A 43,188-nucleotide genomic window follows, 5' to 3' on the forward strand; every position below is an offset into this window, starting at 1 on the left:
ATGGCCCTGCAAATCTTGGAACTTTAGTTCCACTTATTGGTTGTACTGGATTTTTGTTTCTTTCTTTTTTCATTTATAAATAAAATGTACCACATTCTTTAAGAATGGAATATCTTCTATCTTTAAAATTATGAACTTAATAAGAGCTATTTTACTATTAATTTTTTTAAGTACACCCCTAAAAGCAAATACTATTTATAATTTAATTAAGATACCTAACTTAGAGATTTATGAAATAAATACCAAAAATAAACTTAGATATTTTTATGCAGCAAGACCCTTCCAACTAGGCACTCAAAAAAACATTGTTTGTTCAAATCCTAATAAGAAAGATTTAGAATTAAAATATAAGATTATTCATAAAAATCTTAATAGATACTCTTATGACTATCTAAAAAAAATTAATCTCAAATATATTGTAATGTGTGAAAATTTATCTATCTCAGAACTATATACAGCTGGTATTCCAGATAATATAATGAAAACATTAATACTAGATATCAAATTTAATGAGAAATATTTTGAAAGAGTAATTCATCATGAAGTTTTTCATGTAATGCATCTTCAGCACAAAAATATTTTTAATGAAGAAGAATGGGCTAAATTTAATAATTTTGAATTTAAATACGCTGAATGCTCTACATGCACAAAGAATATATCTTTAGAAAAATATCAAGAGACTGATGGGTTTTTTACAGAATACTCTAAATCAACAGCTTCAGAAGATATGGCAGAAGTTTATTCGCATATGATCTTCTTAGAGAAAAAAGAAATTAATCAAATTCGTAAATTAGATCCTATTTTAAATAATAAAATTTCATATATTGAAAATAAAATAAAAGAAATAGATAATTCTTTTACTTACTAATGATAAAAAAAATTAAAGCTTCTAAATCAGAAAAACTTATTTTTATTTTTTTAATCCTATTAGCTATCACAACTTTCTGCACATATTTTATAGTTAAGAATAAATGTTTATTTGTCAAAAATATTGATCCAAAGAATATTACTTTTAAAAATCCAAATAATATCGCAGTTTTAAATGCACCTTGTGGAAATGTAATTATAGAACTTTACCCTAATATTTCACCTAATGCTGTTCAAAGATTTGTAACTTTAATTAGATCTAACGCTTATGAGAATATTGCTTTTCATAGAGTAATTGAAAATAAACTTATCCAGGCTGGTGACCTAGAGTTTGGAAAAAAAGGAAATTTAGATTATGGAAAAATTGGAACTGGAAAATCAGGTTTAGGTACAATTAAATCAGAAATTGATAATGATTTTAATTATACCAAAGGTAGTGTCGGATTAGCTCGAACATTTAAGAATGATACTGAAGACAGTCAATTCTTTATAATCCTACAGGATGAACCATTATTTGAAGGCGAATATACACCCGTTGGAAAAGTTCTTTATGGTTTAGAAGTATTGAAAAAGATAAAATCTGATAAACGCTCAGAGTATATATTAAGACCAGATTTTATTAATTCCTTTAAAATGCTTAATTAACAATGAATAAAATTTCAAGTTGAACCCATTTTAGTCACTCTATAACTATTATTATTAATTGAAAATTGATGAGATACGTTTGTGAGAAATGTCCTAAAAAATACAATTAGGAAAAAAATTAATTTAAGTAAAAAAAAATTAATTGAACAACCCTTAAAAATTTTAAAAAAGATTAATATAGAAAAATTAACAAAATTCACATCATTTTCTCTAATAGAAAAATACAATAATTTCAAAGAAAGAGCCAAACAAAAAGAACTGCATAGAATTAAATTAATAAAAGAAGAAAGAATTAAAGAATTAAAAAAAGAAAAGTTAGAACAAGAAAAACAAAAAAATGAAGAAATAAGGTTAATTAAACAAAATGAATTAAATCTAATAAAGGAAGAAAAACAAAGAATAGCTAATGAAGAAAAACTGAAAGAAAAAATTATAAAACAACAGCAACAGATTGAAAGAAAAAAAATTAAACTTGAATCTCAAAGAATTAAAGCTGAAGAGCAAAAACTAAAAGATGAAGAAGAGGAAAAAGTAAGACAAGATGATTTAAAAATAAAAGAAGAAAAACTAAAATTAGAATTTTTTGAAAAGCAAAGAATAAGACAAGAGCAACAAAAAGCTAAAATTGAAAATGATAAATTAATGGCTCTTGAGAAACAAAAAGCCCGTGAAGCTAAACAGAAAATAAAAGATGAAGAAGAAAGATTAAAAAATATTGAGATTGATAAACAAAAAAAAAATATGCAAAAGTTAATTGAAGAAGAACATAAATTAAATTATCAAAAACAAAAACTTGAAGAAATTGAACAAAGTATCAAAAAAATTGAAATTGAAAGAATAAGAGAAAAAGAAATAAAAATATTAAAAGAAGCTGATGAGTTAAGAGAAAAAGAAAAACAACTTAGACTAAAAGAACAATTAGAAATAGAGGAGCTTAACGAATTAAGATTAAATGAACTCAATCAAAGAAAAATCCAGGAAGAATTACAACTAAAAGAAGAAAAAATAAGATTAGAAAATTTAAGAGAACAAAAAATAATTCAAGCTAGAATTCTTGAAGAAAAAAGAATTAAAGATGAAGAAGAGAGAATAAAAGAGTGGGAAAGGAAATTTGATGAGGAGCAAATAGCAAAAGAAGAAGAATTGATTAAGAAGTTTAATGACCAATTAATTAAAGAAAAAGAACAAAGTGAAAAGATAATAGAATTTAAAAAAGAAGAAGTAATAGAAGAAAAAAAAGAAGAAATATTAGAAAACGAGGTAAAGAAAGAAGAAGATGATAGATATTAGTTAATTAAAGGCTTTCCTGTTGCTAGTGTGTGTTTAATACGGTCTTGAGTTTCTTTTGTCTCTATTAATCTCATGAAAGCATCCAATTCTAATTTAAATAAATCATCTTCTGATAAAGTTTTATCTATAGTTGTATCTCCTCCACTCAAAACATGAGCGAGTTCTTTTGCAACAGTAACACCGTGATCACGAATTATTTTTTCATTATAAAGGTTTTCTATAATTTTATTCATTTCTATTAAAATTTCTTTTCCTGGTAGTTTAAATTCAGTCTCTGATGGAGTTTTAAATTCTTTATTGTCGTCTAAGATCTTTTTTGAAACTTCTAGTAAACTATTTCTATTCATTATTTTTTTATCTTCTGGTCTTAAATATTTTAATGGTTCTGCCTCAATTGGTGAAGTTGCTGTTTTTCCATAACCAATAATATCAAATACTTTAAGTGGTGCATAATGAGGATCTTTTTTAGCCTCGTCTGTATCAAGCCATCTTGCCAACATTTCCTTACATCCACCTCCAGCTGGTATCAGTCCAACTATTGTTTCCACTAATCCAACTACAATATTTGTATGTGAAGCAACAAAATTACTTTGGACCATTACTTCAAATCCACCTCCAAGAGTTAAACCTGATGGTGCAGATATCACCGGGTGATTAGAATACTTAAGATGCTTGCAGGTTTCTTGAAAATATCTAATAAATTTTTCTATGGATTTAAAATCATTTTTGTTCGCAAAATCCATTGTATAACTCAAGTTTACTCCAGCAGAAAACTGCATGCTTTCATTTATTATAATCAAAGGTTTGTCTGTAGCTTTTTTTAAAGCATCCATTGAATCATAATCTAGAGCATTTGCTTTAGTGGTAAACTCAACAATATTATAATCATTAAATCTATATATCTGTGCTGAACTGTTTCCATCTACACTTAATGCTTTCTTTTTAGCTTTTCCAAACGTTTCAATGTCAGTGTATTTTTGTCTAGATCCATAAAAATCTTGATTTCTATTTTTAGATAAATTTTCTAAAAAAGCATTTCCCTTAAAGTCGTCTATTTTACCAAAAAAAGTTTCAACTCCGATTTCTTCTAACATTTCAAATGGACCTTTAGTCCAATTAAAACCTAATCTCATTGCTTCATCAATATCATTGAAATCTTTTGTAATTGATGGAACTAAAGAAGAAGCATATTTGATAATCTTAGAAATAACAGACCAAGCATACTCACCATACTTATCCTCTCTAGAAATTAATTCTTTAAGGTCTATTTTGTCTGATTTAATATTAATTTTTTTACTTGCAGAGTATTTTCCAGTTTCAAGATTAATTGCTTCCATAACCTTAACTTCACCAGTTTTATTAACTCTATAAAATCCGCCCTTGCCTTTTCGACCGGTATATCCTGTTTCAATTAATTTTTTTACTAAAGGAATTTCTTTTGCAACTACTTGAAAAGGGTCATTTTCTGATAATTCTTTAATAAAACTTTTTAAAACATCGGCCATTAAATCAATACCAATTAAGTCATAAAGACCAAACACACCTGTTTTTGGTATACCCATTGGTCTTCCAAAAATTGCATCAGCTTCTTCTATGCTAAGTTTCATTTTAAAAGCTTCATTCATTGCAACTTGCATTGCAAAAACACCTATTCTATTTCCTAAAAAGCCTGGCGTGTCATTACAAATAATTGCACCTTTTCCAAGTTCTGTTTCACAAAAAGCTTTTAGAGAGTTTATTTTATCTAAATCATTATTTTCATTTTTAACTATCTCTAATAATCCCATGTATCTGACTGGATTAAAAAAGTGAGTAATGCAAAAATCTTTTTTTTCTTCCTCTGATAAGTGTTGAGATAATATTTTGATAGGAATGGATGAAGTGTTTGAAGATACTATCGCACCTTTTTTTCTTTCTTTGAAAATTTTTTTATAGATATCATGTTTAATATCTATTCTTTCAACAACAGCTTCTACTACCCAGTCAGCTTCTTTTACTTCATCAAAATTATCTAAAATGTTTCCTACTTTAATATTTTTTATTTTGGACTTATCTAACAAAAGTGGCGGTCTCGATTTGTAAATTTTATCTCGTGCTTGCTCACTTATTTCAGTTTTTAAATCTAGTAAAGTTACTGGAATATTTGCATTACACAAATGCGCTGCAATTCCACTACCCATAGTTCCTGAACCTATAACTACTACTTTTTTAATTTCCATAAGATTTAAAAATTGAAGAATTGTTTATAATAAAAAAAATGATCTTAGTAAATCAATTACCTATTAATTCCTCTTAGTCTTTCAGACCTTCTTCTTAAAAGTTCTGCACTAACAAGAATTAATGTGGACATTATAATTAAACAAGTTGCCACTGCCATTATTGTTGGGCTTAGCTGTTCCCTTAGACCAACCCACATTTGAATTGGAATAGTAGTGTTTTCAAGTCCTGCTAAGAATAACACAACAACAACTTCATCAAATGAAGTTACAAAGGCAAATAATGCACCAGAAATAACACCAGGTAAAATTAATGGTAATGTTATTTTCATAAAAGTATTAACTGGATTACTCCCCAAACTTGATGCAGCACGTGTTACACTATGATCAAAACCTGTTAAAGTTGCTGTAACTGTAATAACTACAAACGGTGTACCCAAAATAATATGAGATAAAATTATTCCTGTATGTGTTGCAGCTAAACCTACTTTTGCCATAAAGAAGAATATTGCTGTTCCTGAGATAATTAATGGCACAATCATTGGAGATATTAATAAAGCCATGAACGCTGCTTTATATGGCATATGCCTACTACTTAACCCTAGAGCAGCTACCGTTCCAAGTACTGTAGATCCAATTGTAGCAAAGAAAGCTATTATTAAACTGTTTTTTGTCGCAAGTCCCCAAGGATTTTTAGTCCCATAGATCATGTCTTCGTACCATCTTAATGAAAATGCGTCTGGGTCAAGGGCTATCATTCCCTTGGAAAAGTGAATGTATTGTTCTGCATTAAATGAAAGTGGTAAAATTACAAATAGCGGTGCTATTAAAAAGAAAAATACCAACCCACAAATTGTTAAATAAGTATAATGCCAAATTCTATAATTCCAGGATGTGTAAGTTGGTAATGCCATAATTTATCCTAGTTTAATATTATCAATTCCCACTAATTTATTATAGATCCAGTAGATTGTTAACACTCCAACTAACAGCATAGAACCTAATGCTGCAGCAAACGACCAATCTAAAGAACTCTTCATATGATACGCAATCGTATTACTAATCAATGATCCACTCGCTCCACCAACTAATGCTGGAGTGATATAGTAACCTATAGCTAAAATAAAAACTAATAAACAGCCTGCACCAATTCCTGGAATTGTTAATGGAAAATAAATTTGTCTAAATGCAGTAAATGGAGTTCCACCTAATGATTTTCCAGCTCTCATTAAACTTGGAGATATTGTTTTCATCACACTGTAAAGTGGCAAAACCATAAAAGGTAATAAAATTTGTGTCATTGCAACAAAAGTGCCAACAACATTATACATTAACTCAGGTCTATTATCATCAGCAGCCCAACCTAGCCAAACAATTAGATCGTTTATAGGGCCCTGTTGTTGAAGTAAAACCATCCAGCTAGAAGTTCTAACTAATAATGATGTCCAAAAGGGCAACAACACACATATCATCAATAAATTACTATATTTCATTGGTAGTGTGGCCAATAAATGTGAAATTGGGTAAGCAAGCAAAAAGCAGAATACAGTTACCCAAAATGCAACTTTTATAGTTCTTAACCAGAGGATTTTATGAATTCTCCTGTCTTCATCTTGTTGAATAATATTTCTGTCTTGATCAAATTTTAAATCAAGACCTTTTAGATATTTTGCATAAGACCAATTTGGAGCAGTATTCTTTAAAGCAATCCAATAATCCACGTTTCTCCATATTTTATGGGTTGCCATAAATTGTTCTTTATAATTAGCTTTTTCAAATTTTTTAATTTTTCTATTTGTTTTTTTTAATCCACTACTAAAACCAGATTTTTCATAGTTTAATCTCTGATATAATTTTCCAGCTTCCTTGTTTATAGCCAATGGATAGAAATCTTTATAAAACGCCTCATAAGTTGCTTCATCAGGCAATTCTTTTCCATCCCATTTTTCTAAAGCAGCAAATGTGTTAGGTAATTTTTGTGTGATCATACGATCATCTACACTTCTAAATAGCATGTCTCCTATTGGAAATATGTATGTAATTATAAGGAATAAAAATAACGGACCTACAAGCATTAAAGCCTTTAGCTTATTTTTTCTCTCAGCTTTTTTTAGGCTTATCTCTAGAGGTATCCCGTCTGATGATAATATTTTTTCTGTACTCATATTTAAAATTTTTTAAAAAAAAAGGGCGGTTATTTTATAACCGCCCTAATATTTTATAACAAAAACTTAATCTATAAAACTAAATTATAGACCAGCTTTCATTGCTTCCCATTTTTCACCGATTTCATCTTGGTTATCTGCCCAGAAATCAGGGTTCATAAGAATGTATCTTTTTGTGTTAGCAGGTGCTGTTGGCATATGTGGTACCATACTTGTTTTACCATCTTTAAACCAAGGCTCTCCAGCTTCCATAACAGCAATTGAAGATTTTCTCCAAGGTGCGTATGCAATATACTTAGCACTTCCAGCTAAACCTTCTGAGCTAGTCATTTCTCTAAGTACTTTCATAGCGCTACCGTCAGCATAACCTGGACCATCTTTAACTAATGCAAAATATTCATAGTCAAGAATTTGTCCATCCCATACTTGTACAAGTGGAGTTCCTTCCATTTGCGCATTAAAGAATCTACCGTTCCAACCAGTTGCCATTACTACTTCACCATTAGCTAGTAGTTCTGGTGGTTGAGCTCCAGCATTCCAGAATACACATCCACCATTTGGATCTGTACAAAGTGCTTTAAGCTTGTTCATAGCTCTATCAATACCGCCGTCAGCATCAAGTTTTCTGTAAGTTAAGTCAGAACCTTTACCAGGGTTTACACCGTCTGCAGTGATAGCAATCTCTAAGTTAGACATTGCACCTTTGTAAATTGCTCTTTTACCAGGGAAGTTTTTAGTATCAAAAAAGTCTTTCAATGAGTTAGGCTTTTTAGCACCGATTGTTGCATCGTTATAAGCATAGTTCCAAGAGTACAGAATGTTTCCAACTGCACATTTTGAAGGCATGCTTGTAAAGAAGTCCTGACTTGCAGGTGTTCCATCTGGAGCAGGTGCAAAGTCTTTATCAAAATCGAATTCATGGAAAATTCCTTCGTCACATCCAACGATAGTGTCTTTTGCGTAAACATCGATGATGTCCCAAGTGATTTTTCCAGCTTCTTTTTGAGCTTTAATTTCTGATAATCCACCAGTGTAGTCTACCCAGTTTACAGGTATACCTAATTTAGCAGCAGTAGGATCACCATACCCTAATTTTTGACTTTCAGTATAAGCACCACCCCAAGACACTACAGTAACTGCAAATGCTGAAGTCGTGATAGAAAGTACAAAAGATAGAGCAAGTAATAATTTACTTAATTTTTTCATTTTCTCTCCTATTTAACGTTAACGTTTGTTATTTTATAAAGTGAAAGTAAAACAATATAGGATACTTTAGTCAACAGGCAATTATGGCTAATTTGCCTTTATTTTATTTATATTTTATTAGGATAGTTTTTAAATTATTTTGGATCTAAGGCTCTACAGTCAATACTATTCCAGCCTATATCTAGTACATTACCCTTTTTAAGGTCTAATCTTGCAGTACTATTTGGTACTTTAAGGATAAAATCTTTATTACCTAGTAAGTCAACTCTAAGTCTTGTGTGATCGCCGTGATAAATTATTTCTTCTATTTTTCCTTTATGATTATTATCCATCTTATCTGAAGGATCTATAATTGCTCTTTCGGGTCTTAGTGAAACTTTAGTCTTATCCCCTTTTGCTTTAACAGCAACTGGATTTGCTAAAATTTCTGTGCCATTTTCTAATTTAACTTTACATTTATCTCCTGAAATATCTAAAACTTGACCTGAAAATTTATTATTTTCTCCAATGAACTCAGCAACAAACGAATTAACTGGTTTTTCATACAATTCATCAGGACTTGATAGTTGCTGAACTTTACCATCATTGAAAACTGCAATACGGTTTGACATTGTTAATGCTTCCGTTTGATCGTGTGTAACATACACAACTGTTACACCAATACTTTCGTGAATATGTTTAATTTCATATTGCATGCTTTCTCTTAAATTTTTATCTAATGCTCCAAGTGGTTCATCCATTAATACCACTTGTGGATCAAAAACTAATGATCTTGCAACAGCAACACGCTGTTGTTGTCCACCTGATAATTGCATCGGCATTCTTGCTTCAAAACCATGAAGTGAAACCATGGATAAAGCTTTATCTATTTTTTTATCAGCTTCATCTTTTGGAATTTTTCTAACTCTTAATGGAAAAGCTAAATTTTCATAAACAGTCATGTGTGGAAATAAAGCATAGTTCTGGAATACCATTCCTATTCCTCTTTTGTGAGGTGGAATATTTGAAATAACCTTACCATCTAAATAAATTTCTCCATGAGTTGGTGTTTCAAAACCAGCCAGCATCATAAGACAAGTTGTTTTACCAGAACCAGAGGGTCCTAGCATAGTTACAAATTCACCTTCTTCAATGTCTAGATTTAATCCTTTAACGACCAATACTTTGCCATCATAGCTCTTGTCTACATTGTCAAATTTTACAAATTCTTTGTTTTTAGTCATATTTTCTAAATGGATTTAAAACATTTGTGAGCTTATTTATCAAGTTTTTTTATTTTAATTATTTAATGTGAAGATCTTTTGAAAAATTACAAAATAGCTCACTTCCTTGATCCGTAACTCTTATTGCTTCAGAAGCTTCAACTCCCCAATTTCCAAATTGCATAACAGCAATCATATGAAAAGTAATATTTGGCTCTAAAATTGTCATATCTCCTTTTGATATATTTAAAGTGTGTTCCCCCCAATCAGGTGGGTAACCAATTCCGATAGAATATCCAGTACGAGAGGTTTTCTCTATACCGTACTTATCTAGAACCTTCCAAAATGCCTGAGCCACATCATCTGCAGTTTTTCCTGGTTTGATAGCATCAATACCTGCCTGCAAGGCTTCGTTTGTTTTTTTCATTGTATCAATTTTAAGTTGGTCAGCTTTTCCAAGAAGCACTGTTCTTGCCATAGGACAATGGTATTTTTTATGAGAACCTGAAAGTTCAATAATTGTTGCTTCGCCCTCTACAAATTTATCTTCTGTCCATGTTAAATGAGATGCTGATGTACCTTTGCCAGTTGGAAGCATTGGAACAATAGACGCATAATCTCCACCAAACTCAGGAGTTCCCTTTATTAGAGCCGCTTGTATTTCTGATACAGCATCACATTGTCTTACCCCAGGATTGATTACTTCAAAAGCTTTCTTCATTCCTGTTTGAACTATTAATGATGCAGCTTTCATTAAATTAATTTCAGTATCTGATTTTACAACTCTAACCCAGTTGACTAATCTTTCACAATCTGAAATTTTTGCATTGGGTAAACCTGATTTTATTTTTTCATAACAGTAGGCAGTAAAATAATGACTGTCCATTTCAACTCCAATAGAAAGTTTATCCCATTTTCTTTCTTTAATAATATCTGTTAAAGCTTCATAAGGGTGAAGCGGCCAATTATGAATATATTTTTCACCATACTTTATAATATTTTCATCTTTCAAATAAGTTTTAATATATGCTCCACCAGCATCTTGGTCTCTAACAAAACATAAGGGCTCATCTGCATTAATATGAACTATGACACATTGGGCATAATAGAATGACCAAGCATCATAACCTGTTAAATAATTCATGTTCGATGGATCCTGAGAGATTAATACATCAATGCCTTTATCTTGCATTGATTTTTGAACCTTCTTTAATCTATTTTTGTATTCTTCTTTTGTAAAATTCATTTAGTTAAATTTAAATAGTTTTCCAAAACCTTCAATACTATTTTTATAGCCAATAGCATTTAGACTTTCCCAAATTAATGTTTGATTGCTAGATAAAATGACTTTATTCATTTTTTTTTCAAGCTTATCGATTATCGATAATACTGGTAATGCCGTACAAGACACAAATAATGCCTCACTATCTTCTAAATTAATTTTTGACAAAACTTCAAATAAATATTCTTCATCTACTTTTCCAATATCTAAATCAGACTCAATATCAAAATATGTTAATCCATCAACTGCAATATTTTCTTTATTAAAATAATTTATAACTGAGTCGTTTATACTTTTTGTATAAGGGGTAAAAACCGATACTTTGTTAATGTTAAAAGCTTTTAAAGCCTTAATAGCAGATGTAATTGGGGTGGTAACTTTTGCTTCAGGCTTGGCTAACTTCACATTTTTTTCAATCACATCATAACCTGCTGCAATTGTTCCTGATGTACATCCATAAGCAACACAATCTATTTTTTGATCTGGTAAAATATCTTTAGTGACATCGGTAATATCATCTGCCATTTTAGCTAACGTTTCGTTGGTCAAGGGATTGTAACAATGTATTCGATTAACATACAGATCTACATCTCTTCCATAGATCACATTATTAAAATCCTTTTCAATTCTAAAATCGCTACCAAGCGTTATAAGACCAATTCTTGGGTTCGATTTTGAAATATATTTTGGCTCAACCTTGTTTAATTTCATAAATTACCTGTAATATTTGGATTAAATATATATTGAATAAGGAGTCTAGTTAAAATAAAGTTTAACAAAAGCGTACATAACTCGTCGTTACCTAAGGTTTAAACGGTACTAAAGAATACGAAAGTGGGATCAGTCGTCTTTAAATTTAACTATTTAAGGGGGTTTGAATGAAATTTGGATATTTTTGTAACACTACTAATTGGAATCATAAACCATACAATCAACTATTAAAAGAAACCCAAGAGATCACTATTTACTGTGATGAAAATAATTGGGACTCTATTTGGTATACCGAACATCACTTTAATCATGAAGGAATGGAATCTTGTACAAATCCTTTAATGATGGGTGTGGATGCGGCCGCCAGAACAAAACAAATAAGAATAGGTCAAGCTTGTAATGTAATTACATTTCATAATCCTATCCGTCTAGCTGAAGACATTGCGTTGCTAGATCAATTGTCTGGAGGAAGAGTTGATGTTGGTATTGGAAGAGGAATTTACGGAAGAGAAGCTATCAATATGAATAAAGAAGCTGACTTAAAAGATCAGGCAAAAAATTTTAGGTTGTTTGATGAGTCATTAACCATAATGAAAAAAGCTTGGACAGAAGAATTTTTTAGTCACCAGGGTGAGTTTTACACTTATCCATCACCAAATTTTACTTGGCAACATGACATGAGTCCACCTAGTGAAAAGTTTTTAGATACAAAAACAAATGAAATTAAAAAAATTAGCGTTGTACCAAAACCAAAACAAGAGCCACATCCGCCAATATGGCAAGTTGTGGATGGTGCACGTTCAATTGAATGGGCGGCACAGAATGGCTTAAATACAATAATGTGGATACCTACAGTTAAAGCATTAAAGAAAAGGTTTGAAATTTATAGAGATGCAAAATCAAAAACTGAAAATAGAGAAGTGCCGCTTGGAGAAGGTATATCTTTAGTTAGAGATATGTTTGTTGCTGAAACTATGGAAGAAGCTGAAAAAATGGCTGGTGAGCATATTATCAATTATATGAAATGGGTTTGTCATTGGAGAGGTTTGGGTAATCATATGGATCCAGGAGAAGAACTACCAGAAACAAAACATAAATTAGACTTACTTAATTATGATTTTTTACATAAAAGAAATTTATTATTTGGAACACCAGAATATGTTGTTAATAAAATAAATGAATTAAAATCAGAATTAAATTTACAAAATCTTCAAGTTTGGTCTAATTTTCCTGGAATAGATCATGAGGCTTGCATGAGAAGTATAAAACTGTTTAATGATGAGGTTATACCAAAGATTAATTTAGACAATTCAAGTATCGAAAAGGCAAGTTAATGAAATTAGAGCTTAGAAAGTTTACAAAATTTGTAGATAAAACTTTTATCGAAGGTGGTAAGGAAGCTAAAGAGCCTGTTTTGATGGTTTCTGTTGCAGCTGTATTTAAAAATCCATGGCATGGAAAAGGCTTTGTTGAAGATTTAAAACCAATTATTTTAGATTTAGCACCTAAATTAGGTGATATTTTAGTTCCAGAGTTAATAAAGGAGATTGGATCACCTGAAAAAATTTTGGCGTATGGAAAAGCTGGTACGGTCGGACTTGATGGTGAAATTGAGCATGCCTCAGCATTTATTCACACTTTAAGATTTGGAAATAAATTTAGAGATGCGGTTGGGGGAACATCTTATTTAAGCTTTACCAATACCAGAGGTCCAGCTGGATCCAAAATGTCTATTCCAATGATGCATAAAACAGATTCAGGTCTAAGGCCTTATTATTTAACTCATGAATTTACGATTCATGATGCTCCTTTTGATGATGAAATTGTTATAGCAATTGGTGGAGCCTCCACAGGTAGAGCTCATGCTAGAACGGGTGATCGTTATCAAGACATGAAAGAAATGGGAATAGATCCCAAATAAATTAATGTTTCAAAATTTTGATCCAAATCAAAATTATTATTCATTTAATGATAAAAATACAGTTCCTGTAGTTTTTATTCATGGTGTCGGACTTGATCAGCGGATGTGGGAACCTCAAATTGAAGCTTTCAAAGAATATTCATTAATTACATATGATTTATTAGGGCATGGAAAAACTATTCTCAATAAAGAAGATGTAACATTAAATGATTTTTCAAACCAACTAAAATCGATATTAGAATATTTAAAAGTGGATAAGATTAATCTTGTTGGTTTTTCTTTAGGTTCTTTAATTGCACTAAATTTTGCCTCTAAATTTCAAGACAAACTAAACAGCCTTGTTGTAATGGGTACAACATATAAAAGAACTTCAGAACAAAGGTCTTTGGTTATAGAAAGATTTGAACAGGCTAAATTAAACAAACCTATTTCAAAACAAGCCCTAAAAAGATGGTTTACCAATCAATACTTAAATGACCATCCAGAAACTTATAATCAATTTATAAAAATTTTGACAAAAAATAAAAAAGATCATTTAAATTTTTTAAAAGCTTACAAATTATTTGCTTATCATGAGGACAATACAGATATAATTAAAAATATTAAAACTAGGACTCTTGTGATGACAGGTTCAAATGATTCAGGATCTACTGTCGAGATGTCAAAATCTTTATGTGAAGATTTAATAAACTCAAGTTTTATTGAGATAAATAATGGAAAACATCTTTGTAGTATAGAGTGTGCAGATGATGTTAATATCAATCTTAAAAATTTTATTAATAGATAAATGACAAAAATTCAAAACTTTAAAATGTATATAAATGGACTGTGGGTTAATTCAGAGTCTGGAAAAACAATAGAAACTGTAAACCCAGAAAACAACGAAGTTTGGGCAACTGTTCCTGAAGCTAACGAGAAGGATGTAGATAAAGCAGTTAAGGCCGCACAAAATGCTTTTGAAAAATCTTGGTCAAATTTACACCCAAGAGAAAGAGCTAAATACTTAAGGTCTCTTGCAGATCAATTAAGACAAAATGCTGAACATCTTGGAACTATAGAAACAATTGATACAGGAAAAATTTTTAGAGAAACAAAAACACAAGCTAACTATATTGCTGAGTATTACGATTATTTTGCAGGACTAGCCGATAAAGTTGAAGGAACAGTTGTGCCAATTGATAAGCCAGACATGCAAGTAACAACTACTAGAATACCTATTGGTGTTGTTGCTGCGATAATTCCTTGGAACTCCCAAATGTTATTAACTGCAGTAAAATTAGCACCCGCATTAGCAATGGGTAATACAGTTGTAATAAAAGCTTCTGAACTAGCGCCTGTAACATTATTAGAATTTGCAAAACTAGTTGAAAAATCAGGTATACCTAAAGGTGTTGTAAATATAATTACTGGTCTAGGTGAGCCTTGTGGTAAAGCTCTAACTACACATGACCTTGTAGAAAGAATTGCTTTTACAGGTGGTCCTGAAACCGCAAAACATATTGTTAAAAATTCAGCAGAAAATTTATCGCAAGTAAGCTTAGAACTTGGTGGAAAAAGTCCTGTTGTCGTATTCGATGATGCCGAGCAAGAGAACGCACTAAATGGAATTACTGCTGGTATCTTTGGTGCAAGTGGTCAAAGCTGTATTGCAGGATCACGACTTTACATCCAATCTAAAATTTATGATGACTTCTTAAATAAGCTAATAGCCAAGGCTGAAAAAATAAAATTAGGAGCTCCTATGGATAATGAAACTCAAATGGGACCTTTAAATAGTTATAAACAACTAGAAAATATAGAAAAAAATATCAAAGCTACAATTGAGCAAGGTGGAAAAATTAGATGCGGTGGAAAAAGGTCCAATATATCTAGTAAAGCTTATTATTTTCCAGCTACAATTATTGAGTGTGAAAATCATAATTTGCCTACAGCAGAGAATGAATTATTTGGTCCAGTTTTATCTGTTATGAAATTTGAAACAGAAGAGGATGTGATTAAATTAATGAATGATAATAAATATGGCTTATCTTCTGGAGTTTATACCTCAAACTTCGGAAGAGGTTTGAGAGTATCAAAAGCAATTAGAGCTGGAATTACTTTTGTAAATACTTATAGGTTAATTTCACCCATGGCCCCGTTTGGAGGAATTAAAGATAGTGGATATGGAAAAGAAGCAGGAATTGAGTCAATTAAAGAATACACAAGAATAAAAACCACATGGTTAAATTCATCGGATAAACCAATGACTGATCCATTTACAATGGGTTAATTTTTTGACTGTCAGACATTATTTTTTAGTTTTATTTATCATGTTTCTTTTTGGTAGTTCTTATCCAATTAATAAACTTGCATTAAACACATCCCTCACCCCTGTATTGGCAGCCTCATTGAGAATGTTTATACTTTTTGTTTGTCTTGTTCCTTTTTGTAAATTTAAAATCCCAAACAAAAAATACTATCTGCCTTTAGCAGGTTTTTCTTTTTCAATGGGCTTTGGTGTTTTTATTTTTTTAAATTTATCTCTGCAAAAAGCAACTATGGTTGCTCCTATAATTATTGGAGCTCAACTAGCAATACCCTTTGCAATTCTGGCAAGCTCTTTATTTTTAGGTGAAAAGGTAACTCCTAAAATGTGGGTATTAATATTTATTTCTTTTTTTGGAATTTTTTTAATTGGTTATGATCCAAATTTAAAAAGTGAAATTTTTGCAATTTTTCTTTGTGCAATTTCTGCTTTTTTCTATGGTGTTGCGAATGTGTTTTCTAGATATATTAAAGATATAGATGTTAAATTAACCAACACAGTTATGGGCTTTACTGGTTTTATACTGCTTTTTCTTTTTTCCATTTTTTTTGAAGGAAACACAGTTTATCAATTACTAAATATTGATTTTTATACTTGGCTTTTATTACTCCATAATGGGGTGATGGTTTCTGTAATTGCACACACTTCATTATTTTATTTATATAAATTTTATTCAGTAAATAAAATTATGCCCTTTTATTCTTTATTTCCAGTATTTGGCCTAATCCTAACGTTCTTTATATTCGGAGAAATCCCAACTCTACTTAGTGCGATTGGTGGTTTAATTATAATATTTTCTGTATATAGGCTTCAAAAAATTAGATAATTCTCCTATTGAAAATTCGTTTAAATAGTCTTTAATTTGATTTTTATAAATTGTTAACAATCAAAGAGGAAAATAATGAAAAAACTATTTATTGCTGCTTTTATATTCGTTTCTACTTTTACAACGAATACATTCGCAGAAGTTAAAATGGGAATCATTTTAGGATTTACTGGTCCTATTGAATCTCTAACACCAGCTATGGCTGCATCTGCAGAGCTTGCATTTAAAGAAGCTTCTGACTCAGGTTCACTATTAGGTGGAGAAACTATTTCAGTAGTAAGAGCAGATTCAACTTGTGTTGATTCAGCAGCAGCAACAGCAGCAGCAGAAGGTGTTATTGCACAAGGTGTTGCAGCAATTATGGGTGCTGACTGTTCAGGTGTAACTGGTGCTATTGCATCTAATGTTGCTGTACCAAATGGTGTAGTAATGATTTCACCTTCAGCAACTTCTCCAGGACTTACAGCTTTAGATGATAAAGGCTTCTTTTTTAGAACAGCCCCATCTGATGCTAGAGGTGGTCAGATTTTAGCTGATATTACTAAAGACAGAAAAATCAAAAGTGTAGCAATTACTTACACTAACAATGACTATGGAAAAGGTTTGGCTGATGTTTATGAAGCAGCTGTAAAAGCTCATGGTATTAAAGTAACAACTGTATCTGCTCACGAAGATGGTAAAGCAGATTACTCATCTGAAGTAGCAACTTTAGCTTCAGCAGGTGGTGATGCCGTAGCAGTAATTGGTTACCTAGACCAAGGTGGAAAAGGAATTATTCAAGGTTCTTTAGACTCTGGTGCATTTGATAAATTTATTTTATCTGATGGTATGATCGGTGACTCATTAACTGAAGCTTTTGGAAAAGATTTAAATAAATCTTTTGGTTCAATTCCTGGTTCAATGAATAAAAAAACAGCAGGTACTTTTGCCTCTGTTGCTAAAGCAGCGGGTATCGACTCATCTGGACCTTACACTGGTGAATCTTATGATGCAGCAGCTTTAATCGTTCTTGCGATGCAAGCAGGTGGATCAGCAGATAGAGCTTCTATTGCAAAAAATGTAATGGATGTTGCTAATGCCCCTGGTACTAAGATTTACCCAGGTGAACTTAAAAAAGGTTTAGACTTACTAGCTAAAGGTAAAAAAGTTGACTACGAAGGTGCAACTGGTGTTACTTTTACTAACGTAGGTGAAGCTGAAGGTTCTTTCCTAGAAAAAGAAATCAAAGGTGGAAAATTCAAAAATAAAAAACAAAGATAATTAAAATCTTAATTTTAAAACCCTCAGCAGTGAAAATTGCTGGGGGTTTTTTTTATTTAAAAATTACTAATAATCCTAAAAAAACCAAATATCGAAATTAATATAAGAAAATAAAAAACAACTTTTCTATAAGTTTCCTCTTTGCTTTTAACAAAAAATTTATCACCAATATAAACACCTATTGGTAAAATAATAATCAGTGGAATAGTTCTATAAATAGTTGTCAGATCTACAATTCCTGCAAAAAAACTAAGAATAAATGCATAAATATCTGTTAAAAAGAATAAGGCTGCTAATGAACCTCTAATTACTGCTGGTTGAATACTTGTAACTAATAAAAAAAGTGCCACAGGCATTCCACCTAATGTGGTTAATCCATTTAATGTTCCAGAGACTATTCCAGTAATAAGCTTTCCATAATTATTATTAATTTTTTTATTCTCATATCCTTTCATTAATAAAAATGAAAAAAATATAACTAATGCGCAAACTGACAGGTGTGTTGTATCTGGAGATAAATACTTCAATAAATAAAGCCCAATAGGTGACCCAATGATTATTCCTATCAATAATTTTAAAACAAAATTCCAGTCTATTTTGTTCCATATATATGGAACCATAAAAATACTAATAATAACCTCAAGTATTAGAATAATTGGGACTATCTCTATTGCTGGAAGAATAAAAGAAAAGCCAGAAATACATATTGCAGAAAAGCCAAAGCCATTAAAACCTCTTATAATAGATGCAATAAATACGGTAAATATTACAAAATAGATTTCAATTAAACTCAGTTGAAGATTAGATAAAAAATCCACTCTATTTCCTTTTTTTAAAGTCTGCTCTTAATGTTGATAAAACAATTATTACTAAAAATATTATACAAACTAAATTCATTGTTTTCCAACTTGTTAAGGTTAAAAAAACTCCAGCCGATAAGCTTGCTACTGCCTGAATTGAATAAACAATTAAATCATTAAAGCCTTGTGCTTTAAATTTTTCATCCTCTCTATAAGATAAAACTAGTAAACTTGTTCCAGATATAAATAAAAAGTTCCAACCAAATCCTAAAAATATTAATGCAATTAAATAATTAATAAAATTTTGCTCAAATAAACTAGTCAAAATTGTTATAAAAAATAAAACAACACCAGCGTACATAATTTTACTATGTCCAAATTTTTTTATCAAATTACCTGTTATCAATGAAGGTAAAAACATAGCTGCGATATGAAGTTGAATTACAAAACCTGTTTTAGTTAAACTTATTTTTTCCATTACATGCATACTTATTGGAGTTGCAGTCATTAAAAATGACATCACTGCATAAGCAAATGCCGAAGCCACTAATGCTTGTAGAAATCTTGGTTGAGAAATTAACTCCAAATAACTACGTTTGATTTTCTTGTTAACATGATTGGGTTTATGTCCATCCTCATAAAATAATAGAAAAATTGTTGAAGTAAGAGTTAAAGCAGCAAGCGCAATATAAGATCCGGCATATAAATGTTCGGCTATAAAACCTTTTGTTATATTAGCAACATTTGGTCCTATAAAAGCCGAACCTATTCCTGCTAATAATATTATTGAAATAGCTTTTGGTGCCATATCTTTTTTAACAGTCTCAACTGCTGCAAAACGATATTGATGACTAAAGGCTACTCCTGCACCAAGTAAAAAACATGAAAAATTAAAAAGGATAAAGCTTTCAATAATTATTGCGTACGCCGCTAGAACAGATGATAAGGAGCTCACTACAGAAGCAAACATAAAGCCTGCTCTTCGACCAATTATACTCATAACCTTTGCTGCAAAGATTGCAAAAATTGCAATACCAACAATTGATAAAGCCATCGGTAAAGTTGCTAAAGATTTTACTGGACTAAACTGAGAGCCAATTATTCCACTTAAGAAAACTGTTACGGGTGCTGCTGTAAAAGCAAAAATTTGACTTAAAATTAGCAGCCATAAATTTTTATTCATTAAAAAATGTATTTATCACTAAGATAAAGAGCAAAACCTAGAGCCATCCCTAATAAAATATATTTCATAATAAAGTTTATTTTATTTCGATTTTTTCAGGAAGTATACCTTTAGGTCTATACCTCATGATCAACAGAAGACCCATCCCCATCATTAAATATCTAAAGTAAGGAACGCTTTCAATTAAATGAATTTTTAATGAATGTGTATCTGCTAAACCTGCTGTAAATAAATTAATCAAGAATAATGCAATTGGCGCTGCCTCAATCCATAGAAACCAGACTGCAAAACCTCCTAAAATTGCTCCAAAATTATTCCCACTTCCTCCAACAATAACCATAACCCAGATTAAAAAAGTATATCTCATAGGTTGGTAACTACCTGGAGTAAATAAACCATCTTGAGTGACTAACATAGCGCCAGCAATTCCAACTATAGCTGAGCCTAAAATAAAGATTAATAAATGTTGCTTGACGACATTTTTTCCCATTGCATTAGCAGCTTCTTCATTGTCTCTTATCGCACGCATCATTCTTCCCCATGGAGAGTAAAGAGCTTTTTGAGTTACTATTAACAAGGCTATAACAACAATTAAAAATAAACCTGAATAACAAAGTTTTACAAAAACTGATGATCCCTCAATTACTAATTGGTTAAGAGCTGATTGTTTATCAGTAATACTGGAGATTAAATCTAATTTCCCAGAATTAAATTTTGCAACTAAATTTATAAACCATTCTTTAGTTTGGAGTTCAATTTCATAAGGCACTGGTCGATCCAGTCCAATTACATTTTTAACACCTCTTGTTAACCAATCTTCATGCTTGATTATGGCTATAACTATTTCTGATATTAGTAGTGTGGCAATAGCTAAATAGTCTGCACGTAAACCTAAAGCAACTTTACCAACTATAAATGCTAGACCTGCTGCAAAAAATGCACCTACGATCCAAGAAAACATAATTGGCAATCCTAATCCACCAAGAAATCCTGTTGTTGCTGGGTTAACATTTTCAATAGCTTCAATACTTGTCTCTGATGTAACTCTTATAATTATAATTCCAGCAATAATAATTGTAGCAATACCATAAGTTCTAATTTTAGATTTTTCAAAATTTTTTAATACAAAACGTATTGCAAGGACCATTGCAACAATTAACCATAAAGACATTAGAATACTAAAACCTCCCGCAACCCATGCTTCTTGTACAGGTTCAACAGAAATTAAAACTGCAGCTAATCCACCTAATGCCGCATATCCCATTAGACCAAAATTGATTAACCCTGCATACCCCCATTGAATATTTGCCCCCATAGTCATTACAGCAGAAATTAAACACATGTTAAAAATTGATAGAGCTACATTCCAAGATTGAAATATTCCAACTAAAATAATAAGCCCCAACATGATTGCGTAAGCTATAATTACATTTAAGTGCTTTCTCACAGTACCTTCCCTTTGAATATTCCATTAGGTCTATAAAGTAAGACAATCACCAGTATAGAAAATGAGACAGCAAATTTATAATCTGTTGATAATAACTGAACTAACGTTTCTGGCTCCATGCTTGCTGGCAAAACATACATAAAGAATTTTTTATAAGCATAAGTTAGGAATATTTCTGAAAATGCTATGACATATCCTCCTAAAAATGCTCCAAAGGGGTTTCCAATACCTCCAACAATTGCTGCAGCAAAAATTGGCAACATGTTATTAAAGTAGGTAAATGGCTTAAAACTTTTGTCCAATCCATATAAAGCTCCACCAATTGTCGCTAAAATTCCTGCAATAATCCAAGTAATCATAACTACTCTTTTAGGATCAATTCCAGACAATAAAGCTAAATCCTCATTATCAGAATAAGCACGCATGCTTTTTCCTGTCTTAGTTTTGTTTAAAAACCAAAATAAAATAGAAACCAATACAATTGTTACAAATATAGTTAATACCTGACTAGATTTAATTGCTAAACCTTCATTAAGTCCTGTCATTTCTTTAAACTCACTTGCTTTGATAATAAATTTTTCCCCATCAAAAAACCTCTGATCTGATGGACCGATTATTATTCTAACAACAGCTTGAGTTACAAACATTACACCAATACTAACCATTGCAAGTTGAACAGGAGGACTTTTGCTCACTCTATAATATCTAAAAACAAATTTATCAATTAAGAGCATATATCCAATTGTTAAAACAATTGCAAAAGGGATGGCAAGTAACGCTGTTGGTAAAACACCTAAAGAAATTCCAAGTGATTGAAAATACCAAGTAAATAATATGGTGACCATCGTACCAAAAGCCATCATGTCCCCAGTTGCAAAATTAGCAAACCTTAAAATTCCATAAATTAAAGTTACAAATATTGCACCTAGTGCTAGTTGAGAGCCATACGTAAGAGCTGGCATAAAAATATAATTTAATAATAATATAATTGCGTTTAAGAATTCCATACTATCCACCTAAAAAAGAGCTTCTTACTCTTGGGTCGTTTAATAATTCTTTTCCTGTTCCTGAATACTTATTTTCACCTGTAACTAGTACATATCCACGATCAGAAATATTAAGCGCTTGTTTAGCATTTTGCTCAACCATTAAAATTGCAACATTAGTTCTTTTTACTTTGATGATATGATCAAATAATTCATCCATTACTATTGGAGAAACACCAGCAGTGGGTTCATCTAACATTAATACAGATGGTTTTATCATTAATGCTCTTCCAAGAGCCACTTGTTGTCTTTGACCTCCAGATAATTCACCAACTAATTGGTTTCTTTTTTCTCTAAGTATTGGAAATAGTTCATAAATTTCTTCTATAATATTTTGATAATTGTCATCTCTTAAATAAGCTCCCATCTCTAAATTTTCTTCAACACTCATTCCAGAAAATACATTTTTTGTCTGTGGTACAAATGAAATACCTTCTCTCACCCTATCTTGTGGTGAAAGTTTTGAAATATCTTTGCCATCAATTATAACTGAACCAGATTTTAAATTTAAAAGACCAAGCATTGCTTTCATGGCTGTTGATTTACCAGCACCATTAGGTCCAAGAATTGAAACTATTTCGCCTCTGTTTACATTAACTGAACAAGAGTTGATGATATCAGGTCCATTACCATAACCACCTGTCATTTTTAAACCTTCAAAAAAAGCCATTAGTTCTCATCCTTTATCTTTGATCCTCTGCCTAAATAGCTTTCTATAACTTTTTCATCTTTCTTAGCTTCTTCAGCGGTCCCTTCAAATAAAACTGAACCTTCTGCCATAACAATAACAGGGTTACATAATCTACTTATAAACTCCATATCATGTTCGATCATACAGAATGTATAACCTTCTTCCTTATTTAACTTAAGAATAGCAGTTCCTAAATCTTTAAGCAGTGTTCTATTAACACCAGCACCTACTTCATCAAGTAATACTAATTTTGCATCAACCATCATGGTTCTTCCAAGTTCTAATAATTTTTTTTGGCCTCCAGATAAATTCCCAGCTAATTCATTTGATAAATGAGTCAGATTTAAAAAATCAACTACGTCTTGGGCTTTTTGTTTAACTTTAAGTTCTTCCGTTCTAACTAAACTTGGTTTTAATAAAGCAGTCATTAAATTTTCACCTGACTGATTTGCAGGAACCATCATTAAATTTTCAAGCACAGAAAGATTAGTAAACTCATGTGCTATTTGAAAAGTTCTTAAAATTCCTTTAGAAAATAATTCATATGAAGGAACGTCAGTAACATCCTCATTATTAAACAATACTTTTCCTTGTGAGGATTTTAAATTTCCAGCTATTAGATTGAACAAGGTGGTCTTGCCTGAGCCGTTAGGTCCTATAATTCCTGTAATAGAGCCTTTCTTAATCTTTAATGAACAATCTGACACTGCAGCCAAACCTCCAAAATATTTAGATAGATTTTCAATTTGTAAGATGTTCTGTTCTTGATCCATGAAATTTATTTATTTAATCTTCTATGTATACTGTTGAGTGTCTTTTCTAAAGATTTATAAAAACCTGCTCTGCTTAATTCTTTAACTCCTTGTTCATTCAATCCTTTAGGTGTTTGAGACTCTTTTACTAAAAATTTTAAATCTTTTTTAGAGTTTACAACTGCATCTTCTGATAATGCTAAAAATAAAGATGTTATATATTTTTGTGCATTATTTCGTTTAACTCCTCTTTTCACTAACCAGTCTGTCATTACTCTTAGTAATTCATAAAAGGGTGCCATCATTCCAGAGGTTGACCAAAAATTGATTGAAGATTTTTCATTTTTAATTTCAACGGTTGTGCCAATTTTATTAAAAAAATCTTTAACTTTTTTATTGGGTGGACAAATGGGTACTGGTCCTTTTTTTAAAGATATAGGAGGTAATGGTATCGCTCTTATAATTTTTGCTTTAACTTTGATTGCTTTTTTAAGTTGAGCTAAAGTAATTGTTGATATGAAACTAATTACAGTTTGATTTGATCTAAACTTTAAATTTTTAATAATTTTTTCACCCACTGCTGGAGTTACTGATAAAAATATCCAATCACAAGAATTAATAATTTCCTGGTTATCTTTACTAACAGTTATCTTTTTAAACTTTTTTTTTAAAATACTAGATGTAGATTTATTTCTCTCAGAGATGATTATTTTGTTATACGAAATACTGGAACTGCAAATACCAGTGATAACGGCAGACGTAATTTTACCTGTTCCTATAAAGCCTAATTTCATAAATATAGTTACTTTATAGTGATATTAGTGAATTAATTAATAAAAAAAGAACCTCTAATTCTCAATAGTTCTCTGCTTAAATCTTTATTTTCTTTGAAAGGTTTTCTTCCGTGTAACCAAAAATAATTATTAGCCACAATGGTTGATCCAGGTACTAATTTAGTGATTACTTTGTTCTTACTCTCCTCTAAAGCATCTGATAATTTTTGTAAGAAAATTCCTTGATCCATATTTTTTGGTTCAGGGAATTGATCAATATAAGAAATATTTGGCTTACCGTTATCATCTGTTGTGAAAACTGGATGTTCAACTTTATATTCTATATTTTTACTTTTAGGAGACCCCCATACAAAATTTTGTTTTCCAATGGGGTCATTGAATAAATCCTCACAATGTTCCCAGTCATCAAGATGCAACATTGCTGTTTCTCCTCCTTGGACATTTTGTTCTTCAATTTTAGTCATCAAAAGCCAATCTGTGATCTCTTTAACATATGTCCCATCCGTATGAAGATCCATATTTGTGTAAGCTTTTCTTAAGTACGAGTCACTTTTATCTTCATGCTTTACAAAAAATCTTGCATAATATTTTCCAGCCATGGCATCATAATTTGGATTACCAATTAAATAGGCAATTGCTGTTGATAGCTTTACTAAAAAGATATCATTAATTTTTGCACTTACTTTTTTTGGTCCAATTATAAAACAACCTGTTTCTCTATCTCTTACTATTGAATTAAGTAATTTGCTTAATTTATTAGAAGTTAAATCATCTAAACTTTTAGCAATAGTAAATCTGGTAAATGGTTTGTACTCTAAGGCAGTGATATCAAATTTATTGAATGGAAATATTAATTTATCTAAAATTTCATCTTCAATTCTAATGTCAATTATTCTTTTTGAATTTTGATGTTCTGTTATTGTTATTCCAGAGATATTTTCCATTAGAAATAATTACTTAGTACCGCCATCATGATAGCAGAAATAACAGTAGGATAAACAAAATTTCTTTTAGATATAAAAAATATAAATAAACAAAATAAAACAACAGTTACTCTACTTAAGTAACTAGCATCAGACAAAACACCTACTGGAAATATAATTGTTCTTGCTATTAATGCGGCTAGTGTTGAGTAGGCAAGACAATTAAACCATTTAAATAATTTTGAAGTTTCTTTTATTCCTTGTGAAGAAATTGCACCTAAAAACCTTGAAGAGAAAGTTGCAAGGGACGTGACTAAGATTGCAAGAAATACACTAGTTGACATTTAGCTCTCCTATAAAATAAGCAATTGTTCCACCAACAAGTCCTCCCAATAAAATTGACCACTCTGGAGATAGAAAATAAAAAATTGGTCCTAATACCAAGCCTAAAATTACTGCAGCTGTAATTTGAATAGTTTTCATTGCCCCAACCATCATGCATAAAAAATAAATTGGGTTTAAAATTGCTAAGCCCATCATCATATTTTTATCCAAATAATCAGATGCGTAAAATCCTATAAAAGTTCCTATTACCGCTGTAGTCCAAGTAGCACAACCAATTCCAATCCAAAAATCAATTCTATGTTTTTTTTCAATACTTTTATAGTTACTCTTCATAATCAGCCATGCAGATACTGCTATAAAATGACATGAAAAGTAATATTTCCATTTTGGTTGGCTTTTGTGCATCATTAATGGAAACAAAGAAACAGCCATTGGATAAAGACGAGCATTAACAAACCAAACAGCTAAAAAAATATTTAATAATGAAGCTCCAACTAATAACGACTCTGCCATAACTAATGATCCAGGCAAAGCATAAGTAAGCATAGTTGAAAAAATACTTTCTTGAATATTAAATCCTAAATTTTTAAGAAGTGCCCCAATTGCTATAAAACAACATCCAAGTGCAAGGGCTGGGCTATCTGGAGCTAAAATAGATTTGAAACCTTTAAAGAAAAATTCTTTATTAATCATTAACCACCAAGGAATAATCTACCAACGTCAGGATTTTTTAATAAATCGTCCCCTTTGCCAGCAATAGCAGTTTGTCCTGATACTAAAACATAACCTATATCAGCAAACTCTAATCCTTTTTTAGCATTTTGTTCCACTAGGATAATAGTTTTCTTTTCTGTTTGTTGAAGGTCTCTTAATATTTCAAAAACCATATCTATATATCTCGGTTCTAAACCAATTGAAGGTTCATCAACAAGTAATACAGAAGGTTTCATAACTAGTGCTCTAGAAATTTCTAATAATCTTCTTTCCCCACCAGATAAAACTTTTGCAGGTTGGTTTCTTCTGTTTCTTAATCTTTCATATTTTTCAAAAATTCTTTCAGCTTCTTGATAAGATTCGTCTGTGTTTTCTTTAGTATAACCACCCATTAGTAAATTTTCTTCAACCGTCATATCTGGAAAGACTGAATTATCTTGTAAGATATATGCTATTCCACACGACTTAAGTTTTTCTGCTGGGGTTAGATGCGTAATTTCTTTACCATCAATTTCTATTTGCCCTGAAAAGATATTTGTAAATCCATAAATAGAGTGAAGAATTGTAGATTTTCCAGCACCATTTGGACCAATTAAACATAGAGATTGAGCTTTACTTACACACAAATCAAAATCATGTAGAATTTCCATCTTACCATAACCAGCAGATAAATTTTTAATCGTTACATGGTTATTGTCTGGAGATAGTTTTTTTAATTCTTCAGGTCCTGGTGCTTTTCCTAATACATCATATTGATTTGACATTATTGTGCTCCCAAGTAAGCGTCTAGCACACGCTTATCATTTTTAATTTCATCTGGAGTTCCGTTTGCCAACATTTGACCATGTGCTAAACAAAAAACTCTTTGTGCTAAATTCATAATTACTTTCATATTATGCTCTATAACTAACAGGGTAATCCCATAATCTTTATTAACACTAATTAAACGATCAATAATTCCATTAATTAATGTTGGATTAATTCCAGCTGTTGGCTCATCTAACAAGAGCATTTTGGGCTCATTCATTAATGCCATTGCTAGTTCTAATAATTTTTGCTGACCAAAAGAAAGATCTCCTGCTCTAAGTTTTCTTTTTTGATGAAGTCCTACAAACTTTAATAATGTTTCTGCTTTATCAGTTAAACCTGAAGGTATTTTTTGGAAAACTGTTAAAATTCCATCATTTTCAGGTTTGTGGCTGATTAGCATATTTTGAATACAGTTTAATTTTCCATAAATTCGGGTTTGTTGAAAAGTTCTAAGTAATCCAAGTTTAGCAATAACAGGTACTGGTAACTCAGAGACTTCTCTGTTGTTAAATTTAATTGAACCCCCATCAATTGGATAAGTTCCAACTATTGAGTTAAATAAAGTAGTTTTTCCAGAACCATTTGGCCCAATTAATCCAACTATTGAACCTTGTTCAACTGACATAGAGATATCTACGTTGGCTTTAACACCGCCAAAAGATTTACTTACATTTGATATATCTAATATAGCCATTATTTTAATTCTACCTGTGCTTTTCGGTCAGCTTCATCAATTACTTCTCCAAATCTTTCAGGATATTTCTCTCTTAACCATCCCATTAAACCTTCAGGAAAATAAACAACGATTACAATAATTAAAACTCCAAGAGCTACATACTGCCATCCTAAAAAGTAAGTCCAAAATCCTTCTTTAAATAAATGAAATAAAACAGCACCAACTAGTGGTCCCCATAAAGTTCCTTTACCACCAAGAATTGCCATTAACACCATAAACACTCCAAATGTAGGTCCAGCAAATGCAATTTCATTAGGTTCAATGTAACCATTAATATGACCCATTAGTCCTCCTGCAATTCCAACAAAGAACGCTGATACCATCCAACCTATAATTTTATACCTCATAGTGTGAATGCCCATTGCTTCAGCTTTATCTTCGTTATCTCTTATTGCATTTAAAATTAATCCAAATCTTGTACTGTAGGCCCACTTTAAAGTAATAAAAGTTATAACTGCTAAACCAAAACTTAAATAGTACATAAACTGTGATGATGATGCGTTAGATCCTAAATCTTTTGGCCAAACAGGAACCGTCATACCTTGTCCTGCTCCAATAATTTCAATTCCACCTGCAATTTCGCCAGCAGCAATTCCTAAAGCTAAAGTACAAATTGCAAAGTAATGCCCTCTTAAACCTAAAATTCCATAACCAATTACTCCTGCAATTATTGTTGGAATAATTCCTGCTAACAATATTCCAACTCCAAACCCTTGAAAAAATTGTGGAACCGTATGAACAAAAGTTTTTTCTCCACCAGCATCCGTCCACTCAGCTAATGAAAAAAACATTGCTATTTGTGTACTTGAAGCAACATACATTCCAACTCCAAAAAATAAAATATTTCCAAATGTATTGTAGCCCATTTGTCCACCTTGAACGTCCCAAGTCATCGCAAGAACGATTAAAATATAAAGAAACGACATCTGAAGTTTGTAAGCAGGAAATATAAATGCACCAGCTAAGCCAAAAATTATTAGACCCATGTATAAAAGAGTATTTTTATTCATTATTTTAGATATTCTCTTTTTCTTGATAATTTAAATCTTCTGTAAACAAGAATTAATACGAGTAGCGAGAATACAGCTGCTATTCTAAATTCTGTTCCAAGTAGATAATCTGCCCATTCTTCAAATATACCAAGACCCATACCAGATATTGCAACAGCTGGTAAATTTCCAAGTCCAGCAATGATTACAATCATGAATGATCTTACCGTGTAAGGTAATCCTGTGTATGGATGAAGTGTAAATGTGATCGCAACACAAGCTCCTGCTATTCCACATAATGCTGCATTTATTCCAAATGTTGCAGCATAAACTTTTTCTGTATCTACACCTAAAATTTTAGCAGCTCTTGCATTTTGTGCGGTTGCTCTAATTGCTCTACCTAATTTTGATTTTCTCATATAGATCACCAAAATAAATGCAGATATGACACAAACAGCTCCTGAAAATAACTTAGCATTAGGAATTGTAACCATATCGTTAAATAACATTGTTGTTCCAAAATCTGATTGAGCAACAACTACGTCTGCGCCAAATGCAAAATTCATTAACTGTTGTGCTAAAATACTAATTCCAAAAGTTGCAAGAATTGATGTAAATAAATCTTTATCTACCACTTTATTAATAACCAGCTTGTACATTCCCCATCCAACACAATACATTACAATTGGAGATACAATTATACCAAAGGCTGGATGAATACCTGAGAGATACATAAAGTAAGCAATGTAACCACCCATAATTACTAATTCTCCTTGAGCAATGTTTATTATATTCATTACTCCCCACTGCAGAGCCATTCCATAAGCAATTAATGCAAATAAAATACCTAGAAGTATTCCATCCATTGAGGCTTGGACCATTAGTATTGGTGCTTGAAAAATTAGAAAATCCATAAATTATTTAAATGTTTATAAAAAAATGCCCCCTATTTCTAGGGAGCATTTTACATATTAGGTATTATCTTTTTGACCAAGATGGAATTGGGTGTACCAACTCAGCTGATGCCCATTTTGTAGGAGCAACAACTTTGTTTTCACACTTACTACCATCATCGTTACATGATACTTGGAAAAGTACCATTGGTTTTGATACGTTCTGCCCACCTTCTGCAAATTTTATGTTCCCATAAAAAGTTTGCATATCAGTTGCAGCTAAAGCGTCTCTAACTTTTTTAGTGTCAAATGATTGCGCTCTTTCGAATGCATCTTTAAATACTAATAAAGCAGCTGACGACTCTGCAGCTTGGTATGGCGGTGCATAACCAAATGCTTTTGTAAAATCTGCATCATAGGTAGTTCCATCTTTAAAGAAATCATCTTTGTAAGATAATGATTTATGCCATTGAGAAGCACAAAGTGCATACTCAGAAGCTTTACCATGCATCTTAGATAATTTAGCGGCATCACAGTGAGTCATTGCTAACATAGGAACATCAACTTTCATTTCTGAAATTTGCCTAACAGCTGTTAAAGCTCCTTTTGTGTGACCTGAAACCACAAGAACATCTGGTTTTACAGCTTTTACTTTAGATAAAGTAGCAGCCATATCATTAAGTTCTTTCGGTAACTTGTCATCAATTATGATTTTAGAACCTGTTCTTTTAGCAGCATCAAGAATACCTAATCTCACATCTTGAGAGAAAGCATCTTGTTCAAATGCCATTGCAATCTTAACTGGTTTTCCACCGTTTTTTTCAACTGCAAGATCAATTGCTACATCAAGATATAAGTTCGCAGGAGCTAGTACTGCAAATAAATATTTATAACCCTTAGTGAATAACGATCTAGACGCACCGTTTGCTTCAACCATAGGAATTCCATATTTTTCAGTTACAGGAGCCATAGCTTTAGTCAAACCTGAGCTATAAGGCCCAAGCATGTATTGAACACCATCTTGTTGAATTAATCTTTCTGCAAGTTGTGCTGCCCTTCCAGAGTTTGACTCGTCATCGTAATAAATGATTTCAAACTTGTAAGTTTTTCCACCAACCTTAATACCACCCATGTCATTTATTCTGTCAACTGCTAAGTTATAGCCGTTTTGAGTATGAACACCATTTGATGAGTATTTTCCAGTCAATGAAATAGCTGCACCTAAAATAATTTTATCCCCAACAACCTTCGCGAAAGATATTGTTGAAGCTGAAATTAAAAGAGCAATTGCAGAAACTAAAGTAATAATTATATTTCTGATTTTCATTTTTATTTCCCTCTATTAGTTTTTTAAATTTAAATAAATATTTAACCCTTAAATGTAATTACACGCAAGTCCTTAAGACAAAAGTGTGACCTAATAGTTTTGAATAAATGCTATGATTAAAGCGATTAATATCAATACACACGCTGAAATTGTATTAATAACTTTTGGGTTTGCTTTTATCCAAACAATTAATTTTCTAGCAAGAACAGCATAAGCAATTAAAGATAAAAAATCTAAAACTGCATATGTTGTAATTAAAATTATAAATTGGACAATATAATTTGAATTAAAATCTATAAACTGTGGGAATATTAAAGGAAAAAACATCCAAGCTTTTGGACTTGTTCCTGCAACTAAAAAACCATCTTTAAAAAAAGAAAAAAAGCTTTTTGACGAAATATTATTTGAATTTATATCTTTTGGTCTTGAATTATAAATATCATAAGCAAGATAAAGTAAGTAAGCTATACCAATCCACTTAAAAGTATTTAGAAAGTTTGGATTATCGACAAAAAAAGATCCTAAAACAAAAATTACTAATGTTGCTTGAATAATATTTGCTGTAACATCTCCAAGAGCTGTCCAGATACATTTTTGAACTCCATAATTCATGGAATATGAAATGATTACAATTCTAGGTGTACCAGGAGTGATAAATAAAAATAAAATAATCTGTAAAAAAAGAAAATAATTTAAGGGAAGCATTTTGTTGTTTGGATAGTCCAAAAAAACCGGGAGCTAAAGATGGCTAAGATGGACTATCTAAGTTTGAAGATACCATGACCTTAAATAAAATGCATTAATCAATTTTTTTAAATATAATGAAAATAAAGGATTTATGAAAAAAAAAGGTCACACCCCTATAACTAGAGTTAAAAATCCAGAACCCCATATATCAGATCCTGACTGGATCATCTGGGCTGCTTGGGCTGACCGGATTACCTTTGAAGAAATAGAGCAAAAAACTGGAAAGACAGAAGGTGAAGTAATCAAGATTATGAGGCATTCTATAAAGCCTGTTTCTTTTAGATTGTGGAGAAAAAGAGTTAATCAAAAAAGTATTAAACATAGAAAAAAATTTGAATACTCTAGAAAAGAAATTACTAGTAAAATTAAAAAGAATGATTATTTATAAGATATGAAAAATGTAACTATTTATACAGGTCCACTTTGTAATTTTTGTGATGCAGCAAAAAGATTATTAGCTAGAAACAACGTTGAATATAAAGAAATTAATATTGCAACAGTAGATGGAGCAATGGATGAAATGATTACTAAAGCTAATGGAAAAAGAACTATTCCACAAATCTTTTTTGATGATAATCATATTGGTGGTTACGATGATGTTAGAGCTCTTGAAAAAGAAAATAAATTACTAGAACTTTTAAAATAAACTAGTTTTTAGGTTTAAAAGTCAGACAAACACCATTATTACAATATCTTTTACCAGTTGGTTTAGGTCCATCTTCAAAGATATGACCGTGATGTCCGCCACATTTTTTGCAATGATATTCTACCCGCTCATAACCTAATAGAGTATCTGTTTTAGTTTCAAATGCATCCGGTAACGATTGATAAAATGAAGGCCAACCTGAACCACTTTCATATTTGGCATTTGAGTCAAATAATTTTTCACCACAATTAGCACAATGATAGCTTCCTTCTCTCTTCTCGTGATTTAATTCACTTGTACCAGGCGCTTCTGTACCATCTTCAAATAGAACTAATTTTTGTTCAGCTGTAAGGTCTTTGTTAATTTTTTTTGTCATGGTTTATTCTAATACTCTTAAGGGTTTACCTGCAACACATGCCTCTAATCCTTCAATCATCTGTGTATAAAATATACTATAATTTTCTGCTGTTACATAGCCAACATGTGGCATCAACAATGCATTTGGTAAAAATCTTAATTTATTTCCTTCTGGTAGAGGTTCTTTTTCATAAACATCAAGTCCTGCTCCAGCAATAACATTGGTTGATAATGCTATAATTAAATCATCTTCATTAATAATTGATCCTCTAGATGTATTAATTAAAAAAGCAGTTTTTTTCATTGAGTCTAATTCTTTTAGTTTTATTAACTCTTTATATCTTTCTCCACCTTGCACATGGATCGATAAAAAATCAGAATTTTGAAATAGATCTTCTTTACTGCATGGAAGGACACCAAGTTCTTTACAGGTGTCTAAGTTTAAATTTTCGCTCCAAGCCATAACTTCCATGCCAAAAGCTTTAGCAATTTTAGCAACTTGTGAACCAACTCTTCCAAGTCCAACTAATCCCAAAATCTTTCCTTTAAGCTCAAATCCAATAGTGGTTTGCCAGTAACCTTGGTACATGTTGTCAATTTCTTCTTTAAAATTTCTAGCTAACCCTAAGATTAAACCCCAGGTTAATTCTGTTGTGCCTGCAAAATCAATGTCAGTACCACACACAGTAATTTTTCTCTTTTTAGCAGCTGCTAAGTCTATTGCTTTATTTCTTGAACCACTGGTAATGATATATTTAAGGTCATTTAAATTATCGATTAAATTTTTAGTAATAGGAGTTCGCTCTCTCATTATCAATAATGCTTCAAAGTCTGATAATTGCTCTATGGCATCTGCTTCATCTTCAAAGGGTTTACTGAATATTTTAAATTCATATTTGCCAGATAATTTTTTTAAATCAACAAATTCGTGAGACACGTTTTGGTAATCATCTAAGATAGCAACTTTAAGCATTTTTAATCTTTCTGTTTGATAAAAGAATTCCTGTTAAAATAAATATTGCGCCCAACATATGATAAAACATAAATTTTTCATTAAAAATAATCATTGCCATAATTGCACTTAAAATAGGCATCATATGTAAAAAAACACCTGCTCTGTTAGCACCAATTAAAGCAACTCCCTTTATCCAAAAAATAAAAGAAGCAAGACCTGGAAATAGAACTACATAAAATAAAATCATGTAAAAGTTTTGATTTAAAACAATTCTAAAGCCCATTTGATACTCTATAAAGTAAATTGGTATTAAAAAAATAAAGCCAAATGAAATTACTACTTCTAGTAAACCTAGTTGAGATAGTTCGTGTTTTTTTTTCTTTAAAAGAGCTGAATAAGTAGCCCAAGAAAGCATTCCAAAAACCATCGTGATGTCACCCTTGTTGAAGTCTAAATTCATTAATATTCCAAGATTTGCTTTGGTTATAATTAAAACAACTCCAATAAAAGAACATGTAACGCCCATTATTTGAAAAGTATTAGTTTTTTCAATTTTTAAAATTGAAGAAATGAAAATGATCATCACTGGTATTGTTGATATCATCAACACTCCACTGATTACTTGCGTAAAGTTTAAAGAATAATAGACAATTGAATTAAAGATAGTGACGCTCGTTATTCCAAGAATTGTGTAATATTTATAATTTTCTAAAATATAACTTCTTTTGTTAAATAGTTCTTGAATTGTAAATGGAGCTAAGATCAACCAAGCAAAAAGCCATCTATAAAAATTTAATGAAAATGGAGGTACTTGATATTGACTAGCAAATTTTCCAACTAAAAAATTTCCTGACCAAAATAAAGCTGCTAAAAATAAAAAAATATAAGCAACATTATTTTTATTTATCACTTAGCTAAACCTAAGAGAGCTATATGGCTTTAAGTCTAAGTTTGTATTTTCTTCAGCAATCATTCCAGAGATTATTTTCCCTGAAATAGGTCCTAATGTCCATCCTAAATGATGATGACCAAAGCAATAAAAAACATTTTTATATTTTTTTGAAGGTCCTATTACAGGCAAGTAGTCAGGTAATGTAGGTCTAAAACCAAGCCACTCATCTTCATGTTCGGGTAAATCACCCATCATGTATTTTGCATTATTAATTAAATTTTTAACTCTTGATTTTGATAATGGGTTGTCTAATCCACCAAATTCAACCGTACCTACAACTCTAAGTCCCTGTTCCATGGGTGTAATACCAAATCCTCTATTTTGGAAAATTACGGGTCTACTTAAAAGATGATCACAATCTTTAAAATGAACATGGTACCCTCTTTCAGTATCAAGAGGTATTTTTTCATCTAAATTATCTGTTAGCTTTTTTGAAAATGAACCACAAGCAATTACAATTTTATCAAATAAAAAGCTTTGCGTTTCAGCTTTTATAACAGGCTTTTCATCATTAAAATTTATGTCTTTGATATTCATTTTTAAAAACTTGCCACCCTTTTTCAAAAAAAGATCATAAAGTTTTAAAAGAATTTTCTTTGGATTTCTAGCGTGTCTGCCATATTGATAATAAACACCTCCATGATAGATTGGTCTTATATTTGGTTCTAAATCATGAATTTCTTTTGGGGTTACTATTTGTTGATCAACCCCTAGTTCATTTCTAACTTTAATCTCTAACTCTCTACTTTTTAAGCTTTGATCGTTCCAAATATATAAAATACCTTTTTTTTCAACCAATCCACCAAGTTCTATTTCATCAAATAATTCATCATAAGCAGGTAATGCTAAATCTAAAATTTGATGCATATTTTTAGCTGTATGCAGCATTCTTTTTGTGGTGCAGTTTCTAATAAACTGTAAAAACCAAGGAATCATTTTTGGAACATAGTTCCATTTAAGAGCAAGTGGGCCTGTAGTGCTTAAAAGCATTGCAGGGACATCAGTTAAAACATCGGGTCTATTTATAGGAACGGATGCATATGGAGAAAAGTGACCAGCGTTACCGTAGGATGCAACAGGACTTCCTGGCTCGTCTCTGTCAAAAATTGTTACACTAAATCCTTTTTTTTGTAAAAATAACGCATTGGAAATACCTTGTATACCAGCACCTACAATTCCGATTTTTAAATTTTTTTCCATAACACTTTATACAATTCTTAAATTTAAATATTCGCGCGACAAATTCGACAAATAAAGGATTTTAATACTTAGGCTATCAGTTGTTTATGATTAATTTTAGCACTCATAACAATTGCAAACCCAATCATTGTTGCAAGCATTGAAGACCCTCCATATGACATAATTGGCAGTGGAGACCCAACGATAGGCAGTAAACCTAAAACCATTGACATATTTACTGTTACATAAAAAAATATTGCAGACCCATAGCCATAGCAAAAAAGTTTAGCAAAATAACTCCTCGAGATTGCACCAATTCTTAATACTCTATAAATAATGATTATATAAATTAGTAATAAAACTAGGGAGCCTAAAAAACCATGTTCCTCAGCAAATAAAGTGAAAATGAAATCTGTATGTTTTTCCGGTAAAAATTCTAAATAACTTTGAGTGCCTTTTAAAAAACCTTTGCCAGTTAAACCTCCTGATCCAACTGCTATTTTAGATTGAATAATTTGGTAACCTGCACCTAGAGGATCCCTATCTGGATTAAGAAAAGTCAAAATTCTAAGCTTTTGATAAGGCTGTAAAAAAGCAATAGCAAAAGGCATTGAAATTAATAAAGCTATAAAAGAATAAACAAAATATTTAATATTAATTCCTGCAAGCCAAATGACAACTAATCCACTTAAAGCAATTAAAATTGAAGTTCCCAAATCAGGTTGAGTAATAACAAGCATGATTGGTAAAATTAAAATTACCAAAGCAACAAACATAACTTGAAAACTATTAACTTTATTCAATTGTATACGGTGATAATATTTAGCAAGGCATACTATTATTGCAATTTTCATTAATTCAGATGGCTGTAAATTAATAAAATATAAATTGATCCATCTTTGTGATCCTGAAGCTTTAATGCCATACAAGGAAGCCCAGACTAGAAAAAATAAAACTACAATATAAAAAAAGTAAGCAAAGTAATGCCAAAATTTAATATTAAAAAATGACATAAAAATCATCATTGTGAAAAAAATTAAAAATTTTGAAATATGACTTTTGCTATGAAATAAGATTTGCCCCCCATCGGTTGAGTACATGGACAAAGCACTAATTAACCCAAGCAATAAAATACAAATTAACAAAATGTAATCAAAATTTCTTAATTTTTGAAAAAAAGTGGGTTGTGTATTAAATGAATTGTATTGCATTTATATTTTTAAATCATTTTGTTTAGTTTGTTTCTCTCTTAGCTCATGTCTATCTATAATTAATTTAAACAGTTTTTTTGCAATCGGTGCAGCAGCTGAACTACCTGATCCACCATGCTCTATAACAATACTTAATGCGTATCTTGGATTCTTATATGGACCAAACGCTATATATAAAGCGTGATCCCTCTCATTATATGGAATTTCAGAGGTACTTAAATCAAGTTCTCTTGCAGCTTCAGTTATTCTTTTAACCTGTGATGTTCCTGTCTTTCCAGCAAATTGGTATTTGGGATCTTCGATACGTGAATTATAAGAAGTCCCTCTGACCTCATTTGTAGATGCAAACATCGCTTCACGAACTAAGTTTATATTTTTAGAATTTTTAAATAAGGTTTCATGTTCCTTTTTATCTAAAAACCCTAAAAGTTCTTCTGTTGTATCTTTTAATCCACTGTCTTTTTTATTTAATTGTCTTCTATTTTCATTCATTATGAATCTAATTTCTTCTGCAGTTTTACTATCCTCTTCTACTATTATTTTTGGATAAATCTTAAATCCTCCATTTGCAAGCTGAGCTGTCATTTGACATAATTGTAGAGGTGTTGTTTGAGTATAGCCTTGTCCAATACCTGTGATTAATGTTTCACCTATAACCCAACCTTTTCCTAAATTATTTTTTTTCCATTTGGTGTCAGGAATTAACCCTTTTTTCTCAATACTAAATGTTTCATTTAAAACTTTTTCACCAAGGCCAAATTTTATAGATGTTTCTTTTAATCGATCTACACCAAGTTTTCTCGCAATCTCATAAAAATATGTATCACAAGACTGCTTCATTGCGCTCTTTAAATCTACAATGCCATGTCCTCTTTTTTTCCAGCAATGATAAGTTTGTCCATACATTTCAATTTTTCCTGTACAGTTAACTTTGAAATTTTCATCAATAATTTTATTTTCTAGTGCTGATAAAGCTACCATTGGTTTGAATGTTGAGCCTGGTGAATACAAACCAGATAAAGTTTTATTAACTAATGGTTTTAATGGATTGTTTCTAATTAACTGCCAGTCATCTTGATTAATTCCAAAAAGAAATAAATTAGGGTCAAATGATGGTGATGACTGCATAGCAATTATATCACCCGTATAAATATCCATTATACTTATTGAGCCAGCTACACCTTTTAAAAGCTCATTACAAAACTTTTGAATTTCTGTATCTACAGTGAGTTTAATTGTTTTGCCATTTAATCCATCGGTATGATCAAGTTGGCTAATTCTTTTTCCATAGGCATTAACTTCATACCTTTGGATACCATTCGTACCAATTAATTCATCTTCAAAAGTTTTTTCTAAACCATTTTTTCCCACTTTGAGACCTGGTACATGTGTACTTCTTATAATTTCATTATTTAGAATATCTTTTTCACTCGCTTCACTAACATAGCCCAAGACATGTGTATAACTTTCACTAAAGGGATAGTTTCGTGATACAGATAGAACTGGTTTGGCTCCTACTAAATCGTGCAAGTAATAATTAACTTTTGTAAACTGCTCCCATGTTAAATTTTTAGAAATGATTATAGTTTCCCAAGGTTTTTGTTTATTTTTTTGGTCTATTATTTTTTTAAAATCATTATTACTAATATTTAAAATTTCTTTTAACCTTACCATCAAATATTTAAAATCTTCTACTTCTTCAGGAATAACATGAAGTTGATATACTTTTAAATTACCAGCAATAACATTTTCAAAATAATCTAAAAACTCACCTCTAATTGGAGGTAATTTCCATTCACGTAATCTATTTTTGTCAGATAGAGTTAAATATTTTTTATTCTCTGTAATTTGTAATGAAAATAATCGAGTAATTATTCCAGTAAATACAATAATCTTAGCAGCACTAATAATAAACATTCTTCTATTAATGGTTTGAACTTTTTTTACACCAAAATCTTCACCCAGCATTATTATTTCTCACTACATAATTTTCAAAAAAATTAAATAAATTTGAAAATAAAAAATAAAACAAAAAAGTGAATACCATATTTATTATTTGGTCAAAATAATTTAACTCATAATTAAAAATAAATTTTAAAGATAAAAACAATAATGAATTTATAATTAAAATTGTTAAAAGAAAAAATATACCATCTTTTAGTAAACTTGGTCTTAAAGTGATATTTCTAAGATAGGATGCTGCTACACAAAGTATTAGATACATTAAGCTGCTTAATCCAATTGGAGTTCCTATCACAACATCGTTAAACAAACCTGCAATAAAAATATAAGTATATCCTAAACTTTCAGTTTTTTTTAGACTGTAGTAAAAAATTAAAATATATGAAAAATTAAATGAAAAATATTTTAAACCTGAATAATTAAAATCATAATCATTTAAAACAGATACAAAAAGTAAAATTACGGGTACTTTTAATAATATTATTCTAATAAAATTTTTATTTCTTAACCCTGTCATTTGTTCTCACTTTTTTTAAATGAAACAACTTTTACAAATTTTAATTGAGAAAAATCTGAAAAAAAATCTACTTTTTTTTCATCACTCAAGTTATTAATATTCATTCTTCCTATAGGTATTCCAGCCTTGAATAAGCTGCCTGCTCCAGAAGTGTAAATAACAGACTCATTTTTGATATCCTCATATTTTTTGCTATACTGAATTACCCCATAATCTTTACCCGTCCCTGAAAGTATAGAAATTACTGTGTTCGGTTCTACTATGACTGGAATTTTACTATTCAAATCTGAAAGTAATAATACCCTAGATGATGAATAGTTAACCTCAACAATTTTTCCAACAAGATATTCACCATCTATTACAACCATTCCAAGGTTTACTTTATGTTTACTGCCTTTGTTAATGATGATTGATCTTAAGTAAGGACTACTTTTATCACTTAAAACTTTAGCAATTATAGTGTCTGATTTAACCAAATGATCATCAACAATATTTTTTAATCTTTGGTTTTCTGAAATTATAAATTCATTTAATAAATCTTTGGCTTTTAAAATCTCTAGTTCAGACTTAATTTTTTCATTTTCCTTATAAAGTTTTTTATGATTTTGGATTGTAAGATAACTATCTTTTAATAAATTTTCTGGCACAGAAACTATAAAAGACGATCTATAAACTACTTCCTTAATGCCTATTTTTACATAGTTTATAATTTTAAAATTAAAACTGCCCAAAATTAAAAAAAATATAGAAAAAAATATTAAACTTAATAATGAGAATCTTTGCTGTGTTCCTTTTTTTAAAAAAGCAGATCTTAATGCAATTACAAAATCATCTCTGCTTGTTTCCATTATTTCTAATACTCAGATAACATAGTAGAGAATGTTTCTTCTTGCTCTAGCGCTTTTCCTGTCCCAATTGCAACACATGCTAAAGGATCATCTGCTATAAAAACTGGCAATCCAGTTTCTTTTGAGAATCTTTTATCAATATTTTTTAATAAAGCTCCACCGCCTGTTAAAGTTAAACCCATATCCACTAAATCAGCTGATAATTCAGGAGGAGTATTTTCCAGAGCATCTTTTATCCCATTCACCATTTCTTTTAAAATATCATTTAAAGCTTCTGCTGTATCTTCTTCAGTAATATTTACTTCTTTAGGTGTTCCTGATCTTAAATCTCTACCTTTAACAGCATAAGTGTTGCTGTTCGATGGTATAGCTGTACCAATTTCTTTTTTTATTTTTTCAGCAGTACTATCTCCAATCATTAAATTGTATTCTTTTCTCATATAATTAACTAATGCTGTATCCATTGCATCTCCAGCAACTCTTAAAGATTTAGAATAAACAAGACCACCTAGTGACATAACGGCTATCTCTGTAGTACCTCCACCAATATCAACAACCATTGATCCAGTTGCTTCTGAGATTGGTAGACCTGCACCAATTGCTGCAGCGATAGGTTCCTCAATTAATTGTACTCTTCTCGCGCCTGCTGCTAACGCACTATCTTGAATGGCTTTTCTTTCAACTGGTGTTGACCCTGTTGGAACGCAAATTAAAATTCTTGGGTTTGCAAAAGTTTTATTTTTGTGAACTTTTTTTATAAAATGTTTAATCATTTCCTCGGTAACTATAAAGTCTGCAATCACTCCATCTCTCAAAGGTCTAATAGCACTAATGTTGCCAGGTGTTCTTCCAAGCATCGTTTTTGCTTCGTCACCTACAGCTAATACAGTTTTTTTTCCATTATTATCAGCAATGGCTACTACAGAGGGTTCATTTAAAACTACTCCTTGCCCTTTTAAAACAACAAGTGTGTTAGCAGTTCCAAGATCAATCGCCATATCTTGACTCCAAATACTACTTAAATTTTTAAACCAATTAGCCATCTTAATTATATACCTTTCACTTTTTGAGTTTCATGCTCCATTGGAACAGTTTTTTTTCTTTTAATAATCATTTTATTTAAAGCACTTAAATAAGCATTAGCTGACGCTACTAATGTGTCAGTATCAGCAGCTTGTCCAACTGTAGTTTTGCCTTCTTCTTCAATTCTAACACTTACTGTAGCTTGAGCGTCTGTTCCCTCAGTAACTGCATGTACTTGATAAAGTTGTAATTTAACGTCGTGTGGATATAAAACTTTTATACATTTAAAAATAGCATCTACAGGACCATCACCTGTTTCTGATGTTGATTTTACTTCTCCATAAACGTCAAGTGTCATTTCTGCTTTTTGAGGCTCACCTGTTCCTGCAAAAACTTTTAAAGACTTTAAATTTATTGCATTAATTTTATTGTCTGAAATTAAACTATCATCAACTAAGGCCATAATATCATCATCATAAACATGTTTTTTCTTGTCAGCTAAAACTTTAAATTTACCAAAAGCAGATTGGATTACGTCATCAGTTACATCTGCATAACCAAGATCATTTAACTTTTCTTTAAAAGCATGTCGCCCCGAATGTTTACCCATTACTAGTGAAGTTTTCTTAACCCCCACACTCTCTGGTGTCATAATTTCATAAGTTTCTCTATTTTTAAGCATTCCATCTTGATGAATACCTGCTTCATGAGCAAAAGCATTTTTTCCAACAATTGCCTTATTAAATTGAACTGGAAACGTTGCATTAGAGACAACTTTTGAAGCTTTACTTAATAATTCAGTTTTAATTCCTGTTGTAAAAGGCATTAAATCATTTCTTGTTCTTATCGCCATTACAATTTCTTCAAGTGCAGCATTACCTGCTCTCTCACCAATACCATTTATAGTGCACTCTACTTGTCTTGCTCCTGCTGCAACCCCTGCAAGTGAATTTGCAACTGCTAATCCTAAATCGTTATGACAGTGAACGGATAAAATTGCTTTATCTATATTTGGAACTTTGTTTTTTAAAGTTGTGATAATTTTAGTAAATTCTGATGGAATTGTATAACCAACAGTGTCAGGAATATTTATTGTTTTGGCTCCACTGCTGATTGCTGTCTCAACTATCTTACACATAAAATCCATGTCTGTTCTAGTTCCATCTTCACAAGACCACTCAACATCATCTGTTAAATTTCTTGCATAAGTTACACTTTCTTTTATTGCATCCAAAACTTGTTCTGGAGTTTTATTTAATTTGTGTTTCATGTGTAATGGACTTGTGAAGATGGAACTAGAACAGACATGGATTTTATGTGTAAGATAGTTGAGACAGCAATCAGCAGTGGAGCCAAAACAATAAATATTCCTGACACTGTTGGTTATACAATTTATCAGCCTTGACTGAGCTGGTTACGACAAAATCGCTAATTATGGGCTCACT

The 43,188-nt window shown here is 30.9% G+C and carries 45 protein-coding genes and 1 pseudogene (1 of these 46 only partly in view); 12 read left to right on the top strand and 34 right to left on the bottom strand.

Going from position 1 to position 43,188, the window contains the following annotated elements:
• Positions 1–73, bottom strand: the 5' end (the start) of a protein-coding gene (gene speB / locus SAR11_RS06655) for an agmatinase (RefSeq protein WP_011282312.1). 893 nt of this gene lie to the left of the window's left edge; the window shows 73 of its 966 coding nt (coding positions 1–73); its start codon is at positions 71–73; the stop codon falls past the left edge of the window.
• A 57-nt stretch (positions 74–130) separates the two neighbouring features.
• Here speB and SAR11_RS06660 point away from each other — a divergent pair, with 57 nt between their 5' ends.
• The 3 genes from SAR11_RS06660 (at position 131) to SAR11_RS06670 (ending at position 2,802) form a co-directional block, all read left to right on the top strand.
• Positions 131–868, top strand: a complete 738-nt coding sequence (locus SAR11_RS06660; protein WP_011282313.1) for a putative zinc-binding metallopeptidase — start codon at positions 131–133, stop codon at positions 866–868.
• A complete protein-coding gene (locus SAR11_RS06665; protein ID WP_011282314.1) occupies positions 868–1,512 on the top strand; it encodes a peptidylprolyl isomerase in 645 nt (214 codons plus the stop codon). The genes SAR11_RS06660 and SAR11_RS06665 overlap by 1 nt, the downstream gene beginning before the upstream one ends.
• An 81-nt stretch (positions 1,513–1,593) precedes the next feature.
• Entirely contained in the window at positions 1,594–2,802 is a 1,209-nt protein-coding gene (locus SAR11_RS06670; protein ID WP_011282315.1) for a hypothetical protein, read from the top strand.
• Here the strand turns inward: SAR11_RS06670 and SAR11_RS06675 are convergent.
• The 7 genes from SAR11_RS06675 to SAR11_RS06705 form a co-directional block, all read right to left on the bottom strand.
• A complete protein-coding gene (locus SAR11_RS06675; protein WP_011282316.1) occupies positions 2,799–5,021 on the bottom strand; it encodes a 3-hydroxyacyl-CoA dehydrogenase/enoyl-CoA hydratase family protein in 2,223 nt (740 codons plus the stop codon). The genes SAR11_RS06670 and SAR11_RS06675 overlap by 4 nt on opposite strands.
• Positions 5,022–5,077: 56 nt before the next feature.
• Positions 5,078–5,932 (bottom strand): ABC transporter permease, encoded by an 855-nt coding sequence (locus SAR11_RS06680; RefSeq protein ID WP_006997949.1) that lies wholly within the window; start codon positions 5,930–5,932, stop codon positions 5,078–5,080.
• 3 nt (positions 5,933–5,935) lie between these two features.
• A complete protein-coding gene (locus SAR11_RS06685; RefSeq protein WP_011282317.1) occupies positions 5,936–7,183 on the bottom strand; it encodes an ABC transporter permease in 1,248 nt (415 codons plus the stop codon).
• An 84-nt stretch (positions 7,184–7,267) separates the two neighbouring features.
• Positions 7,268–8,389 (bottom strand): extracellular solute-binding protein, encoded by a 1,122-nt coding sequence (locus SAR11_RS06690; RefSeq protein ID WP_011282318.1) that lies wholly within the window; start codon positions 8,387–8,389, stop codon positions 7,268–7,270.
• Positions 8,390–8,523: 134 nt separating this feature from the next.
• Entirely contained in the window at positions 8,524–9,612 is a 1,089-nt protein-coding gene (locus tag SAR11_RS06695) for an ABC transporter ATP-binding protein (RefSeq protein ID WP_011282319.1), read from the bottom strand.
• 58 nt (positions 9,613–9,670) lie between these two features.
• Positions 9,671–10,837 carry a M24 family metallopeptidase gene (locus tag SAR11_RS06700; protein WP_011282320.1) on the bottom strand — a complete coding sequence of 389 codons (1,167 nt, stop codon included), beginning with the start codon at positions 10,835–10,837 and terminating at the stop codon, positions 9,671–9,673.
• Positions 10,838–11,584, bottom strand: coding sequence for a maleate cis-trans isomerase family protein (locus tag SAR11_RS06705; RefSeq protein ID WP_011282321.1), 747 nt, complete (start codon positions 11,582–11,584; stop codon positions 10,838–10,840). It abuts the gene before it with no gap.
• Positions 11,585–11,751: 167 nt separating this feature from the next.
• On the opposite strand from SAR11_RS06705, the gene SAR11_RS06710 reads away from it, so the two are divergent.
• The 6 genes from SAR11_RS06710 to SAR11_RS06735 all read left to right on the top strand — a co-directional run bounded on the left by SAR11_RS06710 (position 11,752) and on the right by SAR11_RS06735 (position 17,896).
• Entirely contained in the window at positions 11,752–12,918 is a 1,167-nt protein-coding gene (locus SAR11_RS06710) for an LLM class flavin-dependent oxidoreductase (RefSeq protein WP_006997943.1), read from the top strand.
• On the top strand, positions 12,918–13,505 hold the full coding sequence (locus SAR11_RS06715) for an amino acid synthesis family protein (RefSeq protein WP_006997942.1): 588 nt from the start codon (positions 12,918–12,920) through the stop codon (positions 13,503–13,505). Before SAR11_RS06710 ends, SAR11_RS06715 begins: the two co-directional genes overlap by 1 nt.
• Positions 13,506–13,509: 4 nt before the next feature.
• On the top strand, positions 13,510–14,292 hold the full coding sequence (locus SAR11_RS06720) for an alpha/beta fold hydrolase (protein WP_011282323.1): 783 nt from the start codon (positions 13,510–13,512) through the stop codon (positions 14,290–14,292).
• Positions 14,293–15,774, top strand: a complete 1,482-nt coding sequence (locus tag SAR11_RS06725; RefSeq protein ID WP_006997940.1) for an aldehyde dehydrogenase — start codon at positions 14,293–14,295, stop codon at positions 15,772–15,774.
• 4 nt (positions 15,775–15,778) lie between these two features.
• On the top strand, positions 15,779–16,636 hold the full coding sequence (locus SAR11_RS06730; RefSeq protein WP_011282324.1) for a DMT family transporter: 858 nt from the start codon (positions 15,779–15,781) through the stop codon (positions 16,634–16,636).
• Positions 16,637–16,711: 75 nt separating this feature from the next.
• Positions 16,712–17,896, top strand: coding sequence for an ABC transporter substrate-binding protein (locus SAR11_RS06735; RefSeq protein ID WP_006997938.1), 1,185 nt, complete (start codon positions 16,712–16,714; stop codon positions 17,894–17,896).
• A gap of 56 nt (positions 17,897–17,952) precedes the next feature.
• On the opposite strand, the gene SAR11_RS06740 is transcribed toward SAR11_RS06735, so the two are convergent.
• From SAR11_RS06740 to SAR11_RS06815, 16 genes are all read right to left on the bottom strand, one after another.
• Entirely contained in the window at positions 17,953–18,714 is a 762-nt protein-coding gene (locus tag SAR11_RS06740; protein ID WP_011282325.1) for a sulfite exporter TauE/SafE family protein, read from the bottom strand.
• Between the two features lies 1 nt (position 18,715).
• Positions 18,716–19,879, bottom strand: a complete 1,164-nt coding sequence (locus tag SAR11_RS06745) for an MFS transporter (RefSeq protein WP_011282326.1) — start codon at positions 19,877–19,879, stop codon at positions 18,716–18,718.
• Between the two features lie 76 nt (positions 19,880–19,955).
• The gene (locus SAR11_RS06750; protein ID WP_006997935.1) at positions 19,956–21,287 is read right to left on the bottom strand and encodes a branched-chain amino acid ABC transporter permease; all 1,332 of its coding nucleotides are present in this window, start codon (positions 21,285–21,287) and stop codon (positions 19,956–19,958) included.
• A 35-nt stretch (positions 21,288–21,322) separates the two neighbouring features.
• On the bottom strand, positions 21,323–22,333 hold the full coding sequence (locus SAR11_RS06755; protein WP_011282327.1) for a branched-chain amino acid ABC transporter permease: 1,011 nt from the start codon (positions 22,331–22,333) through the stop codon (positions 21,323–21,325).
• 1 nt (position 22,334) lies between these two features.
• A complete protein-coding gene (locus tag SAR11_RS06760) occupies positions 22,335–23,042 on the bottom strand; it encodes an ABC transporter ATP-binding protein (RefSeq protein ID WP_011282328.1) in 708 nt (235 codons plus the stop codon).
• Positions 23,042–23,836, bottom strand: a complete 795-nt coding sequence (locus tag SAR11_RS06765) for an ABC transporter ATP-binding protein (RefSeq protein ID WP_011282329.1) — start codon at positions 23,834–23,836, stop codon at positions 23,042–23,044. Before SAR11_RS06765 ends, SAR11_RS06760 begins: the two co-directional genes overlap by 1 nt.
• A gap of 5 nt (positions 23,837–23,841) precedes the next feature.
• A complete protein-coding gene (locus SAR11_RS06770; RefSeq protein ID WP_011282330.1) occupies positions 23,842–24,609 on the bottom strand; it encodes a pyrroline-5-carboxylate reductase in 768 nt (255 codons plus the stop codon).
• A 32-nt stretch (positions 24,610–24,641) separates the two neighbouring features.
• On the bottom strand, positions 24,642–25,553 hold the full coding sequence (gene glaH / locus SAR11_RS06775) for a glutarate dioxygenase GlaH (RefSeq protein WP_011282331.1): 912 nt from the start codon (positions 25,551–25,553) through the stop codon (positions 24,642–24,644).
• Complete coding sequence (locus SAR11_RS06780; RefSeq protein ID WP_011282332.1) at positions 25,553–25,876, bottom strand: AzlD domain-containing protein; 324 nt, start codon at positions 25,874–25,876, stop codon at positions 25,553–25,555. The genes glaH and SAR11_RS06780 overlap by 1 nt, the downstream gene beginning before the upstream one ends.
• Positions 25,866–26,570 (bottom strand): AzlC family ABC transporter permease, encoded by a 705-nt coding sequence (locus SAR11_RS06785; protein ID WP_011282333.1) that lies wholly within the window; start codon positions 26,568–26,570, stop codon positions 25,866–25,868. The genes SAR11_RS06780 and SAR11_RS06785 overlap by 11 nt, the downstream gene beginning before the upstream one ends.
• The gene (locus tag SAR11_RS06790) at positions 26,570–27,355 is read right to left on the bottom strand and encodes an ABC transporter ATP-binding protein (RefSeq protein WP_011282334.1); all 786 of its coding nucleotides are present in this window, start codon (positions 27,353–27,355) and stop codon (positions 26,570–26,572) included. Before SAR11_RS06790 ends, SAR11_RS06785 begins: the two co-directional genes overlap by 1 nt.
• A complete protein-coding gene (locus SAR11_RS06795) occupies positions 27,355–28,095 on the bottom strand; it encodes an ABC transporter ATP-binding protein (RefSeq protein ID WP_011282335.1) in 741 nt (246 codons plus the stop codon). The genes SAR11_RS06790 and SAR11_RS06795 overlap by 1 nt, the downstream gene beginning before the upstream one ends.
• Entirely contained in the window at positions 28,095–29,147 is a 1,053-nt protein-coding gene (locus SAR11_RS06800; protein ID WP_027307111.1) for a branched-chain amino acid ABC transporter permease, read from the bottom strand. The genes SAR11_RS06795 and SAR11_RS06800 overlap by 1 nt, the downstream gene beginning before the upstream one ends.
• A complete protein-coding gene (locus tag SAR11_RS06805; protein WP_027307112.1) occupies positions 29,147–30,040 on the bottom strand; it encodes a branched-chain amino acid ABC transporter permease in 894 nt (297 codons plus the stop codon). Before SAR11_RS06805 ends, SAR11_RS06800 begins: the two co-directional genes overlap by 1 nt.
• A 64-nt stretch (positions 30,041–30,104) precedes the next feature.
• Positions 30,105–31,346 (bottom strand): amino acid ABC transporter substrate-binding protein, encoded by a 1,242-nt coding sequence (locus SAR11_RS06810; protein ID WP_011282338.1) that lies wholly within the window; start codon positions 31,344–31,346, stop codon positions 30,105–30,107.
• Positions 31,347–31,436: 90 nt separating this feature from the next.
• Positions 31,437–32,051 carry a LysE family translocator gene (locus tag SAR11_RS06815; protein ID WP_006997922.1) on the bottom strand — a complete coding sequence of 205 codons (615 nt, stop codon included), beginning with the start codon at positions 32,049–32,051 and terminating at the stop codon, positions 31,437–31,439.
• Between the two features lie 133 nt (positions 32,052–32,184).
• Here SAR11_RS06815 and SAR11_RS06820 point away from each other — a divergent pair, with 133 nt between their 5' ends.
• A complete protein-coding gene (locus SAR11_RS06820; RefSeq protein WP_011282339.1) occupies positions 32,185–32,481 on the top strand; it encodes a TIGR03643 family protein in 297 nt (98 codons plus the stop codon).
• A 3-nt stretch (positions 32,482–32,484) separates the two neighbouring features.
• Positions 32,485–32,739 carry a glutaredoxin 3 gene (gene grxC, locus SAR11_RS06825; protein ID WP_006997920.1) on the top strand — a complete coding sequence of 85 codons (255 nt, stop codon included), beginning with the start codon at positions 32,485–32,487 and terminating at the stop codon, positions 32,737–32,739.
• A gap of 1 nt (position 32,740) precedes the next feature.
• Here grxC and msrB read toward each other — a convergent pair whose 3' ends face one another.
• The 10 genes and pseudogenes from msrB to SAR11_RS06875 all read right to left on the bottom strand — a co-directional run.
• On the bottom strand, positions 32,741–33,115 hold the full coding sequence (msrB, locus tag SAR11_RS06830) for a peptide-methionine (R)-S-oxide reductase MsrB (protein ID WP_011282340.1): 375 nt from the start codon (positions 33,113–33,115) through the stop codon (positions 32,741–32,743).
• Between the two features lie 3 nt (positions 33,116–33,118).
• Complete coding sequence (locus SAR11_RS06835) at positions 33,119–34,069, bottom strand: D-2-hydroxyacid dehydrogenase family protein (protein ID WP_006997918.1); 951 nt, start codon at positions 34,067–34,069, stop codon at positions 33,119–33,121.
• Positions 34,062–34,961 (bottom strand): DMT family transporter, encoded by a 900-nt coding sequence (locus SAR11_RS06840; protein ID WP_006997917.1) that lies wholly within the window; start codon positions 34,959–34,961, stop codon positions 34,062–34,064. The genes SAR11_RS06835 and SAR11_RS06840 overlap by 8 nt, the downstream gene beginning before the upstream one ends.
• Positions 34,962–36,203, bottom strand: coding sequence for an NAD(P)/FAD-dependent oxidoreductase (locus SAR11_RS06845; RefSeq protein WP_011282341.1), 1,242 nt, complete (start codon positions 36,201–36,203; stop codon positions 34,962–34,964). It abuts the gene before it with no gap.
• A gap of 68 nt (positions 36,204–36,271) precedes the next feature.
• Positions 36,272–37,393, bottom strand: a complete 1,122-nt coding sequence (rodA, locus tag SAR11_RS06850; RefSeq protein WP_011282342.1) for a rod shape-determining protein RodA — start codon at positions 37,391–37,393, stop codon at positions 36,272–36,274.
• Complete coding sequence (gene mrdA, locus SAR11_RS06855; RefSeq protein ID WP_011282343.1) at positions 37,394–39,361, bottom strand: penicillin-binding protein 2; 1,968 nt, start codon at positions 39,359–39,361, stop codon at positions 37,394–37,396.
• A complete protein-coding gene (locus SAR11_RS06860) occupies positions 39,351–39,872 on the bottom strand; it encodes a hypothetical protein (protein ID WP_011282344.1) in 522 nt (173 codons plus the stop codon). The genes mrdA and SAR11_RS06860 overlap by 11 nt, the downstream gene beginning before the upstream one ends.
• On the bottom strand, positions 39,869–40,720 hold the full coding sequence (gene mreC / locus SAR11_RS06865; RefSeq protein WP_041185801.1) for a rod shape-determining protein MreC: 852 nt from the start codon (positions 40,718–40,720) through the stop codon (positions 39,869–39,871). Before mreC ends, SAR11_RS06860 begins: the two co-directional genes overlap by 4 nt.
• 5 nt (positions 40,721–40,725) lie before the next feature.
• The gene (locus SAR11_RS06870; RefSeq protein ID WP_011282346.1) at positions 40,726–41,763 is read right to left on the bottom strand and encodes a rod shape-determining protein; all 1,038 of its coding nucleotides are present in this window, start codon (positions 41,761–41,763) and stop codon (positions 40,726–40,728) included.
• 5 nt (positions 41,764–41,768) lie between these two features.
• Positions 41,769–43,034 (bottom strand): annotated as a pseudogene (locus SAR11_RS06875) (2-isopropylmalate synthase); the annotation flags it as partial.
• A 24-nt stretch (positions 43,035–43,058) separates the two neighbouring features.
• On the opposite strand from SAR11_RS06875, the gene SAR11_RS07105 reads away from it, so the two are divergent.
• Positions 43,059–43,148 (top strand): hypothetical protein, encoded by a 90-nt coding sequence (locus SAR11_RS07105; protein WP_011282348.1) that lies wholly within the window; start codon positions 43,059–43,061, stop codon positions 43,146–43,148.
• Positions 43,149–43,188: the final 40 nt, after the last annotated feature.

This window comes from Candidatus Pelagibacter ubique HTCC1062 (assembly GCF_000012345.1).
Lineage (GTDB): Bacteria > Pseudomonadota > Alphaproteobacteria > Pelagibacterales > Pelagibacteraceae > Pelagibacter > Pelagibacter ubiqueversans.

Excerpts from the sequence above, each read along its gene's own strand:
- SAR11_RS06870 (WP_011282346.1), bottom strand. The coding sequence starts at position 41,763 with ATGGCTAATTGGTTTAAAAATTTAAGTAGTATTTGGAGTCAAGATATG.
- SAR11_RS06705 (WP_011282321.1), bottom strand. The coding sequence starts at position 11,584 with ATGAAATTAAACAAGGTTGAGCCAAAATATATTTCAAAATCGAACCCA.
- SAR11_RS06700 (WP_011282320.1), bottom strand. The coding sequence starts at position 10,837 with ATGAATTTTACAAAAGAAGAATACAAAAATAGATTAAAGAAGGTTCAA.
- SAR11_RS06760 (WP_011282328.1), bottom strand. The coding sequence starts at position 23,042 with ATGGCTTTTTTTGAAGGTTTAAAAATGACAGGTGGTTATGGTAATGGA.
- SAR11_RS06810 (WP_011282338.1), bottom strand. The coding sequence starts at position 31,346 with ATGAAAATCAGAAATATAATTATTACTTTAGTTTCTGCAATTGCTCTT.
- SAR11_RS06795 (WP_011282335.1), bottom strand. The coding sequence starts at position 28,095 with ATGGCTATATTAGATATATCAAATGTAAGTAAATCTTTTGGCGGTGTT.
- SAR11_RS06815 (WP_006997922.1), bottom strand. The coding sequence starts at position 32,051 with ATGCTTCCCTTAAATTATTTTCTTTTTTTACAGATTATTTTATTTTTA.
- grxC (WP_006997920.1), top strand. The coding sequence starts at position 32,485 with ATGAAAAATGTAACTATTTATACAGGTCCACTTTGTAATTTTTGTGAT.
- SAR11_RS06675 (WP_011282316.1), bottom strand. The coding sequence starts at position 5,021 with ATGGAAATTAAAAAAGTAGTAGTTATAGGTTCAGGAACTATGGGTAGT.
- SAR11_RS06660 (WP_011282313.1), top strand. The coding sequence starts at position 131 with ATGAACTTAATAAGAGCTATTTTACTATTAATTTTTTTAAGTACACCC.
- SAR11_RS06860 (WP_011282344.1), bottom strand. The coding sequence starts at position 39,872 with ATGACAGGGTTAAGAAATAAAAATTTTATTAGAATAATATTATTAAAA.
- SAR11_RS07105 (WP_011282348.1), top strand. The coding sequence starts at position 43,059 with ATGTGTAAGATAGTTGAGACAGCAATCAGCAGTGGAGCCAAAACAATA.
- rodA (WP_011282342.1), bottom strand. The coding sequence starts at position 37,393 with ATGCAATACAATTCATTTAATACACAACCCACTTTTTTTCAAAAATTA.
- SAR11_RS06755 (WP_011282327.1), bottom strand. The coding sequence starts at position 22,333 with ATGGAATTCTTAAACGCAATTATATTATTATTAAATTATATTTTTATG.
- SAR11_RS06720 (WP_011282323.1), top strand. The coding sequence starts at position 13,510 with ATGTTTCAAAATTTTGATCCAAATCAAAATTATTATTCATTTAATGAT.
- SAR11_RS06685 (WP_011282317.1), bottom strand. The coding sequence starts at position 7,183 with ATGAGTACAGAAAAAATATTATCATCAGACGGGATACCTCTAGAGATA.
- SAR11_RS06690 (WP_011282318.1), bottom strand. The coding sequence starts at position 8,389 with ATGAAAAAATTAAGTAAATTATTACTTGCTCTATCTTTTGTACTTTCT.
- glaH (WP_011282331.1), bottom strand. The coding sequence starts at position 25,553 with ATGGAAAATATCTCTGGAATAACAATAACAGAACATCAAAATTCAAAA.
- msrB (WP_011282340.1), bottom strand. The coding sequence starts at position 33,115 with ATGACAAAAAAAATTAACAAAGACCTTACAGCTGAACAAAAATTAGTT.
- SAR11_RS06790 (WP_011282334.1), bottom strand. The coding sequence starts at position 27,355 with ATGTCAAATCAATATGATGTATTAGGAAAAGCACCAGGACCTGAAGAA.
- SAR11_RS06745 (WP_011282326.1), bottom strand. The coding sequence starts at position 19,879 with ATGAATAAAAATTTATGGCTGCTAATTTTAAGTCAAATTTTTGCTTTT.
- SAR11_RS06715 (WP_006997942.1), top strand. The coding sequence starts at position 12,918 with ATGAAATTAGAGCTTAGAAAGTTTACAAAATTTGTAGATAAAACTTTT.
- SAR11_RS06780 (WP_011282332.1), bottom strand. The coding sequence starts at position 25,876 with ATGTCAACTAGTGTATTTCTTGCAATCTTAGTCACGTCCCTTGCAACT.
- SAR11_RS06845 (WP_011282341.1), bottom strand. The coding sequence starts at position 36,203 with ATGGAAAAAAATTTAAAAATCGGAATTGTAGGTGCTGGTATACAAGGT.
- SAR11_RS06695 (WP_011282319.1), bottom strand. The coding sequence starts at position 9,612 with ATGACTAAAAACAAAGAATTTGTAAAATTTGACAATGTAGACAAGAGC.
- SAR11_RS06835 (WP_006997918.1), bottom strand. The coding sequence starts at position 34,069 with ATGCTTAAAGTTGCTATCTTAGATGATTACCAAAACGTGTCTCACGAA.
- SAR11_RS06750 (WP_006997935.1), bottom strand. The coding sequence starts at position 21,287 with ATGTTGGGGCTTATTATTTTAGTTGGAATATTTCAATCTTGGAATGTA.
- SAR11_RS06680 (WP_006997949.1), bottom strand. The coding sequence starts at position 5,932 with ATGGCATTACCAACTTACACATCCTGGAATTATAGAATTTGGCATTAT.
- mreC (WP_041185801.1), bottom strand. The coding sequence starts at position 40,720 with ATGGAAACAAGCAGAGATGATTTTGTAATTGCATTAAGATCTGCTTTT.
- SAR11_RS06725 (WP_006997940.1), top strand. The coding sequence starts at position 14,293 with ATGACAAAAATTCAAAACTTTAAAATGTATATAAATGGACTGTGGGTT.
- SAR11_RS06765 (WP_011282329.1), bottom strand. The coding sequence starts at position 23,836 with ATGGATCAAGAACAGAACATCTTACAAATTGAAAATCTATCTAAATAT.
- SAR11_RS06710 (WP_006997943.1), top strand. The coding sequence starts at position 11,752 with ATGAAATTTGGATATTTTTGTAACACTACTAATTGGAATCATAAACCA.
- mrdA (WP_011282343.1), bottom strand. The coding sequence starts at position 39,361 with ATGCTGGGTGAAGATTTTGGTGTAAAAAAAGTTCAAACCATTAATAGA.
- SAR11_RS06820 (WP_011282339.1), top strand. The coding sequence starts at position 32,185 with ATGAAAAAAAAAGGTCACACCCCTATAACTAGAGTTAAAAATCCAGAA.
- SAR11_RS06785 (WP_011282333.1), bottom strand. The coding sequence starts at position 26,570 with ATGATTAATAAAGAATTTTTCTTTAAAGGTTTCAAATCTATTTTAGCT.
- SAR11_RS06735 (WP_006997938.1), top strand. The coding sequence starts at position 16,712 with ATGAAAAAACTATTTATTGCTGCTTTTATATTCGTTTCTACTTTTACA.
- SAR11_RS06665 (WP_011282314.1), top strand. The coding sequence starts at position 868 with ATGATAAAAAAAATTAAAGCTTCTAAATCAGAAAAACTTATTTTTATT.
- SAR11_RS06805 (WP_027307112.1), bottom strand. The coding sequence starts at position 30,040 with ATGGATTTTCTAATTTTTCAAGCACCAATACTAATGGTCCAAGCCTCA.
- SAR11_RS06800 (WP_027307111.1), bottom strand. The coding sequence starts at position 29,147 with ATGAATAAAAATACTCTTTTATACATGGGTCTAATAATTTTTGGCTTA.
- SAR11_RS06770 (WP_011282330.1), bottom strand. The coding sequence starts at position 24,609 with ATGAAATTAGGCTTTATAGGAACAGGTAAAATTACGTCTGCCGTTATC.